52 protein-coding genes and 1 tRNA gene are annotated in these 57,671 nt (G+C 70.5%); 29 read left to right on the forward strand and 24 right to left on the reverse strand.

Features of this window, described 5'->3' with window-relative positions; genetic code table 11:
• The 3 genes from NZH93_RS45880 to NZH93_RS45890 all read right to left on the reverse strand — a co-directional run.
• The coding region (locus NZH93_RS45880) for an MFS transporter (RefSeq protein WP_259629659.1) at positions 1-1,238 on the reverse strand (1,238 nt) is incomplete at its 3' end.
• Positions 1,239-1,653: 415 nt separating this feature from the next.
• Positions 1,654-2,328: a Crp/Fnr family transcriptional regulator gene (locus NZH93_RS45885; RefSeq protein WP_106185253.1), complete on the reverse strand. Its 675-nt coding sequence runs from the start codon at positions 2,326-2,328 to the stop codon at positions 1,654-1,656.
• Positions 2,329-2,552: 224 nt separating this feature from the next.
• Positions 2,553-2,804 carry a hypothetical protein gene (locus tag NZH93_RS45890; protein WP_259629660.1) on the reverse strand — a complete coding sequence of 84 codons (252 nt, stop codon included), beginning with the start codon at positions 2,802-2,804 and terminating at the stop codon, positions 2,553-2,555.
• 185 nt (positions 2,805-2,989) lie between these two features.
• On the opposite strand from NZH93_RS45890, the gene nth reads away from it, so the two are divergent.
• The 4 genes from nth to NZH93_RS45910 are packed head-to-tail and all read left to right on the forward strand — an operon-like array spanning position 2,990 to position 6,150.
• Positions 2,990-3,694, forward strand: coding sequence for an endonuclease III (gene nth, locus NZH93_RS45895; RefSeq protein WP_259629661.1), 705 nt, complete (start codon positions 2,990-2,992; stop codon positions 3,692-3,694).
• On the forward strand, positions 3,691-4,281 hold the full coding sequence (locus NZH93_RS45900) for a TlpA family protein disulfide reductase (RefSeq protein ID WP_259629662.1): 591 nt from the start codon (positions 3,691-3,693) through the stop codon (positions 4,279-4,281). The genes nth and NZH93_RS45900 overlap by 4 nt, the downstream gene beginning before the upstream one ends.
• Positions 4,278-4,940, forward strand: a complete 663-nt coding sequence (locus NZH93_RS45905) for an NUDIX hydrolase (protein ID WP_259629663.1) — start codon at positions 4,278-4,280, stop codon at positions 4,938-4,940. The genes NZH93_RS45900 and NZH93_RS45905 overlap by 4 nt, the downstream gene beginning before the upstream one ends.
• Before the next feature lie 22 nt (positions 4,941-4,962).
• Positions 4,963-6,150 carry a MarP family serine protease gene (locus tag NZH93_RS45910; RefSeq protein WP_259629664.1) on the forward strand — a complete coding sequence of 396 codons (1,188 nt, stop codon included), beginning with the start codon at positions 4,963-4,965 and terminating at the stop codon, positions 6,148-6,150.
• Positions 6,151-6,296: 146 nt separating this feature from the next.
• Here NZH93_RS45910 and NZH93_RS45915 read toward each other — a convergent pair whose 3' ends face one another.
• The 4 genes from NZH93_RS45915 to acs all read right to left on the reverse strand — a co-directional run bounded on the left by NZH93_RS45915 (position 6,297) and on the right by acs (position 11,509).
• Complete coding sequence (locus NZH93_RS45915; RefSeq protein WP_259629665.1) at positions 6,297-7,223, reverse strand: alpha/beta fold hydrolase; 927 nt, start codon at positions 7,221-7,223, stop codon at positions 6,297-6,299.
• Positions 7,224-7,230: 7 nt separating this feature from the next.
• A complete protein-coding gene (locus NZH93_RS45920; protein WP_259629666.1) occupies positions 7,231-7,719 on the reverse strand; it encodes a phage holin family protein in 489 nt (162 codons plus the stop codon).
• Positions 7,720-7,767: 48 nt separating this feature from the next.
• The gene (gene nhaA, locus NZH93_RS45925; RefSeq protein WP_259629667.1) at positions 7,768-8,967 is read right to left on the reverse strand and encodes a Na+/H+ antiporter NhaA; all 1,200 of its coding nucleotides are present in this window, start codon (positions 8,965-8,967) and stop codon (positions 7,768-7,770) included.
• A gap of 559 nt (positions 8,968-9,526) precedes the next feature.
• Positions 9,527-11,509 carry an acetate--CoA ligase gene (gene acs / locus NZH93_RS45930; RefSeq protein WP_259629668.1) on the reverse strand — a complete coding sequence of 661 codons (1,983 nt, stop codon included), beginning with the start codon at positions 11,507-11,509 and terminating at the stop codon, positions 9,527-9,529.
• A 134-nt stretch (positions 11,510-11,643) separates the two neighbouring features.
• Between acs and NZH93_RS45935 the strand changes: the two genes are divergently transcribed.
• Positions 11,644-12,792: an RNA-guided endonuclease InsQ/TnpB family protein gene (locus NZH93_RS45935; protein ID WP_259629669.1), complete on the forward strand. Its 1,149-nt coding sequence runs from the start codon at positions 11,644-11,646 to the stop codon at positions 12,790-12,792.
• A gap of 347 nt (positions 12,793-13,139) precedes the next feature.
• Here NZH93_RS45935 and NZH93_RS45940 read toward each other — a convergent pair whose 3' ends face one another.
• A complete protein-coding gene (locus NZH93_RS45940; RefSeq protein WP_259629728.1) occupies positions 13,140-13,691 on the reverse strand; it encodes a GNAT family N-acetyltransferase in 552 nt (183 codons plus the stop codon).
• Between the two features lie 123 nt (positions 13,692-13,814).
• Between NZH93_RS45940 and NZH93_RS45945 the strand changes: the two genes are divergently transcribed.
• Entirely contained in the window at positions 13,815-14,540 is a 726-nt protein-coding gene (locus NZH93_RS45945; RefSeq protein ID WP_259629670.1) for a Fic family protein, read from the forward strand.
• Here NZH93_RS45945 and NZH93_RS45950 read toward each other — a convergent pair whose 3' ends face one another.
• The 3 genes from NZH93_RS45950 to NZH93_RS45960 form a co-directional block, all read right to left on the reverse strand.
• Positions 14,541-15,041: a hypothetical protein gene (locus tag NZH93_RS45950; RefSeq protein ID WP_259629671.1), complete on the reverse strand. Its 501-nt coding sequence runs from the start codon at positions 15,039-15,041 to the stop codon at positions 14,541-14,543.
• 89 nt (positions 15,042-15,130) lie between these two features.
• On the reverse strand, positions 15,131-16,267 hold the full coding sequence (gene kynU / locus NZH93_RS45955) for a kynureninase (protein WP_259629672.1): 1,137 nt from the start codon (positions 16,265-16,267) through the stop codon (positions 15,131-15,133).
• Positions 16,264-17,100, reverse strand: a complete 837-nt coding sequence (locus NZH93_RS45960) for a tryptophan 2,3-dioxygenase (protein WP_259629673.1) — start codon at positions 17,098-17,100, stop codon at positions 16,264-16,266. Before NZH93_RS45960 ends, kynU begins: the two co-directional genes overlap by 4 nt.
• A 106-nt stretch (positions 17,101-17,206) precedes the next feature.
• On the opposite strand from NZH93_RS45960, the gene NZH93_RS45965 reads away from it, so the two are divergent.
• The gene (locus NZH93_RS45965) at positions 17,207-17,662 is read left to right on the forward strand and encodes an Lrp/AsnC family transcriptional regulator (RefSeq protein ID WP_259629674.1); all 456 of its coding nucleotides are present in this window, start codon (positions 17,207-17,209) and stop codon (positions 17,660-17,662) included.
• Here NZH93_RS45965 and NZH93_RS45970 read toward each other — a convergent pair.
• From NZH93_RS45970 to NZH93_RS45995, 6 genes are all read right to left on the reverse strand, one after another.
• Positions 17,645-18,565, reverse strand: a complete 921-nt coding sequence (locus tag NZH93_RS45970; RefSeq protein ID WP_259629675.1) for an N-acetylmuramic acid 6-phosphate etherase — start codon at positions 18,563-18,565, stop codon at positions 17,645-17,647. The two genes, NZH93_RS45965 and NZH93_RS45970, sit on opposite strands and share 18 nt — an antisense overlap.
• Positions 18,562-19,485, reverse strand: a complete 924-nt coding sequence (locus tag NZH93_RS45975; RefSeq protein WP_259629676.1) for a MurR/RpiR family transcriptional regulator — start codon at positions 19,483-19,485, stop codon at positions 18,562-18,564. The genes NZH93_RS45970 and NZH93_RS45975 overlap by 4 nt, the downstream gene beginning before the upstream one ends.
• Before the next feature lie 132 nt (positions 19,486-19,617).
• Positions 19,618-21,252 carry a serine hydrolase domain-containing protein gene (locus NZH93_RS45980; RefSeq protein ID WP_259629677.1) on the reverse strand — a complete coding sequence of 545 codons (1,635 nt, stop codon included), beginning with the start codon at positions 21,250-21,252 and terminating at the stop codon, positions 19,618-19,620.
• 8 nt (positions 21,253-21,260) lie between these two features.
• Complete coding sequence (locus tag NZH93_RS45985) at positions 21,261-22,493, reverse strand: exo-beta-N-acetylmuramidase NamZ family protein (protein ID WP_372507009.1); 1,233 nt, start codon at positions 22,491-22,493, stop codon at positions 21,261-21,263.
• On the reverse strand, positions 22,490-24,250 hold the full coding sequence (locus NZH93_RS45990; RefSeq protein ID WP_372507010.1) for a glycoside hydrolase family 3 protein: 1,761 nt from the start codon (positions 24,248-24,250) through the stop codon (positions 22,490-22,492). The genes NZH93_RS45985 and NZH93_RS45990 overlap by 4 nt, the downstream gene beginning before the upstream one ends.
• 526 nt (positions 24,251-24,776) lie before the next feature.
• Positions 24,777-25,604, reverse strand: coding sequence for an HAD family hydrolase (locus NZH93_RS45995; RefSeq protein ID WP_259629678.1), 828 nt, complete (start codon positions 25,602-25,604; stop codon positions 24,777-24,779).
• Positions 25,605-26,051: 447 nt separating this feature from the next.
• On the opposite strand from NZH93_RS45995, the gene ssd reads away from it, so the two are divergent.
• The 8 genes from ssd (at position 26,052) to NZH93_RS46035 (ending at position 32,973) form a co-directional block, all read left to right on the forward strand.
• Positions 26,052-27,116 (forward strand): septum site-determining protein Ssd, encoded by a 1,065-nt coding sequence (ssd, locus tag NZH93_RS46000; protein WP_259629679.1) that lies wholly within the window; start codon positions 26,052-26,054, stop codon positions 27,114-27,116.
• Between the two features lie 876 nt (positions 27,117-27,992).
• Complete coding sequence (locus tag NZH93_RS46005; RefSeq protein ID WP_259629680.1) at positions 27,993-29,147, forward strand: TadA family conjugal transfer-associated ATPase; 1,155 nt, start codon at positions 27,993-27,995, stop codon at positions 29,145-29,147.
• 161 nt (positions 29,148-29,308) lie between these two features.
• The gene (locus tag NZH93_RS46010; RefSeq protein WP_259629681.1) at positions 29,309-30,124 is read left to right on the forward strand and encodes a type II secretion system F family protein; all 816 of its coding nucleotides are present in this window, start codon (positions 29,309-29,311) and stop codon (positions 30,122-30,124) included.
• Complete coding sequence (locus NZH93_RS46015; protein ID WP_259629682.1) at positions 30,121-30,678, forward strand: type II secretion system F family protein; 558 nt, start codon at positions 30,121-30,123, stop codon at positions 30,676-30,678. The genes NZH93_RS46010 and NZH93_RS46015 overlap by 4 nt, the downstream gene beginning before the upstream one ends.
• A gap of 24 nt (positions 30,679-30,702) precedes the next feature.
• A complete protein-coding gene (locus NZH93_RS46020) occupies positions 30,703-30,882 on the forward strand; it encodes a DUF4244 domain-containing protein (RefSeq protein ID WP_259629683.1) in 180 nt (59 codons plus the stop codon).
• Positions 30,883-30,914: 32 nt separating this feature from the next.
• Entirely contained in the window at positions 30,915-31,235 is a 321-nt protein-coding gene (locus NZH93_RS46025; RefSeq protein WP_259629684.1) for a TadE family type IV pilus minor pilin, read from the forward strand.
• Positions 31,236-31,727: 492 nt separating this feature from the next.
• Positions 31,728-32,063 (forward strand): Rv3654c family TadE-like protein, encoded by a 336-nt coding sequence (locus tag NZH93_RS46030; RefSeq protein WP_259629685.1) that lies wholly within the window; start codon positions 31,728-31,730, stop codon positions 32,061-32,063.
• A gap of 265 nt (positions 32,064-32,328) precedes the next feature.
• Positions 32,329-32,973, forward strand: a complete 645-nt coding sequence (locus NZH93_RS46035) for a bifunctional DNA primase/polymerase (RefSeq protein WP_259629686.1) — start codon at positions 32,329-32,331, stop codon at positions 32,971-32,973.
• Here NZH93_RS46035 and sftH read toward each other — a convergent pair.
• Complete coding sequence (gene sftH, locus NZH93_RS46040; protein ID WP_259629687.1) at positions 32,943-35,324, reverse strand: DEAD/DEAH box helicase; 2,382 nt, start codon at positions 35,322-35,324, stop codon at positions 32,943-32,945. The genes NZH93_RS46035 and sftH overlap by 31 nt on opposite strands.
• Positions 35,325-35,576: 252 nt before the next feature.
• On the opposite strand from sftH, the gene NZH93_RS46045 reads away from it, so the two are divergent.
• From NZH93_RS46045 to NZH93_RS46080, 8 genes are all read left to right on the forward strand, one after another.
• Positions 35,577-37,874, forward strand: coding sequence for a sodium-translocating pyrophosphatase (locus tag NZH93_RS46045; protein WP_259629688.1), 2,298 nt, complete (start codon positions 35,577-35,579; stop codon positions 37,872-37,874).
• A gap of 110 nt (positions 37,875-37,984) precedes the next feature.
• On the forward strand, positions 37,985-38,584 hold the full coding sequence (locus tag NZH93_RS46050) for a hypothetical protein (protein ID WP_259629689.1): 600 nt from the start codon (positions 37,985-37,987) through the stop codon (positions 38,582-38,584).
• A gap of 116 nt (positions 38,585-38,700) precedes the next feature.
• Positions 38,701-39,333, forward strand: coding sequence for a hypothetical protein (locus tag NZH93_RS46055; protein WP_259629690.1), 633 nt, complete (start codon positions 38,701-38,703; stop codon positions 39,331-39,333).
• An 89-nt stretch (positions 39,334-39,422) separates the two neighbouring features.
• Complete coding sequence (locus NZH93_RS46060; protein WP_259629691.1) at positions 39,423-40,031, forward strand: hypothetical protein; 609 nt, start codon at positions 39,423-39,425, stop codon at positions 40,029-40,031.
• A gap of 103 nt (positions 40,032-40,134) precedes the next feature.
• Complete coding sequence (gene topA / locus NZH93_RS46065; RefSeq protein ID WP_259629692.1) at positions 40,135-42,930, forward strand: type I DNA topoisomerase; 2,796 nt, start codon at positions 40,135-40,137, stop codon at positions 42,928-42,930.
• A 15-nt stretch (positions 42,931-42,945) separates the two neighbouring features.
• Positions 42,946-43,416 carry a hypothetical protein gene (locus NZH93_RS46070; RefSeq protein ID WP_259629693.1) on the forward strand — a complete coding sequence of 157 codons (471 nt, stop codon included), beginning with the start codon at positions 42,946-42,948 and terminating at the stop codon, positions 43,414-43,416.
• A 67-nt stretch (positions 43,417-43,483) separates the two neighbouring features.
• Positions 43,484-45,583: a bifunctional MFS transporter/dTMP kinase gene (locus NZH93_RS46075; RefSeq protein ID WP_372507013.1), complete on the forward strand. Its 2,100-nt coding sequence runs from the start codon at positions 43,484-43,486 to the stop codon at positions 45,581-45,583.
• A complete protein-coding gene (locus NZH93_RS46080) occupies positions 45,580-46,782 on the forward strand; it encodes a DNA polymerase III subunit delta' (protein ID WP_259629695.1) in 1,203 nt (400 codons plus the stop codon). Before NZH93_RS46075 ends, NZH93_RS46080 begins: the two co-directional genes overlap by 4 nt.
• Here NZH93_RS46080 and NZH93_RS51130 read toward each other — a convergent pair.
• Genes NZH93_RS51130 through kduI form a run of 3 tightly spaced genes read right to left on the reverse strand, consistent with a single transcriptional unit; the run spans position 46,779 to position 49,097 of the window.
• Entirely contained in the window at positions 46,779-47,525 is a 747-nt protein-coding gene (locus NZH93_RS51130) for an IclR family transcriptional regulator (RefSeq protein WP_259629696.1), read from the reverse strand. The two genes, NZH93_RS46080 and NZH93_RS51130, sit on opposite strands and share 4 nt — an antisense overlap.
• A complete protein-coding gene (locus tag NZH93_RS46090; RefSeq protein ID WP_259629697.1) occupies positions 47,522-48,256 on the reverse strand; it encodes an SDR family oxidoreductase in 735 nt (244 codons plus the stop codon). Before NZH93_RS46090 ends, NZH93_RS51130 begins: the two co-directional genes overlap by 4 nt.
• Positions 48,257-48,269: 13 nt before the next feature.
• Positions 48,270-49,097: a 5-dehydro-4-deoxy-D-glucuronate isomerase gene (gene kduI, locus NZH93_RS46095; RefSeq protein ID WP_259629698.1), complete on the reverse strand. Its 828-nt coding sequence runs from the start codon at positions 49,095-49,097 to the stop codon at positions 48,270-48,272.
• 157 nt (positions 49,098-49,254) lie between these two features.
• On the opposite strand from kduI, the gene NZH93_RS46100 reads away from it, so the two are divergent.
• Positions 49,255-50,853, forward strand: coding sequence for an L-lactate permease (locus NZH93_RS46100; protein WP_259629699.1), 1,599 nt, complete (start codon positions 49,255-49,257; stop codon positions 50,851-50,853).
• Between the two features lie 2 nt (positions 50,854-50,855).
• Entirely contained in the window at positions 50,856-52,058 is a 1,203-nt protein-coding gene (locus tag NZH93_RS46105; RefSeq protein ID WP_308214309.1) for a glycoside hydrolase family 88 protein, read from the forward strand.
• Between the two features lie 45 nt (positions 52,059-52,103).
• Here the strand turns inward: NZH93_RS46105 and NZH93_RS46110 are convergent, their stop codons facing one another.
• Positions 52,104-53,915: a hypothetical protein gene (locus NZH93_RS46110; protein WP_259629701.1), complete on the reverse strand. Its 1,812-nt coding sequence runs from the start codon at positions 53,913-53,915 to the stop codon at positions 52,104-52,106.
• Between the two features lie 120 nt (positions 53,916-54,035).
• Here NZH93_RS46110 and NZH93_RS46115 point away from each other — a divergent pair.
• From NZH93_RS46115 to NZH93_RS46130, 4 genes are all read left to right on the forward strand, one after another.
• Positions 54,036-54,109, forward strand: a tRNA-Thr gene (locus NZH93_RS46115).
• A gap of 81 nt (positions 54,110-54,190) precedes the next feature.
• Entirely contained in the window at positions 54,191-54,997 is an 807-nt protein-coding gene (locus NZH93_RS46120) for a transglutaminase-like domain-containing protein (protein WP_259629702.1), read from the forward strand.
• Between the two features lie 61 nt (positions 54,998-55,058).
• Positions 55,059-55,436: a hypothetical protein gene (locus NZH93_RS46125; RefSeq protein WP_259629703.1), complete on the forward strand. Its 378-nt coding sequence runs from the start codon at positions 55,059-55,061 to the stop codon at positions 55,434-55,436.
• A gap of 239 nt (positions 55,437-55,675) precedes the next feature.
• Positions 55,676-55,855, forward strand: coding sequence for a hypothetical protein (locus NZH93_RS46130; RefSeq protein ID WP_259629704.1), 180 nt, complete (start codon positions 55,676-55,678; stop codon positions 55,853-55,855).
• On the opposite strand, the gene NZH93_RS46135 is transcribed toward NZH93_RS46130, so the two are convergent.
• Both NZH93_RS46135 and NZH93_RS51135 read right to left on the reverse strand, forming a co-directional pair.
• Complete coding sequence (locus NZH93_RS46135) at positions 55,842-56,855, reverse strand: LLM class F420-dependent oxidoreductase (protein ID WP_259629705.1); 1,014 nt, start codon at positions 56,853-56,855, stop codon at positions 55,842-55,844. The genes NZH93_RS46130 and NZH93_RS46135 overlap by 14 nt on opposite strands.
• Before the next feature lie 19 nt (positions 56,856-56,874).
• Entirely contained in the window at positions 56,875-57,573 is a 699-nt protein-coding gene (locus tag NZH93_RS51135) for a thermonuclease family protein (RefSeq protein WP_259629706.1), read from the reverse strand.
• Between the last annotated feature and the right edge of the window lie 98 nt (positions 57,574-57,671).

Below are 57,671 nucleotides of genomic sequence, written 5' to 3' on the forward strand. Positions count from 1 at the left end.
CGAGCGGCGAGGTCCATCTCGACGCGCGTCTCGGCGGGGACGCCCGCCGCGACCGTGCCGCGGAGCAGCCACACCGCCGTCGCGACGAGCAGGCCCGCGCCACCGGCCGCGAGGAACGCGACCGACGTGCCGATGTGCTCGACGAGGTAGCCGCTGATCGACTGGCCGATGGCCAGGCCGACGGTGACGGCGGTGATGACCCAGCCGAACGCCTCGGTGGCCGTGCCCTTCGGCGCGACCTGCTCGATCGCGGCCGAGTGGGTGGTCGCCTGCGGCGTGACCAGGGTGCCGACGAGCAGCATCGTCAGGCCAAGCCAGATCAGCGTGGTCGGGATGGCGAGCAGCAGCGACAGCGCGCCGAACCCGCCGAGCAGCGCGGGCAGCCGCAGGTGCATCGACTTGGGGAACGGCCGCATCGCGTACAGGACGCCGAACACGACGGAGCTGATCGACCACGCGCTCAGCAGCAGGCCGCCCAGGCTGATGTGGCCCGCGTTCGCGGCGGCCGCGGGCACCGCGACCTCGATGAACCCGATCGTGACGCCGAAGCCGAGCGCGGCGAGCGCGACCGTGCGCATGCCGGGGCTGGCCAGCGCGCCGAGCAGCTTGCGGTTCTCCACGACGGCCGGGCGCACGGCGCGGACGGTGGGGTTGAGCGCGAACCAGGTGGCGCCGACGATCATGCAGACGACGCCGATGACGACGCCCGTGCCCGCCCACGGTGCCGCGACCAGCAGTCCGGACAGGCCGGGGCCGAGGATGAAGAAGACCTCCATGCTGATCGCCTCGTAGGCGTAGCCCGCGAGCCGGGTCGAGCCCGGCGGGACCATGCGGGCCCAGAGCGCGCGGGACGCGGAGCCGACCATCGGTTCGGTGAACCCGACGAGGAACGCCAGCGGCAGCATCACGACGACCGGCGCCTTCGCCTCGACGGAAATGATCGCGGCGGTCGCGAACACCGCCAGCAGCCCGGTCGTGACGAGCAGCGGCCTGGTGGGGCCGAGCCGGTCCATCAGCCTGCCCTGCACGACCGCGCCCACCGCGACACCGACCAGCGAACCCGCCGACACCAGGCCGGCGATGGCGAACGAGCCCGTCGAGCGCTGCACGTAGAGCAGCATCGACAGGCCGACCATCGCGATCGGGAGCCGGGCGAGGAGGGACGCGACCACGGGGCCGCGCATTCCGGGGGTGGTGAGGGCGGCGCGGTAGTCGGCGAGACGGGCAGAGTGGGACATGCGTACCAGTGTGCCCGACAGTGGTACGCCCGTACCAGTCATTTCGCGGTGCGGTTCATCACCGGGGGCGCATCCGTTGCGATTTGGTCACGACAATGCGATGTACGGGTGAAAGTTGGCAACGAAAGTGCTGAACACGACGTCTTACAGGGTGACAGGGCTTGAAGTACCGGGGAGTCGCCGTGCGATCGTGTGCGCGGAGGTTCGCCGAACGGGCGCCCGCCGTCCGTGAAGATCACCGCACAGGTTTGGGCGGAGATCGGACCGGGTAACCAGACCTACTGCCGGCGACGAGGGTCGGGGCCTGAACGCCGGAGTTGGGTAGCGCGGTTCGTCGGGGGATGGACCACGCGAAGCAAAGGGACCGGTGCGCCGCGTCGGGGGCGGCGCCCGGTCCCTTTGTGCTTCGTGAGGCCTACCGAGCCCGGCGAGCCAGTCGCTCGGGGTCGAGGATCAGCACGCTCTTGCCCTCCAACCGCAGCCAGCCGCGGTGGGCGAAGTCGGCGAGCGCCTTGTTCACGGTCTCCCGCGAGGCGCCGACGAACTGCGCGATCTCCTCCTGCGTCAGGTCGTGGGTGACCCGGAGCAGGCCTGCCTCCTGACTGCCGAACCGCTGGGCGAGCTGGAGCAACGCCTTCGCGACTCGGCCCGGCACGTCGGTGAAGATCAGGTCGGCCAGCATGGAGTTCGTCCGGCGCAGCCTGCGGGCCAAGGCCCTCAGGAGCTGCTCGGCGATCTCCGGCCGGTTCGTGATCCACGTCCGCAGTGCGGGTCGGTCCATGCTCACCGCGCGGACCTCGGTCACCGTGGTGGCCGTCGACGTGCGCGGACCGGGGTCGAAGATCGACAGCTCGCCGAACATGTCCGACGGTCCGAAGATCCCCAGCAGGTTCTCCCGACCGTCCGGCGACTTCCGGCCGATCTTCACCTTGCCCGACTGGATGATGTACAGCCGGTCGCCCGGCTCACCTTCCGCGAAGATCACGTGGCCACGCGGGAATTCAACGGACTCCAGCGTCTGCGCCAGTGCCTCCGCTGCAGCCGGTTCAACCCCCTGGAAGATGCCCGCGCGGGCCAGGGTCTCGTCCACCTCGTCCCTCCTGTCGAGACGCGACGGCATGGTCGTGCGCCTTCCGCCTTTTGGCGGAGCCTGCGCCGTGCCGTCGATCACTGAGTGCAGTCTAAGGGTTGTGCGGTGGATCGCCTTCCGGCTCGCCGTCCCGTGTGGAGGACAGGCTGATCTTCGCCAACCCCAGACAGCCCGGTAAGGCCCACGAAGGGTGCTTCGTGGACCTTCGGATCTGCTCGGGCCCGCTAGCGGCGGGTACGCCGCTGCCGCAGGTTCCTGGCACGACCGCCCAGCCTGCGGAGCCGGAACAGCTCCAGCGCCCGGCCGATGCCGTGCCCGTAGAGCGCCCTGACCTCGTCGGGTCGCGCCTGCTCCAAGAACTCCTCGACCTCGTCCTCCTGCACGGCCACGTGCCGCAGACGAGCTTCCACGCGCTCCATGAAGAGCGCGAAGAACATGATGATGATCGGAACGGCGATGACGAACCAGGCAGTCATGATGGCTCCGATCCTTGCGCATCGTGTTTCGGGTCGCTCAAGAGGGGGTCCCTCCAGCGTGTCGAGCCTCTGACGTATGAGGACGCCTACGCCCGTACATTGGTTCCGTGCCCACCGCGAAGTTTCGCCAAACGCCTGCGGCCAAGACGGAGACCAGGTTAGGTCGCGTTCGTCGGGCCCGTCGCATGGTCCGCTTGCTCGAGGCAGGCTATCCGGACGCCCACTGCGAACTCGACTTCACCACGCCGTTGGAGCTGCTCGTCGCGGTCGTCCTGTCCGCGCAGAGCACCGACAAGGGCGTCAACCTGGTCACGCCCGCGCTGTTCCGGCGCTACCGGACGGCCAAGGACTACGCGTCCGCCGACCGCACCGAGCTGGAGGAGCTGATCCGCTCGACCGGCTTCTACCGGAACAAGGCGACCTCCCTCCTTGGCCTGGGCGCCGCGCTGGTGGAGAAGTTCGACGGCGAGGTCCCCGGCAGGCTGGAGGACCTCGTCACGCTCCCCGGCGTCGGCCGCAAGACCGCGAACGTGGTGCTCGGCGACGCCTTCGGTGTGCCGGGGATCACCGTCGACACGCACGTCGGCAGGCTGACCAGGCGCTGGGGCTGGATCACCGAGGAGGACCCGGTCAAGGCCGAGCACGCCATCGGCGCGCTGGTCGAGCGCAAGGACTGGACGATCGCGTCCCACCGGACGATCTTCCACGGCCGCCGCGTCTGCCACGCCAAGAAGCCCGCGTGCGGCGCGTGCTTCCTGGCCCCGCAGTGCCCGTCGTACGGGATCGGCGAGGTGGACCCGGACAAGGCCGCGAAGCTGGTCAAGGGCGAGGAAGCGCCGCACCTGATCGACCTGGCCGACCGCGTTCGGGCTGGTGAGAAGCTCGGGTGAGGATCGCGACGCGGTGGGCGCTGGTGGCGCTGGTGCTGGTGGTGGCGGGCGTGGTCGCGCTCTGGCCGCGCTCCGGGGACCAGCCGTCGCCGGAGCGCACCGCGAAGCCCGCACCGGACCTGGGAGTCGCGCGCAACCTCGCCGCGCTGCGCCCGTGCCCCCGCGGCGGTGATGACGGTCCGCAACCCCTCCGGGGGATCACCGCAACCTGTCTGGGTGATGGCGCGTCCACTGACGTGGCCACGACCGTCGCAGGCGGTCCGGCGCTCATCAACTTCTGGGCGACCTGGTGCCAGCCGTGCCAGGAGGAGCTCAGGGTGCTGGACGAGTACGCCCAGCAGTCCGGGGCCGTGCCCGTGGTCGCCGTGCAGGTGCAGAGCGGCGAAGCCGACGGGCTGGAACTGCTGACCAAGCTCGGCGTCCACCTGCCGTCGCTGCACGACGAGCCGGACGCGCTCCGCAAGGCGCTGAAGGCGCCGCCCACCCTGCCCGCCAGCTTCGTCGTCCAACCGAATGGTTCAGTGATCCAAGTTACATCTCCGCTGGTTTTCTCCTCGCCGGACCAGGTCCGGGAGGCCGTTCGATGACGCTCCTGACCGACCCGGCGGACGTGCCGGAGTGGATGGCCACGCTCGTGAAGGCCGCCACCCAGATCGACGCCAAGGCGTTCTCCAGGATGACCGCGCCCGCCACCGGGACGACCCGCGCGGCGGCCGTGCTGATGCTCTTCGGCGAGGGCAACGACGGCCCTGACGTGCTGCTCCTGCGTCGCTCGGACACGCTCGGGTCGCACCCCGGCCAGGTCGCGTTCCCCGGCGGAGCGGCCGACCCGACCGACGACGGACCGGTCGACACGGCGCTCCGCGAGGCCCGCGAGGAGACCGGCGTGCTCCGCGAAGGGGTGCGCCCGGTGCTCGTCCTGCCGGACCTGTTCGTGCCCGTGTCCGGCTTCGTCGTCAGCCCGGTGCTCGCACATTGGCATGAACCATGTCCGGTGGAGCCCGTAGACCCTGCTGAGACCGCGGCGGTGGCGAGGGTGCCGATCGCCCACCTCGCGGACCCGGCCAACCGGTTCCTCGTGAGCCACCCCTCGGGCTACGTGGCACCCGCGTTCTCCGCACCTGGCATGTTGGTGTGGGGTTTCACGGCAGGACTGCTCAACGGCCTCATCGCACTCGGCGGGTGGGAACGCCCGTGGGACGGGACCGACGTTCGAGACCTTGATCTAGCGCTGCGCGCTACGTAGAAGCTTGCCGGAGGTTGTGGGCGTGAATTGGGTCGACCTGCTGGTGCTGGCGCTCGCCGTGTTCGCGGCGGTGTCCGGCGCCCGGCAGGGCATGGTCATCGCCCTGCCCGCGTTCATCGGTGTCCTGGTCGGTCTCGTGCTGGGCACCCAGCTCGCGCCGCTCGTGGTCTCGCAGTTCGACAACGTCGTGACCAAGGTGGTCTTCGCGGTCGGCATCGTGATCCTGCTGGTCGCGCTCGGCGAGACGCTGGGCGTCTACATCGGCCGGATGGTGAAGCCGCACGTCAACTCGACGCCGTTGCGGGGCCTGGACAACGCGCTCGGCGCGATCGTCCAGGGCCTCGTGGTGTTCGTCGTGGCGTGGATGATCGCCCTGCCGCTGACCTCGGTCGCCGGCCTGCCGTCGCTGGCGAAGGCGCTCAACCAGTCCGTGCTGCTCAAGACGGTCGACGACACGATGCCGCAGGCCGCCCGCCAGTTGTCGGACGACCTCCAGAAGCTGTTCGACGTGTCCGGCTTCCCGGCCGCGATGGACCCGTTCAACCGCACGCCGCTCAAGGACGTCGGCCCGCCCAACCCGGAGCTGGCGGCGAACCCGATCGTGCAGAAGCTCCGGCCCAGCGTGCTCAAGGTCCGCGGCCGGGCCCCGTCGTGCTCGCGGGCGCTGGAGGGCACCGGGTTCGTCGTCGCGCCCGAGCGGGTCATGACGAACGCGCACGTCGTCGCGGGCACCAGCGAGGTGACTGTCGAGGTCGGCCGCGGCCAGTTCGACGCGACCGTGGTCCTCTACGACGCCCAGACCGACGTGGCGATCCTCGCCGTGCCGGACCTGGAGGCCACACCGCTCCAGTTCGTCAACGAGGAGATCCCGCAGGGCACCGACGGCATCGTGCTGGGCTACCCGCTGGACGGCCCGTACACGGCGTCCGAGGCGCGGGTGCGCGAACGCATCCCGATGCTGCGCGGCCCGGACATCTACGACGCGCAGACCGTGACCCGCGACGTCTACACCGTGCGGGCGAAGGTCCGCAGCGGCAACTCCGGCGGCCCGCTGGTCGACCCGCAGGGCCGGGTGATGGGCGTGGTCTTCGGCGCGGCCGTCGACGACCAGGAGACCGGCTTCGTGCTCACCGCGCAGGAGGTCCAGGCCGAGGTCGAGAAGGCGTCGCAGTTGGTGCGCAAGGAGTCGACCCAGAGCTGCGCTAGTTAGGATGGTCGCTGCTCCGCAGACTCCGGCTCGGCCGCCTGTAGTCGGCAGTTCGGCCTCGATTTTTTTCGAGTCGGACAGAGACTTCGTCACCGCCCGACTCGAAAAAAATGGTGACCGACCTACCGACGCGGCCTCGCGTGGTGGGGTCAGGTCTGGCTGAGGAACTCGGCCAGCACGCGGCTGGTGGTGTGCGGCGCTTCCTGGTGGGGGAAGTGGCCGATCTCCGGCAGGCAGCGGAACTTCGAGTTGGGGCCGAGCCAGTAGGACGAGTGGCGGGCCGTGGGTTCGAGCATGATCGGGTCCATCGCGCCGTGCAGTTGCAGCACGGGCACCTCGAGCCTGCGGTCGATGGTCTCGATGAACCGCCTGCCGTCGCTGCGGACCTGCGAACGCAGCGCCCAGCGGTAGTACTCCAGCGCGCTGTGGGCGACGCCGGGCACCATCATCGCCTCGCGGTTGCGGCGGACGACCTCGTCGAACTCGGGCGCGACCGTCCACTTGGGACCTGACCACGTCCGCAGGAGGTGGCCGACGTTGGCCGCGCGGTCGCTGGTCAGCCAGCGTTCCGGGTAGATCGGAGCCTGGAAGCGGAACACGTGACCGCTGGCCCGGCCCTGGCCGCGCGGGTTCTTGCGGATGGCCCGGCGCAGCGCGAGCGGGTGCGGTGCCGAGATCGCGGACACCGAGCGCACGAGCCGGGGGTGCATCGCGCCGACGGTCCACGCCAGCAGCCCGCCCCACGCGTGGCCGACGAGGTGGGCGCGGCGTTCCCCGAGCGCCTTGACCAGCCCCGCCACGTCACCGGCGAGCGTCCACCCGTCGTACCCGCGGGGCGGCTTGTCCGAGTCGCCGTACCCGCGCAGGTCGACCGCGACCGCGCGGTAGCCCGCTTCGGCGAGCGAGGTCAGTTGGTGCCGCCACGACCACCAGAACTCCGGGAACCCGTGCAGCAGCAGGACCAGCGGGCCGTCGCCCATTTCGGCGACGTGCAGCCGGATGCCGTTGGCGGAGACGTCCCGGTGGGTCCACGGTCCGCTGATCCGCACCGTGGACGGATCAGGTGGCAGGCGCACCGCGCGCCTAGCTGGCTTCGCCGCGGTGTCGCAACGTGTCGACGATGTCCTTGGCGGATTCGATGGTGCGCTCCGGCTTCCGCAGCTTCTTGAGCTTGCGCACGCCCAGCAGCACGAACAGGCCGGTGACGAGCAGCATGGCCACGAACACCGTCAGAAACGACAGCGACAGGGGCCAGCCGAAGATGTCGTAGAGGGCGTAGCCGATGGTCAGGAACAGGAAGAAGAGGCTGAACAGCAGCACCGTCAACGCGACGATGAAGTAGACGCTGCCAGTGATCCCCTTCTTGACCTCCTTGACGACCTCGGACTTCGCCAGCTCGACCTCGGCCCTGACCAGGGTGGACAGGTGGCCCGTCGCATCGCGCACGAGCCCGCCGAGCGACGTCTCCTCCGCGATCTTCGCCGGGTTCTCCGCCGTCAGCGGGATCGACGGGACGGGCGGCAGACCGTCGCTTCCACGGCTGCCGTTGGTGTTCTCCCTCGCGCTGGTCACCGGCTCATCGTGCCATGCACGCCGGCGCGCAGCCGTTCGGCTGGCGGATCACGTGACTTCGTTGTCACGTTGGTGCACGCGGCTGCGCCGAACGAGCAGAACAGCGGCGAGCAGAGAGGCCGTCAACGAGGCCAGCAGCACGGCCGCCTTCGCCTGCTCGGCCGCAGGTCCGTCCAGTGCGAGGTCGGCGATCAGCAGACTCACGGTGAACCCGACACCCCCCAACATCCCGACGGCCACAACGTCCCGCGGCCCCGCCCCACGAGGCCACACGGCCACCCCCAACCACACCGCGAGCGCCGCCGAACCAACGATCCCCACCACCTTGCCGACCACCAGCCCGGCCATGACACCGAGCGCGATCCGATCCGAGAACAGCGCACCCAGCGCGTCGGCACCAAGGGGCACGCCAGCCGCGAACAGCGCGAACACCGGCACGGCGACCCCAGCGGAGAACGGCTGGAGCCGGTGTTCAAGCCGAACAGCAGGCGAACGCTCCTCACGCGGGTCCAGTCGCACCCGCGTCAACAACCCGAGCACCACCCCCGCGACCGTCGCGTGCACACCAGCCGCGTGCACCAGCCCCCACGTCACCACCGCGATCGGCACGTAGAGCCACGCGCTGCGAACCCGCCTGTGCTGGAGGTACGCGTAGAGCGCCATCAACGCCAGCGCCCCGACCGCCGCGAGGACGTTGAACTCAGACGTGAACAACACGGCGATCACCAGGATGGCACCGAGGTCGTCGACCACCGCAAGACTGAGCAGGAACACCCGCAAACTGCCGGGCAACCCCGACGCGGTGATCGCCAAGACACCCAACGCGAACGCGATATCAGTAGCCACAGGAATCGCCCACGCCCGCCCAACACCAGGCTCCCCCCAAGCCACCCCCACCGCGACCAGCGCCGGAACAACCATCCCACCCAAGGCAGCGATCACCGGCAGGACCGCGGCCTTCAGCTTCGACAACTCCCCGACAACCAACTCCCGCTTCAGCTCAAGCCCCGCGACGAAGAAGAACACCGCCAACAACCCGTCCTTCGCCCAGTCACCGACGCTGAGGTCGAGGTGCAGGACGGAGGGACCGATCCGCAGGTCACGCAGACCCACGTACAAATCGCCGAACGGCGAGTTGGCCCAGACCAACGCGACAGCGGTGGCAACGAGCAGCACCACCCCACCGACGGTCTCGGTGCGCAGGTAGCGGGCGAAGTCGGTGACGATGGCCGGCCGGTGGGACTTCAAGTGATCAACTCCGGGGTAGTGGACAGCACAATACTGCTGCCGACCAGACTTCCCGGCTCACCGAAACCAGTATAACCCACGAAACAGCGCGTTGAACGGACCGTTCACCACGGCCAGAGGTCAAGCAACAAAAACTGTCGGACCCCTGCCGTAGCGTTGAATTCGGGGGACCCATCCCTCGCGCGCGGGGGGACAGCACGAGATGGTGACCCACTGCGAGACCGGCTCGAAAAGGTGGCCCACTACGGAACCGGCGCTCAAAGGTGACCCACCACGAAACCGGTCCGAAAAGGTGGCCCGCCACGAAACCGGCACCCAAAAAGAAGAGCCCACGACGGGACCGGCAGACCGACCGGGAGGCCCTAAAACCGTGGCCGATTTTACTTGGGGGATTCGACCCTTAAACTTGCGCCGGGCGGCAGCTTCACCTTCTGCCCTTTAGTGCCCGGCGAAGGGTCGAATCTAGGGGCCCCAAGTCAAATCGGCCACACCCCGCCGGAACGCGACCCCCCCGTGGTCGGCCCCCGGAACCATCCCAAAGGCCGACCACCCCACAAACTCAATCCTCAGAACTACCTTTCAACCCACTGGAGATCAAATCCATCACCGAAGAATCCGCCAACGTCGTCACATCCCCGACCTGCCGATTCTCCGCCACATCCTTCAACAACCGCCGCATGATCTTCCCAGACCGAGTCTTCGGCAACTCCGGCACAACCATGATCTGCCGAGGCTTCGCAATAGGCCCGATCTCCTTGGCCACGTGCTCCCGCAAGGCCTTGATCGCCTCAGCCCCCGAAGCACTATCCGCCACCCCACCACGCAGGATCACAAAAGCCACGATCCCCTGCCCGGTAGTAGCATCAGAAGCCCCCACCACAGCAGCCTCAGCCACCGTAGGATGCGAAACCAACGCCGACTCAACCTCAGTCGTAGAAATCCGATGACCAGACACGTTCATCACGTCATCAACCCGACCCAACAACCAAATATCCCCATCGGCGTCATACTTCGCCCCATCCCCGGCGAAGTAGAACCCCTCCTCGGCGAACCGCGACCAGTAAGTATCCCGGAACCGCTCCTCATCCCCCCAAATCCCCCGCAACATCGCGGGCCAGGGCTGGTCGAGCACCAGGTACCCACCCCCACCGTGCGCGACCTCGACCCCCTGCTCGTCAACGACCTTCGCCCCGATCCCGGGCAACGGCCGCTGCGCAGAACCAGGCTTGGTAGAAATAACCCCAGGCAACGGCGAAATCATGATCGCACCGGTCTCGGTCTGCCACCACGTGTCCACGATCGGCGCCTTACCAGCCCCGATGTGCTCCCGGTACCAAATCCAAGCCTCCGGGTTGATCGGCTCACCGACACTCCCCAGCACGCGCAACGACGAAAGGTCGTACTTCGCGGGGATGTCGTCACCCCACTTCATGAACGTGCGGATCAACGTGGGCGCCGTGTAGTAGATCGACACCCCGTACTCCTGCACGATCTCCCAGTGCCGCCCCTCGTGCGGGGTGTTGGGCGTGCCCTCGTAGACGACCTGGGTCACCCGGTTGGCGAGCGGCCCGTACACGATGTAGCTGTGCCCGGTCACCCAGCCGATGTCCGCGGTGCACCAGTACACGTCCGTGTCCGGCTTTAGGTCGAACACGTTGTGGTGCGTGTACGCCGCCTGCGTCAGGTACCCGCCGGTCGTGTGCAGGATGCCCTTCGGCTTCCCGGTCGTCCCGGACGTGTACAGGATGAACAGCGGGTGCTCGCTGTCGAACGCCTCCGGCGTGTGCGAATCGGACTGCGCGTCCACGACGTCGTGCCACCACACGTCGCGGCCCTCGACCCAGTCCACATCGGACTCGGTGCGCTTCACGACGAGCACGTTGGTGACGCTGGGGGTCTGCGCGACGGCCTCGTCCACGGCGGCCTTGAGCGACACGGGCTTGCCGCGCCGGTACTGGCCGTCGGTGGTGATCACGATCTTCGCGGAGGCGTCGTCGATGCGGGTGCGCAGCGCCTCGGCGGAGAAGCCCGCGAAGACGACGCTGTGCGTCGCGCCCAAGCGGGCGACGGCGAGGATGGAGAAGATCGCCTCGGGCACCATCGGCATGTAGATCGCGACCCGGTCGCCGGTCTCCAGGCCGAGCGAGACGAGCGCGTTCGCGGCCTTGGAGACCTCGCGCTTGAGGTCGTTGTAGGTGATCGTGCGCTTGTCGCCGGGCTCGCCGACCCAGTGGATCGCGACCTGGTCGCCGTGGCCGGACTCGACGTGCCGGTCAACGCAGTTGTAGGCGACGTTGAGCTTGCCGCCGACGAACCACTTCGCGAACGGCGCCTCCGACCAGTCGAGCACCTGGCCCCACTTGGTGTCCCAGTCGAGGCGGTCGGCCTGCGCGGCCCAGAACGCGTCGCGGTCGGCACTCGCATCGTCGTACAGCTTGGACGTCGCGTTCGCCTGCGCGGCGAACTCCGCGCTCGGCGGGAACGTCCTGCTTTCCGTGTGCAGGTTGTCCAGAGCTGGGCCCTGGCCCGACGGCTGGGTCATCGAAACTCCAATCGGTGGATACTCCGGCACTTGGACCGGGGAGGTGTCGATCTTTGAACGGCACCGGGGACGGCAGGGTCCGAAGTGGACGAGCGACTTCGATCATCACGGGTAGACCGGATAGTCTGCGGGACGTGTCGGGGGCGGTGGTGCAGCGGGCGTACCGCTATCGCTTCTACCCCACCGAGGGGCAAGTGGCGGAGTTGTCGCGGACGTTCGGCTGCGTCCGGCTGGTCTACAACCGGGCGTTGGAGGCCCGCACCACCGCGTGGCGTCAGGAGCGGCGGCGGGTCGGCTACGGCGACACGTCCGCGCTGCTCACCGCATGGAAGCGGACTCAGGACCTGGCGTTCCTGAACGAGGTGTCGTCGGTGCCGTTGCAGCAGTGCCTGCGGCACCAGCAGAAGGCGTTCACCAACTTCCACGGCAAACGGGCCGCCTACCCGAGGTTCAAGTCCCGCAAGAAGTCGAGGGCCTCGGCGGAGTACACCCGGTCCGGGTTCCGGTGGCGCGACGGCGTGCTCACCCTGGCCAAGATGGACCGGCCGCTGGCGATCGTGTGGTCGCGTCCGCTGCCCGAGGGCGCTGAACCCTCGACCGTGACAGTGTCGCGGGACCCGGCCGGTCGGTGGCACGTGTCGATCCTGGTCGGCACCACCATCGACCCGCTCACCCCCACGAGGGCCGAGGTCGGCGTCGACGCCGGACTGACCTGCCTGCTGACCCTCTCCACCGGCGAGAAGATCACCAACCCAAGGCACGAGCGCCGGGAACGGACGGCGTTGGCCCGCGCGCAACGCGACCTGGCCCGCAAGGTCAAGGGTTCGAACAACCGGGACAAGGCCCGGACCAGGGTCGCCCGCGTGCACGCCCGGATCGCCGATCGACGGCGGGACCTGCTGCACAAGCTGACCACTCGACTCGTTCGTGAGAACCAAACGATCGTGATCGAGGACCTCGCCGTCCGCAACATGGTCAAGAACCGCAACCTGGCCCGTGCGATCGGTGACGCGTCGTGGTCGGAGTTCCGGTCCATGCTGACCTACAAGGCCGGCTGGTACGGCCGCGCGGTGATCGCGGTGGACCGGTGGTACCCGTCCAGCAAGACCTGCTCGCACTGCGGCCACCTGCTCGACGCGTTGCCGCTGGGTGTGCGGGAGTGGGCGTGTCCCGGTTGTGGCGAGGTCCACGACCGTGATGTCAACGCCGCGCGAAACATCCTGGCCGCCGGACGGGCGGTCGCAGCCTGCGGAGACGGAGTCAGACCGAACCGGCGCCAGTAGTCGGTGAGGCATCTGTCGGAACCTCCCTTCCGGGGGAGAGGAAACAGGAATCGTCCGCTGTGAGGCGGATGGGAATCCCCAGTCCTTCGGGACCGGGGAGGACGTCAAGGTGCGAGACCTCCTACATTCCTGACCTACGTGCGGAGCGGCAGTGCTTGACCGTAGTGCCGGACGACCCGGATCGACAGGCTCGGCACACGAAAAGGTTCAGACCAATTCCGCGTACAGTCGAAACACCTGGGTAACTGTGTAACTCCGCTCGCCGGTCCGTGCCACCGTTCGTCGGCTGAACGACCCGTCCGTTGCGACGAACGGCCCCCGCGTGACGCCGCTCACCCCTGATCGGACTAATTCCCGCTGGTCAGCCCTTCGCGCACGGCGGGCCACTCCGGCGCGGTCACGGAGTACGCGGCGGTGTCGCGCAGCGTGCCGTCCGGTCGCACGCGGTGTGCGCGGAGCGTGCCCTCGTAGGTCGCGCCGAGCCGTTCGATCGCCGCGCGGGACCGGGTGTTGAGCACGTCGGTGTGCCAGCCGACGCGGTGCGCTCCCAGCACGTCGAACGCGCGCCCCATCAGCAGCAGCTTCGCGTTCGTGTTCAGGCCGGTGCGCTGCCAGCGCGCGCCGATCCACGTGTGTCCGATGTGGACGGCGCGGTGGACGGGGTCGACGTCGTAGTACGACGTGGTGCCCGCGACCTCGCCGGTCGCCGGGTCGATCTGGACCCACGGCAGCCGGTTGGGGTCGGCCAGCGCCTTGACGACCATCGCCCGCGTCTCGTCGACGGTCGTGGGCTGGACCATCCCGAGCCACGTCCAGACGGCCGGGTCCTCGCCCGCCTCGTGCAGGCCCTCGGCGTGGTCCTCGGTCAACGGCTCCAGCCGGACGTGCGGGCCGGTCATCACGGGTCGGTCGAACCAGTCGGTGCTCACGCCGCCTGACGCTATGTCGGAAGTGGCCACTCGTGAACGGCCATAACAGGGTAATCCCGGATGGCCACTTTACCGGCGGGTAATGTCCGCGCCGTGACCGATCCGCTGGCTCCGCTGCTGGACCTGCCCGGTGTGGCCGACGCCGTCGCCAACGCCAAGAACGCCGTCTTCCAGGTGCACCGCCACCGGGTGAACCTGCGCGGCTGGGCGACGACCGCCGCCGAGGCGTCCGTGCGCGCCGCCCGCGCGTCCGCCGCGCTCGACGGCGGACCGACCGCGATCCCGGAGGACGGCTCGGTGACGGACCCCGTGCTGGCCGGGTCGCTGCGGGTCGCCGAGGCGCTCGGCACGCTGCTGCCGACGTGGGAGCGCGCGCCGTCGCAGGCGCTGGCCCGGCTGCACCTGCTGGCCGCCGCCGACTTCGACGGCGAACTGGGCAGGCCCCGGCTCGACCCCGGTGTCGCCGACCGGCTGGACCTGCTCGCGGGCCTGCTGACCGGCGGTTCGAAGGCGCCAGGTCCGCTGCTGGTGTCGATCGTGCACGGCGAGCTGCTGGCGCTGTCGCCGTTCGAGAGCGCGAACGGCGTGGTGGCACGGGCCGCGGCGCGGCTCACGTCGATCTCCACGGGGCTCGACCCGAAAGGTCTCGGCGTCCCGGAGGTCCACTGCCTGCGCAGGCAGAGCGAGTACGACGCCGCGCTGGTCGGGTTCACCACCGGCGAGCCGGAGGGCGTCGGCCGGTGGATCATGTTCTGCTGCGCGGCCCTGGAGGCGGGCGCCCGCGAGGCGTCGAGCATCGCGGACGCCGCCTCCGCGTGATCAGCCGAAGAAGTCGCCGACGTACCCGAGGCGCGCCGGGCCGGACAGGGAGTTCGGCCACGCCACCGTCACGGTGCGGTCGCTCGCGGCGGTCGACGGCAGGGTGAAGGTCGCGGACGCGACCGGGTAGCCCTGGCCGGTGCCCTTCCTGGAGGCGATGTAGACGACCTTCGGGCTACCGGGGACCAGGACGGCGGCCTCGGCCCCCGCGGGGTCCGGGGAGACGACGCCGATGGGCAGCGGGTTGCCCGACGGGTCGTGGAAGACCAGGTCGCCGAGCGTGCCGCGCATCGTGCACGCGGTGCCCGGCTTGGCCTCGAACTCGACCTGGAAGAGCTGGTCGGCGACGTTGGGCGAGCGCCGTTCGTGCGCCACGACGTCGAGGGAGGACGCCGTGCACTGCGGCGTCGGGATGGAGGCGCCCGCCACGCCGACACCGACCACACCGAGGGCGACAGCGGCGGAACCGATCAGGACTGAGGTCTTCTTGATGATGGTCATACCGGTGAAGACGCCTCCGTCCGAACGTCGGTGGCCTGGTCGCGAGATGTGCCACTCGAGGACAACCGACGCCCGGACTCGAGCGTGATCTAGAGGATCTCGGCCAGGGCCTCCGCCGCTCGCCGGGCGTCGGAGTACCGGTTGTACAGGGGCGCGAAACCGAAGCGCAGCACGTCAGGAGGCCGGTGGTCGCCGATGACGTTCCGACCGATCAGCTTGTCCATCAGCGCGGCCGCGTCGGGGTGCCGCAGCGAGATCTGGTGCCCCCGCCACTCGTCGTCCGGCGTGATCACCTCGACGCCCGGCAGGTCCTCGACGAGCGACCGGAAGTACGCCGTCAGCTTCAGCCCCTTGGTCCGCACGTCGGTGAGCGACACCCCGTCCCACACGTCCAGCGCGACGTCGAGCGCGAGCATCGACAGGATGTCCGGCGTGCCGACGCGGGCCCGTGCGATGCCGGGGTCGGGCGTGAAGCCCTCATCCATCGCGAACGGCGCACGGTGCCCGGTCCACCCGGTCAGCGGCTGCTCGAACGTCGCCTGCGCGGCGGCGGGCACGTAGAGGAACGCGGGCGCGCCCGGTCCGCCGTTGAGGAACTTGTACGTGCACCCGACGGCCAGGTCCACGCCCAGCGCGTCCAGCTCGATCGGCAGCACCCCGGCGCTGTGGCAGAGGTCCCACACGACGCGTGCGCCGACGGCGTGCACCTGCTCGGTCACGGCGGCCATGTCCAGCATCCGGCCGGTCCGGTAGTCGACGTGGTTGAGCAGCACCACGGCCGTCCGCTCGGTCAGCTCCAGCGAGTCCGGCAGGGCGGGCCGCAGTTCGAGACCGGTCAGCTCCGCCACCGACCGGGCGATGTACCCGTCGGTCGGGAACGTGCCCGCGTCCACCACGATCTCCGCGCGGTCGGTGCCCTTCACCGCGGCCATCAGCGCCTTGAAGATGTTCACGCTGGTGGAGTCGCCAACGGCGACCTGGCCGGGAGCGGCGCCGACCAGCCTGCCGACCTTGTCGCCGACCCGTTGCGGAGCCTCCCACCAGCCCTCGGACCAGGAGCGGATCAGCCTGCGGCCCCACTGCTGCCGCACGACCTCCTGCACCCGGTCGGCGACCGCGCGCGGCGGCGCCCCCAGCGAGTTGCCGTCCAGGTAGACGACGTCGTCGTCCAGGTCGAACAGCTCGCGCACGGGTGCCAGCGGGTCGACGGCGTCGAGGTCGGTCACACGAAACTCCTCGCGGTCCACAGTTCCGGGAACACCGAACGCCGGGTGCGCTTCTCCAGGAACGCGACGCCCGCGGAGCCACCCGTGCCCACCTTGGCACCCATCGAGCGGCGGGTCGCGAGGAGGTGGTCGTAGCGCCAGCGGGCGAACTCCTCGGCGATGTCGGTCAGCGCCTCGCCGAGTTCCAGCAGGTCGCGGTCGTCGCCGCGGTAGATCTCGGCCCACACCTCCTCGACGTCGGCGTCGGGCTCGTAGGTCTTGGTCAGGTCCCGTTCCAGCACGGCGACCGGGATCGCCAGGCCGCGGCGGCGCAGCGCGGCGAGCACGTCGTCGTACAGGCTCGGCGCCGCCAACTGGGCTTCGAGGGACTCGTGCAGCTCGGGCACGGCGCGGTGCGGGACCAGCATCGACCGGGACTTCTCGCCGAGCAGGAACTCCAGCTCGCGGTAGACGCCGGACTGGAAGCCGGAGCCCTCGCCGAGCGCGTCGCGGAACGAGTTGAACTCGCCGGGCGTCATCCGCGCGATCGGCCGCCACGCGGCGTTGAGGCCCTGGAGGTGCAGGTCGCTGCGGCGCAGGGTGCGGACCGCCGCGCGCAGGTCGTCGGCCCGCAGTTCGAGCTGCGCCTGGCGCCACTCGAAGCAGAGGAGGCCGAAGTAGAGCTCCATGATCTGGGTGATGACCAGGAACGACATCTCGCGCGGGTCGTCGGAGGCCTGCTTCTGCAACGTGTGCAGGACCGAGGCGTGGACGTAGTCCTCGTACGGCGTGGTGCCGCCGAAGTCGAGCTTGGGGACCTCTTCGCCGCCGTGGATGACCGGACAAGTGCTCATGTCCTCATCATGCGTGGTCGAGTGGCATTTCTGAATGCACGTCGACGGCCGTAGGGCTGCTGATATCTCATGGCCGAAAGCCGTTTCCGCGGATAGCTTTGCGTTCATGAGCACCGACCTGGACTCCGTGGACTGGGCCCTGCTGGAAGCCCTCCAGGAGGACGCCCGGCTGTCGTACAACGAGCTGGCCAGGCGGGTGCACATCTCGCCGCCGACGGTCGCGCAGCGGGTGCGGCGGCTGGAGAACGCGGGCGTGATCACCGGCTACCGGGCCGCGGTCGACCCGACGGCGGTGGGCCGCTCGGTCGTCGCCCTGGTGCGGATGAAGTGCTACGGGCCGAGGTGCATCACCGTGCACCCGGAACTGCTCGACGACTGCCCGGAGGTGGTCGAGGTCGTGCGGCTGACCGGCGACATCTGCTCGGTCGTGAAGGTCGTGACGACGTCGGTGCAGGAGCTGGAACGGCTGCTCGTGCGGCTGGGGACCCACGGCGAGACGTCCAGCGCGATGGTCCTGTCCACGCCGATCCCGTGGCGGCCGGTGCTACCCGGTGCCCAGTGACACCATCGCCTGGCGCACGTGCCCGTCCGACCCGACGAGCGCCTCGGCGGCCCGCGCGATCGTCGCGCCGGACAGCAGGTGCACCAACGCGACCTTCAGGTCGCCGCCCGCGTCGGACAGCGCCTCCGTGCACTCCTGCTCGGCCAGCCCGGTCGCCTCGTGCAGGATCCGCACGGTCCGGCCGCGCAGCTTCGCGTTCGTGGCCCGCATGCTGACCATGAGGTTCGAGTAGGTGCGGCCCAGCCGGACCATCACCGCGGTGGAGAACGAGGTCAGCACCAGCTTCTGCGACGACCCCGCCTTCATCCGGGTCGAGCCCGCGATGGCCTCCGGGCCCGTGTCGAGCGCGATCAGCACGTCCACCTCGCACGGCGGGGGCGTGATCGGGTTGTTCGACACCAGCACGGTGTGCGCGCCCAGCGCGCGGGCCTCGCGCAGCGCGCCCACGACGTACGGCGTGCGGCCGGACGCCGTGACCCCGAGGACGAGGTCGCCCGCGGAGGCGAAGCGGCGGATCTCCGCCGCCCCGCTGCCGTCCTCGACGTTCTCCATCGCCCGCACCAGGGCCTCCGGGCCGCCCGCGTGGTGCGCCATGAACCAGTCCGGCGGGGTGTTGAACGTGGGGGACAGCTCCGCCGCGTCGAGCGTGGCGAGCCTGCCCGACGTGCCCGCACCGACGTAGTGCACCCGTCCGCCGGAGCGCAGCGCGCCGACGGCGAGGTCGGCGGCGCGCGCCAGTTGCGGCAGCACCGCCGCCACCGCGTCCGGCACCGAGTGGTCTTCCAGGTTGATCGCTCGCAGCACGTCCAGGGTGGACATCCGGTCGATGTCGAGGGTGCGCGGGTTCCGCATCTCGGTCGGGGAATCCACGCGCACCGCCACACCGTTGCCGGGCGAGGTCATTTACCGTTCTCCCGTCGTCGCCTGCCGTCGGGCCGCGCTCCCAGCCGGTGGCCGGACACCGCGTCGTACGTCGCCTCCAGCGCGGACTTCGCGCTGTCGACGTGCTGCTGCGCCACCCCGATGAACAGGCAGTCGACCACGGTCAACTGGGCGATCCGGCTGGACATCGCACCCGAGCGGAACGTGGTCTCGCGCGCGGCCGTGGTCAGCACGTGGTCGGAGACCTCGCTGATCGGCGACCGCGGGAAGTTCGTCAGCGCCACCGTCGTCGCGCCGCGGTCCTTGGCGACCCGGAGGGCCTCCACGGTCTCCGACGTCGACCCGGTGTGCGAGATGCCGACCGCGACGTCGGCGCTGGTGAGCACCGCCGCGCTGGTCAGGGCGATGTGGGTGTCGTTCCAGGCGAAGCAGACGCGGCCGATCCGGTGCAGCTTCTGCTGGAGGTCGAACGCGACGAACGCGCTCGCGCCGAACCCGTAGACGTCCACGCGGCCCGCGCCCGCGACGGCTTCCACGACGCGTTGCAGCGTCTCGACGTCGAGCTGCTCGGCGGTCTCCTCGACCGCGCGCGCGTCGGCGAACGCGACCTTGCCGACGACCTGCCGCAGGTCGTCGGTGAGCGCGATGTCACCGCCGAGGTCGCGGTCGACGCGGGCCGCGGTGCGGGCGGTGTCGGCCGCGAGGGCGATGCGCAGCTCGGGGTAGCCGCCGACGCCGATGGCCTTGCAGAAGCGGGTCACCGTCGTCTCGCTGGTGCCCGCGGCCTCGGCGACCTCGGTGATGCTGCGGTGCGCGACCGTGGCGGGGTTCTCCAGGACGACCTTGGCGACCCGCTGCTCGGCGCGGGCCAGGCCCGGCAGGAGGGAGCGGATCTTGACCAGTGGGCTGGCGTCGACGTAATCAGGGTGGTGGCTGGACACGTGGGAAACTTACTAACCGTCACTGGCCCGGTCAACGCGTGGGAGGAGTAACTCGGGCATGATTGTGAGGAATTCTCACCCGGATGGGCGCTGGGCCCTCACGCACCGTCCGAGCACGTCGACGCAGGGTGCTCACCGGTTCACCCGCAGCCAGCCCGCGGACGTCAGCGCCTCGGGGTTCCGCTCGGCGTCGAGCAGCGTCCCGCGGTCGCCCAGAACCCGGATCCCGTCCAGGTAAACACCTCTGCCGCCGTAGCCGGTGCCGCGCGTGTAGACCCAGCGGAGCCGGTTCGCGTCCACGGCGACGTCGACCCGTTTCCACGTCCTCGTGCCCGTTCCGGTGAGGGTCGTCAGATCGCGCCACGTCGTCCCGTCACCCGCTTGGAGCACGACACCGTCCCCGACGTCCAGGTCGACGAACGCGTCGAACGACACCCGCCGCGCGCCGGGGAGGTCACCGGTGGTGAGCGTCGCGCCGGACGTGGAGGGCGTCCACGCGTCCGGCCCGCGCTGCGGACGGACGGCGAGCGCCTTGGCGAGGCCGTCCGCCACGGCCCGGCGGGCCGGGTTGACGGAACCCCAGTCGCGGGACGGGTGCACGCGGTTGGTCAGCAGGATCGCGATCGACCGCGACATCGGGTCGAGCACGAGCGACGTGCCGGTGAACCCGGTGTGCCCGGCCGTGCGGGGTGAGCTGAGCGCCCCCATGTACCAGCGCTGGTCCAGTTCGAAGCCGAGCCCGTGGGCGTTGCCGGGGAACTCGGTGTTGAAGTCGGTCAGCATCCGCTCGACGGTCTTCGGCCGCAGGATCCGGTGGCCGTCGTACGTGCCGCCGTTGAGGATCGCCTGACCGAGCACGGCCAGGTCGCGCGCCGTGGAGAACACGCCCGCGTGCCCGGCGACGCCGCCCAGCGACCAGGCGTTCTCGTCGTGCACGGTGCCGCGGACCATGCCCCGGCTGGTGTTCGGCTGGTACTCCGTCGCCGCGATCCGGTCTAGCTTGGCCGCGGGCGGGTTGTAGCCGGTGTCCACGAGCCCGAGCGGACGGGTGATCCCGTCGCGCACCAACCGGTCCAGCGGCGACCCGCTGACCCGTTGGACCAGCACGCCCAACGTGATCAGGTTCAGGTCGGAGTACGTGTACGTCGACCCCGGCGGCGTCTTCGGCGCCACGTCCATGACGGCCTTGATCCGCGACGGCACGTCCGGCCACGCCTGCCACAGCGGCAGGTACGGCTCCAGGCCCGAGGTGTGGGTCAGGAGCTGCTCGACGGTGATGTCGGCCTTGCCGTTCACGCCGAACTCGGGGAGGTACCGCGACACCGGCTGGTCGACGCGCACGCGACCCCGGTCGACCTGCTGCATGACCACGATGGACGTGAACAGCTTCGAGATCGACGCGAGGTCGAAGATCGTGTCCTCGGCCATCGGCACCCGCCGCTCCACCGGCAGCTCGGTGGTCTTGTCGGAGTACCGCACCGCCCACCCGGCGGGCCGGTGGGCGACGACCGCGCCGTCGTGGACCATCAGCGTCACCGCGCCGGAGAACAGCGGGTGCCCGGTCGCCGCGTCCACGTCGGTGTAGCCGCGGACCCGCTCGAGCGCGGCGTCGATCGGCCCCGCCTCCAGCCTGCCGGGGTGGAGCGTGGTCCACGCGGGCGAGAACCCCGCGTGCGGGCGGTCGAACCGACCGGTCGACGGGTCCGCGTGCGCGGGGGCGGCGGACATGGCCATGAAGGTCACCAGTAGCAGGGCGGGCAGGCGCATCGCGGTCCTCACCGGTAGTGGAGGTACGGACGTCTGGTGCGGCGGAACGCGGTCAGCTCGGCTTCCCAGGCCCCGACGACCTCGTCGACGCCCGCGCCCGCGTCGACCATGCGCCGCAACCGGTCCGAGCCGCTGAGGTTGTCGATGAAGTTGTCCGGGCGCCACGCGAACAGCGCGGGGTAGAGGGAACGGGCCGTCACGATCATCGCGACGGCCGAGCGGATCGCGTCGAAGCTCGCCGGGTCGGTGACGTGCAGGGCCACGCCGCCGCAGGTCTTGCCGACGAACTTGCCGAAGGTGGGGGAGAAGTACGTCTCGCGGAACCGGACGCCGGGCAGGCCCAGGCCGTTCAGCTCCTCGGCCCAGCGCCAGTCGACGTCCGGCGCGCCGATGGTCTCGAACGGCCGGGTCGTGCCGCGGCCCTCGGAGAACGCGGTGCCCTCGAACAGGCACGTGCCGGGGTAGACCAGCGCGGTGTCGCGCGTCGGCATGTTCGGGCTCGGCGGCACCCAAGGCAGGCCCGTCACCAGGTCCGCCCGCCGCCACCCCTTGACCGGGACGACGTCCAGGCTGCTCAGCCGACCCCCGTCGGACGGCAGGAACTCGGCGTCGAACAGCCTCGCCAGCTCGCCGACCGTCATGCCGTGCTGCTGGACGATCGGCTTGCGCCCGACCCCGGTGGCGAACGCCGGGTCGAGCTGCGGGCCCTTCGCCGAGCCGCCGACGGGGTTCGGGCGGTCCAGCACGAGGAACGCCGCTCCGGTCGCCGCGGCGGCGCGCATGGCCGTGTAGAGGGACCAGATGTAGGTGTAGAAGCGCGCGCCGACGTCCGCGATGTCGAAGACGACCGTGTCCACGCCCGCCTTGCGGAACAGCGCCGCCACCTGCGCGGCGTCCTTGCCGTACGTGTCGTAGACGGGGACACCGGTCCGCGGGTCGGCGTAGTCGCCCTCGGAACCGCCCGCCTGCGCCGTGCCGCGGAAACCGTGCTCGGGGCCGAAGACGGCCGTCGGCCTCCGACCAGCCGCGACCATGGAGTCGACGACGTGGGTCTGGTCGACCAGCACGCCCGTCGGGTTCGTCAGGACGCCGAAGCGCTTGTCCCGCAAGCGCGTCCAGCCGTCGCGCGCCCACTGCTCGGCGCCCGTCACGACCTTCGCGGTGGCGTGGGCCGGGGTGCTCGCCAGCGCCAGCGCGGGCACGGCCAGCGCGCCCGCCTGGAGGAGCTGCCTGCGCCTCACCACGTGAGACCGTGGCCGAGCGGGAACCTCGTCGGCCCCGGCACCTCCACCGGCAGCTTCGCCTTCGGGCCGACCTCGCCGTAGACGACCTTGGCCAGCGACTCCATCGCCCCCGCGCCGTAGGAGTAGGTGGCCAGCCACGTCGGGGCGTCGTACCCGACGTCGTACGGGTTCTGCACGGCCACCGCGACCACCGGCTTCCCGGTCGCCAGGAGCCTGGCCAGCAGAGACCGCTGGGCGGGTTGCCCGCTCAGGGCGTTCGTGAGCAGGACGACGACGTCCGACCGCGCCGCGGCCTGCTCCGCCGCCGCGATCTGCGCGTCGGTCGGGGCGCTGCCGGTGGCGAGCCTCGTCGTGGCCGTGCCGCGAGCGGTCAACCGGTCGGCCAACAGCGTCGTCGTGGTCTCACCCCAGCCCGTGACCAGCGCGGACGCGGGCTTCGCCCGCAACGGGAGCACACCGTCGTCGTTGCGGACGACGGTGGTCGTCCGGTCGGTGATCTGCTGGGCGGTCGCCAGGTTGGCGGCGGAACCGACCTTCCTGGGCACCGCGTCGACGTCGACGAGGACGTTGGTGAGCATGCCCCGGAGGAACTTCATCCGCAGGATCCGCAGGACGCTCTGGTCGATGCGGCGCTCACTGATCTCGCCCGTGCGAACGGCGTTCAGGACGCTCGTGACGGCCAGCCCCAGGTCCACCGGCATCAGCAACTGGTCGACGCCCGCCTTGAGCGCGAGCACCGGGATCTCCGCGTCGGAGTGGAGCTGGCGCACGCCCGCCATGCCGAGCGAGTCGGTGATGACCACGCCGTCGTAGCGCAGCTCTTCGCGCAGCAGACCGGTGACGACCGGCTTGGACAGCGTCGCGGGCTCACCGGACGGGTCGATCCGCGGGGTCTGGATGTGCGCGGTCATGATCGAGTCGATGCCCGCCGCGATGGCCGCCCGGAACGGCGGCGCGTCGACCTCCCGCCACTGCTCCACCGTGCGGTCCACCACCGGCAGGCTCGTGTGGCTGTCCTCCGCCGTGTCGCCGTGGCCGGGGAAGTGCTTCGCCGTCGCCGACACCGCGCCCTTCGCCAGGTAGCGCTGCTGGTAGCCGCGGACCTGGGCGGCCGTCATGTCCGCCGCCAGCGCGGGATCGCTGGAGTACGAGCGGACCCCGATCACCGGGTTCACCGGGTTCGAGTTCACGTCCGCGTCCGGCGCGAAGTCCTGGTTGATCCCCATCGCGCGCAGCTCGTTCGCGGTGATCGTGGCGGCCTTCTCGGCGTCCGCCGTCGACCGGCCCGCGCCCAGCGCCATGTTGCCGGGGAACTGCGTGGCGGGCGCGCCGATCCGGGTGACGATCCCCATTTCCTGGTCCGTGGAGATCGCCAGCGGAATACGGCTCCCCGACGACGTCGCGGAGCGCTGGAGGCCGTTCGACAGCGCGGCGACCTGCTTCGGGGTGTCGATGTTGTCGCGGCTGGAGTTGTTGAAGTAGATGACCCCGCCGGGGTGGAATTTCGCCACCACCTGAGCGGGGGTGTCGACGCCGAAGTCCGTTCGGTTCACCGGATTAACCTCATCGGGTGACTGCCCGTTCAGGTAGGTCACGAACAGTTGACCGACCTTTTCCTCCAGCGTCATGTCGCGAACGAGCGTCGTGATGTTCTGCGACAGGGCGGAAACGGGTTCCGCCGCGGCGGTCAATGGTGCGCAGATGCCTGCCGTGACCAGCACGACAACGGCCAACGGACGTCCGACCCGGCCCACACGAGCCTCCCCAGGCGTGTTTCCCACAACTATCCGGACATATTCGCAAGTTACTCACGACCCGCTGGTCGGTCAACGGGTGGGTATTTTGCCTCGTCCAGGGGAATCCGGCCGGATGAGAAAAGGGCGGGGGGGGGGGCCCCCCCTTTGGGGGGGGGCCCCCCGCCAACAGCACGGGCTTTCGAGTTACCAAGCGTGCAACTCGTGCCGTATCAACATGGCCTCGGCGTCCAGCGTCCCGGTACGCAGGCCCTTGACGGCAAGCCTCCCGCGGCGTGCTGCGCGTGGGTGCTCGAAGTCCGTGCACGGAGCTCTGCCGGGGTGGACGTCGCTTATCTTCTGCTCCGCCCCTGGCCGACCGGAGGTCCGCACCTCCATTTGTAGACCGTGTGCGCCGTCACAGCAAGGCCTCGGAAGGGTGCACCGTTCAAGCGACGTTCAGTAGCGAAAGTTGGTTGATCGCAGGCATTTCCGGGCCGGGTACCGCTGATCGGGCGGCGGTCGTCACCCGCCCGTCGCCCAGCGTCTAGCTCCGGCGCCGACGGCGCATCCCGTACCACGCCACGCCCGCCGCGGCGGCCGCCCCGAGCCCGATCGCGGTGACCGCGACGGCCGTGCCCGAAGGGGTGGAGATGCGCGCGCGCAGCGAGACCGGGTCGGAGAACGTGAGCACCGGCCAACCCCGTTGGGCGGCGATCTTCCGCAGGCCGCGGTCCGGGTTGACCACCGTCGGGTGGCCGACCGCTTCGAGCAGCGGCAGGTCCGTCACGGAATCCGAGTACGCGGAGCAGGCTTCGAGGTCGTAGCCGTGCTTCTGCGCGAGCTGCTTGATCGCGATGGCCTTGTTCTCGCCCGCGCAGTAGAAGTCGATCTCGCCCGAGTAGCGGCCGTCCGCGACCACCATCCGGGTGCCGACGCTGTGCGTCGCGCCGATCATGCCGGAGATGGGGGCCACCAGTTCCTCACCGGAGGCCGAGACCACGACGACGTCGTGCCCTTCCGCCTTGTGGTCGGCGATCAACTGGGTGGCTTCCTTGTAGACCAGGGGATCGACGATGTCGTGCAGCGTCTCGGCGACGATCGACCTGATCTGCTCGACGTCCCACCCCTCGCAGAGCGCGGTGATGTGCGAGCGCATCCGGTCCATCTGGTCCGCGTCCGCGCCCGCGAGCATGAACACGAACTGCGCGTAGGCGCTCTTGAGCACCGCGCGCCGGTTGATCAGGCCCTCCTGGAAGAAGGGCCTGCTGAACGCCAGCGTGCTCGACTTGGCGATGACCGTCTTGTCCAGGTCGAAGAACGCGGCGACTCGGTTGCCTTGTGCGGGGGTTTCGCCGCTGCCGGGATCGGTCACGCGGTCAGTTTAGGGCTTCGGTTCCGGCGGGCGTTTCGCTTCTTGACGAAGCCGTGGTGCGCAGATGATGGAAATTCCTCGTCTCCTCCAACGGAAGACAAGCACCAGTCAAGGTTCTGGGGATACAGTGGTGCTGTCCGGCTGTGCCGGACCGGTTCAGTCCGACCCCCCGGGACTGAACCACTGACGACCCCCGTCCCTCCCCCCTGGCGGGGGTCGTCCCATGTCCGGGGTCGGGTGGGCCGCCTTTTCCACGGCCGGTTTTCGCCGTTCAGAGCTCAACCCCCCAGGATCGCGCACGGCACCGACAAAGTCGGTTCTCGCCCGCCGACCTGTCCACAGCCCCGGTACTTGTCCACATGTTGATCTTCCTCGCTTGTGGGCTTGCTCACGACGGCCGACCGTTGACCTCGGACCTGCACCGAGTCGAATGGGAGGTGAGCCGGAGTGGACGCGAACCGCCCCGTGGCACTGGTGGGCGACGAACCACTGCTGGACGACCTGCTCCGCCTGGCCGCCGCCGCGGGCTGCGACCTGGACCGCGTCGTGGACGCCGCGGCGTTGCGCACCAGGTGGAAGGAAGCCCCTGTCGTGCTGCTGGACGAGTGGGGCGCCTTCGAGTGCGGCCTGCTCGACCTGCCCCGCCGCACCGGCGTCTACCTCGTCTGCGCCCAACCGCCGTCGCAGGCCGTGTGGCCGCAGGCCGTCGCGCTCGGCTTGGAGCGCGTGGTCGAACTCCCCGCCGCCGAGCAGTGGCTCGCGAGCGCGTTGGCCGACCTGGCCGAGGGCCCGCCCAGCCAGGACGGCCGGGTGATCGCCCTCCTGGGCGGCCGCGGCGGCGCGGGCGCCTCCGTGTTCGCCGCGGCCGTGGGCCAAGCCGTTCTCACCTCAGGCGGCCAGGGCCTGCTGATCGACTGCGACCCCCTGGGCGGCGGGTTGGACCTGACCCTGGGCACCGAATCCGCCGAGGGCCCGCGCTGGCCCGAACTCCACCTGACCGGCGGCCGGGTAGCGGCCTCGGCACTGCACTCCGCGCTGCCCGGCCGCACGGCCAAGCACGGCCGCCTCACCGTCCTCTCCTGCGACCGCGAGGGCCGAGGCCCGGAACCGGACGCCGTGGCCGCGGTCGTGGAAGCGGGCCGCCGCGCCGGCGAAACGGTGGTCTGCGACCTCCCGCGCCACCTGACCGACACGGCCTGCGCCGCCCTCGACCGAGCAGATTTGGCGGTGCTGATCGTCCCCGCAGAGGTCCGCGCCACCGTCGCCGCCAAACGCGTGGCCCACCGAGTGGCCGAACGCGGCGTGAACCTGGCCGTGGTCACCCGCGCCCCAGGCCCAACGGGCTTGAGCGGCAAGGAGGTGGCGGCCGCGGTAGGCCTCCCCCTACTCGCCTCCATGCGCCCAGAACCAGGCCTGGCCACAGCCCTCGACAGAGGCCACTTCCCAGAACGCACCAGAGGCCCCCTGGCCCGCGCCGCCAAAACCGTCCTGGAGGCCCTCCATGCCACCTGACCACCGTCCCCTCACCAAGCCACCCCGCTGGCCTGCTCTTGCTGGGTCACCTGACCGCTTTCCTTTGACCAAGTCACACCGTTGGCCTGCTCTCGCCGGGTCACCTGACTGCCGTCCCCTTACCGAGTCACGCCGTTGGCCTGCTTGTGCCGGGCCACCTGACCGCCTTCCCCTCACCAAGCCGCACGGCTGGCTTGCCCTTGCCGGACCACATAACCGGCCTGCTCTCGCTGTGGCACGCGCTTGGCCAGCCCTTGCTGGACCGCCTAACCGGCTTCCTCCCGTTGTGGCACGCGCTTGGTTTGCCCTTGCTGAGCCGTGCATCCGGCGCCTTCTTGCCGGACCACATGCCCCGTTCCCTCTCTCCGGACCACGTGACTGGCCTTCTCCTACGGGGCTTCTTGGCTGGCTTCTCCTTCCTGGGCTACTCGGTCAGGTTGTCCTCGCCGCACTAGCTGGCTGGCTTCTTCCGCTTGGGTCACGTGGCTGGTCTGCTTTAGCCGGACTACGTGACTGGCTGTCTCCCACTGGGTTACTTAGCCGGGTTGTGCTCACTGGACTACCTAGCTGGCTCTCTCTTGCCGGGTTACGGCGCTGATTTCTCCCTGCCACGCCACTGGTCTGCCCTCTCCTTCCTCTCTTGCTTGGCTACGTGGCCGGTCTCCTCTTGCCGCGCCACCTGACCGGCCTTCCCTCGCCGCATCTCCCGACCGGCCCTTCCTCCCCTCAGCATCCGACCGGCTGACCTGACGTCAGCCGTCATAGCCAGGCCGATATCGCGGGCCACGCCCCGACCGTTCCCGCGATCCGTCGGCCTTCCCGCCGGTCGGGCGGCTTCCCCGCACCGCCCGACCGGCCCACTCACAAGGGAGTCCCATGAGCGCAGACCTGGTCGAACGAGTTCGCCGTCGACTGGCGGTGGGTCGAGTCGAACTGACCCCGGCCGCGGTGGCGGAAGCCGTGCGCGACGAAGCAGGCGGTGTGCTCGGCGACGCCGAAGTCCTGTCCGCCTTGACGTTGCTGCGCCAGGAGTTCGTCGGCGCGGGCCCGCTGGACCCGCTCCTGGCCGACCCGGACACCACGGACGTGCTCGTGACAGGTCCCGCCGACGTCTGGGTCGACGGCGCGCAAGGCTTGCGCCGCACCGCGGTTACGTTCCCCGACGAGGCGGCGGTCCGCAGGCTCGCTCAACGCTTGGCCGTGGCGGCGGGTCGTCGCTTGGACGAGGCGGTGCCCTGCGTGGACGGTTGGCTGCCCGGCTCCGGCCCGTCGGGCCGGATCCGCCTGCACGCCGTGCTGCCCCCGATCGCCGCCGCGGGCACCTGCCTGTCCTTGCGAGTCCTGCGCCCAGCCATCCACGACCTTGACGAACTCCGCGCCCGCGGCACCTTCGACACCCGGACCGCGACCCTCCTCCGAGCCATCGTCACGTCCAGACTCGCATTCCTCGTCGTGGGCGGTACCGGCTCGGGCAAGACCACCCTCCTGGCGGCGCTGCTCGGCTGCGTCCCCCACACCGAACGCGTCCTCTGCGTCGAGGACGCGGGCGAACTCCAACCGAACCACCCGCAGGTCGTCCGCCTGGTGGCCCGCCCGGCGAACATCGAGGGTGCGGGCGAGGTGCCCGTCCGCGAACTGGTCCGCCAAGCACTCCGCATGCGCCCCGACCGCATCGTCGTCGGCGAGGTGCGCGGTGCCGAGGTCTGCGACCTGCTGGCGACCCTCAACACCGGCCACGACGGCGGCGCGGGCACCCTCCACGCCAACTCCCCGACCGAGGTCCCAGCCCGCTTGGAAGCGCTGGCCGCACTGGGCGGCCTGGACCGCACCGCGCTGCACAGCCAACTCGCCGCAGCCGTCCAGGTGGTCCTCCACATGCGCCGCGCCCCGAACGGCACCAGACACCTGGCCGAAATCGGCGTCTTCCACCGCACCCCAACAACCGTCGAGGTCCACACGGCCTGGCACCACGTCCACGGCCCGCAAGAAGCCTGGCCAACCCTCCAATCCCTATTGGACCGCCCCCACTGACCACTGCGGACCCACAGCGACGCGCGGCGTCGCTGAGCCGCGCCCTCCACCCAGAACTCACAGCGGCGTCAGTGACCGAAGCGCCCCTGCCTCCCAGACCGACTGATCTTTCTTTCCCTTGCCCTCAAAGCGATTCCCCACCCCGAGCAGGAGACCACCCCATGACCATGTCGACTTCACCCGCGTTGCCCCTGGCCGTCCTGGCCGCGGCACTACTGGTCCTCCCAGCCTCGGCGGCGGCCCGACGACTCCGCGCGTTGGGCCCACCTCGCCCGCACCGCCCGAGGAAACCCAGCCGCAGAGCCCTCGTGGTGACGACCTGCGTCCTGATGGGACTCCTCGCCGGACCAGCGGCCCTCGTCGCGACCGCGATGGTCGGAACCGTTCTGTGGCGCGGTTTCCGCTCTCGCGCCCACCAAAGATCCCGCCTCACGGCCACCTCGGCGCTCGCCGACGGTCTGGCGGCGTTCGTCGCGGAACTCAAGGCAGGCGCCCATCCGGCCGCCGCGGCCGCGGGCGCCGCGCAGGACGCCGAAGAACCGGCCGCGACGGTGCTGGCCGGCATCGCCTCCACCGCTCGCCTCGGCGGGGACGTCAACACCGCGCTCGACACGATGTCCCGCACCAGACCCGAACTCACCGCCGCGCTGGGGCCGTTGGCGCGGGCTTGGCGGCTGTCCGACCACCACGGCGTTCCCCTGGCCGACGTGCTCGACGCGGTCCGCCGCGACCTGGAGCGCCGAGTCGCGTTCGCGGGCCAGGTCACGGCGCGGATGGCGGGGCCGCGGGCCAGCGCGGCGGTGCTGGCCGGGCTCCCGGTCTTCGGCATCGTGCTCGGCGAGGTGAGCGGTACCGGACCGCTGCACGTCCTGACCTCCACCGCGGTGGGTCAGGTCCTGCTGGTCCTGGGCGCGGCGCTCATCTGCGCCGGTCTCCTGTGGAGCACCCGCCTGACGACCCAGGCGGTCGGATCATGACCTTCCTCCTCCTGGCCATGGCCCTGCTCGTCCTCCCGTCACCACCACCGGTGCTCAACCGCCTGACCGCGCCGGAGGTGAAACCGCGGCGGCCGGCGCCGCGGGCGGTGGACGACCCGCTCGCGGTCGCCGCCACGTGGGACCTGCTGGCCGCCTGTCTCAGAGCCGGGCTGCCGGTGGCGAACGCCGTGCACGCCGTGGTGGACGGCCTGTCACCACCGGCGGCCGTCGTCCTGCGCCAGGTCGGGTCGCTGCTCTCGCTGGGCGCCGACCCGGTGACCGCCTGGACCCCGGCCCTGGCCAACGAGATCACCGCGCCACTCGCGAGGGGCGCCCGGCGCACCGCGCGGTCCGGTGCCGCGCTCGCGGCACTGGCGGCGGACTTGGCCGCGCGCGTCCGCGAGCAGGTGGCTGACCAGGCCGAAGCCAGAGCCCAACGCGCCGCCGTCCTGGTGGCGGGCCCGCTGGCGGCCTGCTTCCTCCCCGCTTTCCTCTGCCTGGGGGTGCTGCCGGTCGTGATCGGACTGGCCACTCGATTCACCACGACGTGGTGACCCACAAGAAGTAAGGAGCGACCGATGCACCACCTCATCCGCGAAGCGTTCCGCGGCGACGACGGCATGACCACCGCCGAGTACGCGATCGGCACCCTCGCCGCGGCGGCCCTGGCGACCGCCCTCTACGTCGTCCTCAGCGGCGACATCGTCTCGCAACTCCTGGAAGACCTGGTCAAGAGCGCCTTCTCGGTAGGCACATGACGCCTGCCCGCCGCCGCTTGGACGACAGCGGCATGACGACGGTCGAAACGGCGATCAACCTGCTCGCCATGGGGCTCGTCCTGGCACTGGGCGTCTCCACGATCACGGCCGTGGTCGATCAACTCCGCTGCACGGACGCCGCCCGCGAAGCGGCACGCCTGATAGCGCGCGGCGAACCGGAGCGAGCCGCCTCGATCGTCCAGTCCGCGGCGCCTCCCAACGCCCGCCTGACCGTGCACGCGGACGGCGACACCATCCGCGTCGAGGTCTCGGCCAGACCCAGCAGCGGCCTTCCCGGTCTTCACCTGACCGGTCGTGCCTACGCGGTGCTCGAACCGACGTCCGAAGGTTGACCGCCGGTCAACAGAAGAGAGAGGAGTACCAGCACGACAGCGCCTCCGACAGGAACGCCCGCACCGACCCCGTGACCAGCGGTCAGCGGAAGCGCTCCTCACCCGTCCGCAGCCCCTCACCTGTCCGCAGCCTTTCGCCCGTCCGCAGCCCTTCGCCTGGCTGGGTCCACATCTGTTGGCACGGTCCAGGGGAGCGCTCTCACCACTGCGTGCCGCGCAACGACCCCGAGGCGCTCCTTACTTACGCGGGTGTCGCGGAACTGCCGCCGGTCACCCAATCGGTGGGCGTGGGAGCGCGTCCACGTGCGGTGGTGGGAAAAGTGGGAATGGCTGGTCTACCCGTTCCGCCGTGGCGCGGGTGGCCGCTGGGCGGATGGCGGAGCGGTGTGTTGACCGTTGGTCAACGACGAGCGGCGGGGGTGGGGCGGGGACTGGTCTGGTGTTGGTGGCTGGGTGGGGTGGGCCGTTGGGCATGACCGAGAGGAGGTGCTGGTGGGTGGGGATCGGGGGTCGGTGACGGTGGTGGGGGTGGTCTGGTTGGTGGTGTTCGGGCTGCTCATCGCTGGTGGTGTGCAGGTCGGTGGGGTGGTGGTGAAGCGGCACGAGGTGGAGGGGGCCGCGGATCTGGGTGCGCTGGCCGCCGCGGCGCACCTCCCCGACGGGGTGGTGGTCGCCTGTGAACGGGCGCGGTGGGTGGTTGAGCGGAGTGGTGGGCGGTTGATCGGCTGCGCGGTGAGCGGTTGGGAGGTGGTGGTCGCGGTCGAGGGGGTCGTGCCGTTGTTCGGCGCGGTGAGCGTTCGGGCCAAGGCGGGTCCGGCTGAAGGGTGAAGGGGGGTCGTCCGCGATGAACGGTCATCCATCCACGGTGAGCGGACTCACAGGGCGGTCGCGGTTGCTCTTAGCGTGTTCTCAGGTTCGGTCGGCAGTTCTGCCGCCCGCAGCGGAGGCTTCGTTCGCCGTGCCATTCCGACCAGTTGTCGACGGGGAGTTACATCCGGCGCTGTGGATGACGTTAATTGGAGTAGCGGCACCGACACGGTGTCCGGCAACACCGACACAGTGTCAGTGTTCAGGTAGTTGGAGGCGACAAAGCATGGAGTGGTCGGATAGCTGGCGCGGGGCCTTCCGCATCGAGCTGCGGGCAGAGGCGGTCGGCCTCGCGTGGCACGGGTGGCCTGTGCTGCCGGGGACCTATCCGGCCGGTTCGGAGAACGGCGCCGTCCAGTGGGCCGGTCGCGGCGGGGTCGAGACCGACGGTCCGGTGCCGGTGCACGGCGACTGGCAGGAGCGCGTCGGCACGGAGCCGCACCAGGTCGCGGCGTGGTGGGCCGGTCAGTCGTACAGCGTGCTCGGTGCCACGGGCCACGTGTTCGACGCGATCGAGGTGAGCGCCGACCTGGGGCGGCGGGCCGCCACGGCGCTGCGCACCATCGGGCTGCCGGTGCCGATCGTCGCCACCCCCTCCGGCGCGTGGATGTTCCTGGTCGAGTCCGGCCAGGAGCTGCGCTCCGCCCTGGAGGCGCACGGCGACGTCCGCCTCTACGGCAAGGGCGAGTACATCTCGCTGCCGCCGTCGCCGGTCCAGCACGGTGTCGTGCACTGGCGGGTCAAGCCGCAGATCTGCGGCTGGAACCTGCCCGCGTCGCGGGTCGTGCAGGACGCGCTCGTCGAAGCCGTGCAGATGCCTTCCCTGTTCGAGGCCAGTGCTCAGCGGCTGGTCGCCGCAGAGCGGGCCTGACCCCCAAGCTGGCCGTCCTGGGTGCTGTTGGTTATCTCCCCGACAACCCCGAGAACAGTGCCCAGGACGGCCATCCCACCTGCTTTGTCCAGCGGTTCGTTGCCATTCCCGCACTTCGGCGACTGAACGCAGGACGGGCACCCAGCCGGACACGCACACGAAGCGATCGCTTCCCGAGTAGCGACCAACCAGGGGATCACAGCGGCGAAGCCGCGGTCGGCGAATCCGGCCCCTCCTGGATGACCGTCGTGCACGAACACCGTCGCCTCCCCGGTGTCCGCGTGCAGTGCGGTCGACACACCGCCGATGTCCCAGCGGTCACAGGTCGCGAACAGCGGTAGCAGGCCGATCGCCGCGTGTTCGGCGGCGTGCAGCGCACCGGGGACGCGCGCGGGATCCAGACCCGCGCCACCCGGTGCGCTGCTCGCCAACAACTTCTCCGACACCGTGTACCAGACGGCCCTGGTGAGCAGCACCTGCTCGGGCAGGTCGAGCGGCACCTGGTCGATCACCTGGCCGGACGGCAGCCGTCGCAGGTAGCCGACGACCTGCGACGTGACCTCGACCTCGCCGAGGCACACCGAAACACCCCCGTAGTCCCGCCGCTCCAGCGTGCTGACCACGGTGATGTCGACCGTCTCGCGAGCCATCGTCGACCAGTCCGGCCGGGCGGCGTGCACGAGCGCCAAACCCTGCTCCAGGTCCAGGTCGTCCACCACGTACGACTCGCCCTGGTGCAGGTACACGGCGCCCTGGTGGACCGAGCGGTGCGCGGCCCCCGGATCGACGGTGCCGAGCATGCGGCCCGAATCGGCCTCCACGACGACGACCTGGTCGCCGCCGGAACCGCGGATGTCGACGGACGCGTGCGGGCGGTCGTGCGACGCCCAGTACCAGCCGTTCGGCCTGCGGCGCAGCAGCTTCCGCTCCACCAGGTCGGCCAGCACGGGCAGGGCCGCGTCGCCGCCGAACGCCGCCAAGCCGTCCGGGGTCAGCGGCAGCTCCGACGCGGCGCACGCCAGGTGCGGGGCCAGCACGTACGGGTTCGTGGGGTCGAGGACGGTCGCCTCGAGCGGGCGGTCGAACACCGCGGGCGGGTTGTGCACCAGGTAGGTGTCCAACGGGTCGTCGCGGGCGACGAAGACGACCAGTGCGCTGTCGCCGGACCGGCCCGCGCGGCCCGCCTGCTGCCAGAACGACGCGAGCGTGCCGGGGAAGCCCGCCACGACCACGGCGTCCAGGCCCGCGATGTCGACACCCAGTTCCAGCGCGTTCGTCGTCGCGACACCCAGCAGTTCGCCGCTGCTCAGCGCCCGTTCCAGCGCTCGTCGCTCCTCCGGGAGGTACCCCGCGCGGTAGGCGGCGACCCGGCCGGGCAGCGAATCGTCCACTTCGGACAGCAGCCGCTTGGCGCCCATCGCCGTCAGCTCCGCGCCGACGCGGGAGCGCACGAACGCCAGTGACCGCGCGCCTTCCACGACCAGGTCAGCGAGGATGCGGGACGTCTCGGCGCCAGCCGAGCGGCGGACGGGGGCACCGTTCTCGCCGCCGAAGTCCTCCAAGAGCGGCGGTTCCCACAGCGCGACCGTGCGCGACGCGCGCGGCGACCCGTCCTCCGACACGGCGGCGCACTCGGCGCCGAGCAGGCGGCCCGCCGAGACCGCGGGGTTCGTCACCGTCGCCGAGGCCAGCACGAACACCGGGTCCGCCCCGTACTTGCGGGCGACGCGGCGGAGCCTGCGCAGCAGCAGCGCGACGTGCGAGCCGAACACGCCGCGGTAGGCGTGGCACTCGTCGACCACGACGTACCTCAGCCGTTTGAGCAGCCTGATCCACCGGGTGTGGTTCGGCAGGATCCCGCGGTGCAGCATGTCCGGGTTCGTGAACACCCAGTTGGCGTAGGCGCGGACCCAGTCGCGTTCGGCCATCGGCGTGTCGCCGTCGAAGGACGACGCGTGCACGCCCGGCACGGCCAGCGACTCGACGGACCGCAACTGGTCGGCTCCGAGCGCCTTGGTCGGCGCCAGGTAGAGGGCGGTGGCACGCGGGTCCGTGCTCAGCGCCGTGAGCACCGGCAACTGGTAGGCCAAGGACTTGCCGGACGCCGTGCCCGTCGACAGCACGACGTCGCGCCCCGACCAGGCGAGGTCGGCGGCCTGGACCTGGTGCCGCCACGGCTGTTCGACCCCGGACGAGCGCAGGGAGTCGATCACCGGATCGGCGGCCCACGACGGCCATTGCGCCAACTGGGCGGCGCGACGTGGCATATCGGTGACGTGCGTGAGCGGGGATTCCCCGCTGGGCACTCCGGCGAGCACCCTCTCCAGCAGTCGGCGTCCCTGGTCGGCCACGGTCGGCAGCTTCGCACACGGCACCGACAATCTTGACACCGTCGAACGACCGTGGGCCGCTTCCTGCGTAGATAACGGTGTGTGCACGGTACGGGACGGATCGTTGCAGGCTTGCGGCCTATGAATAGACTCCGCCGAATCGCATCCAATGAGGGATGCATCACGTGGTGTCGGGGCTGACGCGCGGTTGGCCGGTCCGGTGGCGCGACGCGATGCGGTCCCCTGTTGGGCAAACACTCACCAGGAGGACGGATGTCCCGGCAATTCCTCGCGGAGGGCCTTGAACTCTCCGGAGGTGATCGCGGCGTTGTCGCCGTGATCGCCGTGGTCGCCCTGGCAGCCCTTGCCGTCGGCTACGTACTGCTCAGGGAGGTGCTGGCCGCGGGCCAGGGCACCCCCAAGATGCAGGAAATCGCCAAGGCGGTCCAAGAGGGCGCAGCGGCTTACCTCAATCGGCAGTTCCGCACGCTCGCACCCTTCGTGGTGATCGTTTTCGTCCTGCTGTTCGCACTGCCCGCCGACGACCTGAACGAGCGGATCGGCAGGTCGCTGTTCTTCATCTTCGGCGCCGTGTTCTCCGCCAGCATCGGCTACCTCGGCATGTGGCTGTCGACCCGCGCGAACGTGCGCGTCGCGGCCGCGTCGAAGGAGGAGGGCGGACGGGAGAAGGCGACCCGGATCGCGTTCCGCACCGGTGGTGTCGTCGGCATGATGACCGTCGGCCTCGGCCTGTTCGGCGCCGCTGTCGTCGTGCTGGTCTACGCGGGCCAGGCCCCGAAGGTGCTGGAGGGCTTCGGGTTCGGCGCCGCGCTGCTGGCGATGTTCATGCGCGTGGGCGGCGGCATCTTCACGAAGGCCGCCGACGTCGGCGCCGACCTGGTCGGCAAGGTCGAGCAGGGCATCCCCGAGGACGACCCGCGCAACGCCGCGACGATCGCCGACAACGTCGGCGACAACGTGGGTGACTGCGCGGGCATGGCGGCGGACCTCTTCGAGTCCTACGCCGTGATGCTGGTCGCGTCGCTGATCCTCGGCACCGCCGCGTTCGGCGCGCAGGGCCTGCTGTTCCCGCTGATCGTCCCCGCGATCGGTGTCATCACCGCCGTCATCGGCGTGTACACCACCAAGGCGCGGCCGGGCGAGAACGGCCTGTCGGCCATCAACCGGGCGTTCTACATCTCCGCGGTCATCTCCGCGGTGCTGTGCACCGTGGCGGCGTTCGTCTACCTGCCCAGCTCGTTCGCGAACCTGGACGGCGTGTCGGACGAGATCAAGGGCACCAGCGGCAACCCGGCGCTGATCGCGGCCATCGCGGTGATCATCGGCATCGTGCTCGCGGGCGTCATCCTCTGGCTGACCGGCTACTACACCGGCACCGAGCACAAGCCCGTCAAGGAGGTCGGCCGCACGTCGCTGACCGGTGCCGCGACGGTCATCCTGTCCGGCATCTCGGTCGGTTTCGAGTCGGCCGTCTACACCGCGCTGGTGATCGGTGCCGCCGTGTACGGCGCGTTCCTGCTGTCCGGTTCGGTCATCGTGGCGCTGTTCGCGGTGGCGCTGGCCGGTTGCGGCCTGCTCACCACGGTCGGCGTCATCGTCGCCATGGACACGTTCGGCCCGGTCAGCGACAACGCGCAGGGCATCGCCGAGATGTCGGGCGACGTCGACGGCGAGGCCGCGCAGATCCTCACCGAGCTGGACGCGGTGGGCAACACCACCAAGGCCATCACCAAGGGCATCGCCATCGCCACCGCCGTGCTGGCGGCGACCGCGCTGTTCGGCTCCTACAAGGACGCCATCACGCAGTCGCTGGCCAAGGTCGGCTCGACGTTCGACAACGCCGACTTCGTCGCGTTCACGCCGAACGTCCTGGTCGGTCTGATCATCGGCTCGGCCGTGGTGTTCATGTTCTCCGGTCTCGCGGTCAACGCCGTGACCAGGGCCGCGGGCGCCATCGTGTTCGAGGTGCGCCGCCAGTTCCGCGAGAACCCCGGCATCATGGACTACTCGGTGAAGCCGGAGTACGGCAAGGTCGTCGACATCTGCACCAAGGACTCGCTGCGCGAGCTGGCCACCCCCGGCCTGCTGGCCGTGCTGGCCCCGGTCGCGGTGGGCTTCGGCCTCGGCGTCGGCCCGCTGGCGGGCTACCTGGCGGGCGCCATCGCGACCGGCACGCTGATGGCGGTGTTCCTGGCCAACTCCGGTGGCGCGTGGGACAACGCGAAGAAGCTGGTCGAGGACGGCAACCACGGTGGCAAGGGCTCCGACGCCCACGCCGCGACGGTCATCGGCGACACGGTCGGCGACCCGTTCAAGGACACCGCGGGCCCGGCCATCAACCCGCTGATCAAGGTGATGAACCTGGTGTCGGTGCTGATCGCGCCCGCCATCATCACCTTCTCCATCGGCGCCGACGCGTCCACGGGCATCCGCCTGTCGATCGCGTTCGTCGCCGTGGCGATCATCGTGGGGGCCGTCGTGGTGTCCAAGCGCCGCGGCACCGCCATCGCCGACAGCCCGGCCGAGACGGTCGCCAACGGCGCCGCCTAGCCAGGTCGATTGATCACGCCGAGAAGGCGCGTCCGGGTCCTCACCGATCGGGACGCGCCTTCTCGGTTCACACTGGACGGGACACCACGACCCGATCCAGGGAGATGGACATGAGGCTCAGCCTCGTCGCACTGCTCGCCACCGCGGCCCTCGTCGCCGGGTGCACGTCGGGCGGCAGCGGTTCGCCCGGCACCTCGTCGACCGCGCCGACCGCGGACCCGGCTGTGGCGTACGTGGACAAGGTCTGCGCGGCGGCCTCCGGGTTCGCGAACGCGGCCAAGACGCCGCCCAAGCTCGACGCGACCGATCCCGCCAAGCTCAAGGCCGACATGAGCGCGTACATGGGCCAGCTCGCCGACGCGTTCGCCAAGTCCGCCGCCGGGCTGCGGGCCGTCGGACCCTCGCCGGTCGCGGGAGGTGACGAGCAGGTGGCGAAGATGGCGGGCACGTTCGACGAGGTCGCGAAGGTGTTCACCGACGCGAAGGCCAAGGTCGAGCAGGCCGACGCGGCCGACCCCAGCGGTGGTTTGCAGGCGGCGGGCGAGGCCATCGCGAAGCTCACCGAGTTCGCCGAACCCCTCAAGGACTTCCAGGCGAGCCCCGAACTGCTCGCGGCAGCGGAAAAAGCACCGAAGTGCCAGTCGATCCGCGACCCCGCCACCACCGGCGACGCTCCTACCAGCGGCGTTGCCCCCACGACCACGTCCTGAGCACTGGTCTCGATTGGAGCACGAGACGCCGAACGGTGGAAAACCACCTCCGGATGGCCCATCGGGGAGGTAGGTTCGCCCCTCTCCGCTCGACTCGATTGCACTGGGAGTTCTCCATGAGGCACCGCCTCGCTGTGGTCGGCGTCTTCGCCGCCGCGGCCCTTTCCATCACCGCGTGCGGCTCGCAGACCGCGGGCACGGCCTCCGGTACCGGAGGCAGCTCGACCAGCGCCGGCACCTCCTCCTCGGCCGCCGTGGCGGGCGGCGACGAGACCGTCCAGTGGATCGACAAGGTCTGCGGCGCGAGCCTCGACGTCATCAAGACGCTGTCCACCGAGCCCCAGTTGGACACGACCGACCCGGCGAAGATGCAGACCCAGTTCGCCGCGTGGCTCGGTGACGGCTCCAAGGCCGTCGACGGCGCCGTCGGCAAGCTCAACGACCTGAAGAAGGGTCCGCACCCGGACTCCGAGAAGCTGGCCACGGCCGCCGCGGACATCTTCGGGCAGCTCAAGACCGCTCTCGACAAGGCCAAGACCGGTGTCGAGGCCGCGAACCCGCAGGACCCGGCGTCGATCGCCGCCGCGTTCACGCAGGTCGCGACCGACATGCAGGCCGTGGCGAAGGTCGGCGAGGACTTCGACGGCGTGCTCGTCCGCTCGAACCTGGCCGATGCCGAGAAGAAGGCCCCGAACTGCAAGGCCATCGAGGGCGCGAGCGGCAGCACGTCCACGCCGCCGACCTCCTGATCTTGTTCCGGGTCGCCGCGCGGACGTTCTGACGTCCGCGCGGCGTTCGGGAGCTGACACAGGTCGAACAGGTGTTCTACGCTCCGTGCGTGGGGCAACTGTCCTTCTACTCAGCCGAGGCGCGCCAACCAGGGGTTGGCGACCTGGCGGGCCTGCTGTGCGGGCCCGGCCAGGCGATGGGTTTCGGGCGGGGCACGGCGGCCCGCGTGTCGGTCGTGGTCGCGGACCGGGGTCGGGCGACCGCGCTCGCCACCGAGTGCGGCAGGCGGGGCGTCGTGGCGGAGATAGCGGCCGTCGAGGAGCGCGGCGCGCTGGTCCGCACGGCGTTCCGCGCGGATCTCACCCATTTGGCCGCTGAATGGCTGCGCGGGGGTGCCGCCAAGGCGGTGCCGTCGGAGTTCGAACTGGACGGGGCGGTGCTCAGGTTCTGGGCCATGGTGTCGGGCGGGCGGGTCGATTCGGCCTACGCGCTCGGGCTCGACCCGGACGCCCCGGAAACGCACGAACCGCTGCTAGCGGCCTTGATCGGCTCCGGTTTGCCCGCGACGCTCGCCACCGGACCGACCGGGGGGCCGGTGCTGCGGGTGATCGGCAGGCGCAGGCTCGCGAGGCTCGCGGAACTGGTCGGGGAGCCTCCGGGAGGGGTGGCGGAAGTCGACTGGCCGTCCGCCACGCCGGGTCCTCCCAACGGGCGATAGAGGGTCCTTGTGTCACCCTGTCCGGACCAGGCCTGCCCAGCGGGGCTGGTCGACAGTGCACACTGGCGGGTCGAAGCACAGGGTTGGAAGAGAGCGGGACAGCGTGGCTGGATCGACACGGACGAAAAACGGCTCCGGGGCTACGGGTGACGGCAATCGCCGATTGGTGATCGTCGAGTCGCCCGCCAAGGCGCGCAAAATCGCGTCGTACCTCGGCAGCAACTTCGTCGTGGAGTCGTCCAAGGGGCACATCCGCGACCTCCCGCGTGGCGCGGCCGACGTGCCCGCGAAGTACAAGGGGCAGCCGTGGGCTCGCCTCGGCGTCGACGTCGACCACGACTTCGAGCCGCTGTACGTCGTCACGCCGGACAAGAAGGCGACCGTCGCCGAGCTGAAGGAACTGCTCAAGGGCGTCGACGAGCTCTACCTCGCGACAGACGGTGACCGCGAGGGTGAAGCCATCGCGTGGCACCTGCTGGACACGCTGAAGCCGAAGATCCCGGTCCGCCGGATGGTGTTCCACGAGATCACCGAGCCCGCGATCCTCGCCGCCGCGGCGAACCCGCGCGACCTCGACCAGGACCTGGTCGACGCGCAGGAGACCCGCCGCATCCTCGACCGCCTCTACGGCTACGAGGTCAGCCCCGTGCTGTGGAAGAAGGTCATGCCGAAGCTCTCGGCGGGCCGCGTGCAGTCGGTGGCGACCCGGATCGTGGTGGAGCGCGAGCGGGAGCGGATGAAGTTCGTCTCCTCCTCCTACTGGGACATCTCGGCCACGATGGACGCGGGCGCCGAGGCGACGCCGCGCAACTTCGGCGCGCGCATGGTCGCCGTCGACGGCGTCCGGCTGGCGCTCGGCCGCGACTTCGGGTCGGACGGCAAGCTCAAGGCCGGGTCCGAGGTGCGGCTGCTGAACGAGGCCGAGGCGCGGGCGTTGGCCGCCGGTCTGGTGGACGTGCCGCTGACCGTGGCGAGCGTCGAGGAGAAGCCGTACACGCGGAAGCCGTACGCGCCGTTCATGACGTCGACGATCCAGCAGGAGGCGGGCCGCAAGCTCCGCTTCACCGCGGACCGCACGATGCGCACGGCGCAGAAGCTGTACGAGAACGGCTACATCACCTACATGCGAACCGACAGCACGACGCTGTCGGAGACCGCGATCACCGCGGCCCGCACGCAGGCGACCCAGCTCTACGGCGCGGAGTACGTCGCGGCCCAGCCGAGGCAGTACACCCGCAAGGTCAAGAACGCGCAGGAGGCGCACGAGGCGATCCGCCCCGCCGGTGAGGTCTTCCGGACGCCCGGCGAGGTCGCCCGCGAGCTGGACTCGGACGAGTTCAAGCTCTACGAGATGATCTGGCAGCGCACGATCGCGTCCCAGATGAACGACGCCCGCGGCAACACCACGTCGGTGCGGATCGTCGGCAACGCGGCGAGCGGCGAGGAGTGCACGTTCTCCGCCTCCGGCCGCACGATCACGTTCGCCGGGTTCCTCAAGGCGTACGTGGAGACGGTCGACGCCGAGGCCGGTGGCGAGTCGGACGACGCCGAGTCGCGGCTGCCGCAGCTCGTCAAGGACCAGGCCATCACGGCGGCGGACCTGACCGCCGACGGCCACTCGACCAGCCCACCCTCGCGCTTCACCGAGGCCAGCCTGATCAAGACGATGGAAGAGCTGGGGATCGGTCGCCCGTCGACGTACGCGTCGATCATCAGCACCGTGCAGGACCGCGGCTACGTGTGGAAGAAGGGGTCCGCGCTGGTGCCCTCGTGGGTCGCCTTCGCGGTGGTCGGGCTGCTGGAGCAGCACTTCGGCCGCCTGGTGGACTACGACTTCACCGCCGCGCTCGAGGACGAGCTGGACGGCATCGCCGCGGGTCGCCAGCAGCGCACGACGTGGCTGTCCGGCTTCTACTTCGGCGGCAGCGTCGGCCCGGAGAGCTCCATCGGCCGGTCCGGTGGCTTGAAGAAGCTCGTCGGGTCGAGCGTCGAGGAGATCGACGCCCGCCTGGTGAACTCGATCGTGCTGTTCGACGACGACGAGGGCCGCCCCGTCGTGGTCCGGGTCGGTCGCTACGGCCCGTACCTGGAGCGCGAGGTCGTCGGCGACAACGGCGACCCGACCGCGCAGCGCGCCAACCTGCCCGACGACATGCCGCCGGACGAGCTGAACCTGGAGCTGGCCGAGAAGCTGTTCTCGACCCCCCAGGAAGGGCGTTCGCTGGGTGTCGATCCGGTCAGCGGCAACGAGATCCTGGCGAAGGAAGGCCGCTTCGGGCCGTACGTGACCGAGGTCCTGCCGGAGCCCGCGGCGGAGGAGAAGACCACCGCGAAGAAGGCCGCTGACGCCAAGAAGCAGGGGAAGCCGCGCACCGGCTCGCTGTTCAAGGACATGTCCCTGGACACCGTGACGCTGGACGACGCGCTGAAGCTGCTGTCGCTGCCCAGGGTCGTCGGCAAGGACCCGGAGACCGGGGCCGAGATCACCGCGCAGAACGGGCGCTACGGGCCGTACCTGAAGAAGGGCACGGACTCGCGTTCGCTCACGAGCGAGGACCAGTTGTTCACGGTCACGCTCGACGAGGCGCTGAAGATCTACTCCGAGCCGAAGAAGCGCGGCCGTTCGGCGACGAGCGCCCCGCCGCTCAAGGAGCTGGGCAACGACCCGGTGTCCGGCAAGCCGATGGTGGTCAAGGACGGCCGGTTCGGCCCGTACGTGACCGACGGCGAGACCAACGGGTCGCTGCGCAAGAGCGACAGTGTCGAGGGCCTCACCGACGAGCGCGCGTCCGAGCTGCTGGCCGAGAAGCGCGCCAAGGGTCCGGTCACCAAGAAGAAGCCCGCGGCGAAGAAGCCGGCGGCACCGCGCAAGAAGGCGCCCGCCAAGACGAAGAGCTGACCTCAGGGGGTGGCGGTGCCTGGACCACGAGAGTTCGGACCCGACGGGACTCAGGCCCCGCCGCCACCACCCGTGTACCCGGACGCCCTCGCGGGTCTGGTCACGGGGGAGACCCGGTACCGGCCGAAGGCCGTCGTGCCGCCCGCCCCGGCGTTCGTGCCGGTCGTCCCGGACCCGGAGCTGGCCCGCCAGGCGATCCGGACGGCGATGCTGCACGAGCAGCGGGCCCGGCCGGTGCGCGCCCGCCAGCCGCTGCCCCCGCAGATGCAGGTCAGCGCTCACCGCGTGCAGTACCAGGCACCGGTGGCGCCGACCCCGTTGGCGCACCCGCAGGCGACGTCCCCGCAGCGGATGCCGCAGACCGAGCGGCCCAAGTCGCGGGGTTCCGCGTTCGGTGGTTGCCTGGTGGCGTTGCTGATCATCGGGTCGGTGTTCTTCAACGTCATCCGGCAGGTCGTCGAAGCGTTGTTGGACGCAATCCGCTGACTGTGCGCACCCGCCGGGTCGGCCGCGGTTAGGCTGATCGGTGGGTGGCCTACAGGGGGTGGACAACATCCAGGACAGCGACAACGCAGGTCAGCTCGATTCGGGCGGGGCAGGCGCGGCTTCGGCGACCCACCGGTTGCGCAGCGTGTTGGCGATCAGGCCGTTCAGGCGGCTGTGGGGTGTCACTTACCTGTGCAGCGTCGGTGACTGGCTGTCACTGCTCGCCCTGACCGGCCTGGTCACGAAGCTGGCCGAGGGCTACGGCTGGGAGGGCTTCGCGCTCAGCGCCGTCGTGCTGACCCAGTTGCTGCCCGGCATCCTGTTCGCGCCGCTCGGCGGGGTGCTGGCGGACCGGTTCGACCGCCGCAAGGTGATGGTCGCGTGCGACCTGGCCCGCGGCGGGCTGTTCCTGTCCATCGCGTTCGTCGGCGCGGCGTGGTGGCTGTTCATCGCCAACTTCCTCGTCGGCTGCTGCGCGATGCTGTGGATCCCGGCCAAGGAGTCCGCGGTCCCGAACCTGCTGCGCAGGCCGGACCAGGTGGAGTCGGCCAACCAGCTCGGTCTGGTGATGACCTACGGCATCTCCACGATCAGCGGCTTCGGCCTCTACGCGCTCATCTCCGGCATCCCCGGCTACCTGCACCTGACCAGCGACAACGTCGTGTTCCGGGTGGCCATCATCGCGGTCGTCGTCAACGGCCTGCTGTACATCACCTCGGCGGTCCTCGTCGCGACGCGCATCCCGGAGCTGTCCGGCCGGGCGACGGCGGCGAAGAAGAAGGAGAGCGCCGAGGACAAGGTCGGCTTCTTCGCGATGATGCGCGACGGCCTCCGCTACGCCTGGCGGACCCCGCTGGTGCGCGGCCTGGTGATCGGCATGATCGGCGCGTTCGCCGCGGCGGGCGCGGTCATCGGCTGCGCCAAGCTGTACGCGCTGAGCCTCCTCGGCGGCGACAGCGCGTTCGCCCTGCTGTTCATCGCGGTCTTCATCGGCCTGGCCAGCGGCATGGCCCTGGCGCCCCGGTTCGCCCGCCGCCTGACGTACAACCGGCTGTTCGGCCTGACGATCGTCTGCGCGGGCCTGAGCCTGGTGATCGTCTCGCTGGCCCCGCACCTGTGGATCGCGCTCATCGCGGTGGCCATGGTCGGCGCGTGCGCGGGCATCGCGTTCCTCACCGGTCTGACGATCATCGGCTCGCAGGTCGAGGACTCGATGCGTGGGCGCATGGTCGCGCTCGTCCAGTCCCTGATGAAGATCATCCTAGGCCTGTCGACGGTGGTGACGCCGCTGCTGGTGACCGTGTTGAAGCCCCGCACGATCACCCTGTTCAACCACCCCATGAACGTCGACGGCACCCGTCCGGTCATGTTCGGCGCGGGCGTGCTGGCCGCCGTCGTGGGGCTGATCGCCTACCGGCAGATGGACAACCGGCGGATCGAGCCGATCCTGTCCGAGCTGTTCGCCGCCATCCGGGGCAAGTCGAAGTCGTCGGCGGGCCTGCTCATCACGGTCGAGGGCGACACCCGCCAGGACACCAGCGTCCAGGCCCGCAGGCTGGCCGAGGCGTTGCGCGCCGAGGGCCACGAAGTCCTGCTGGCCAGCGACCCGGACCTGGACGAGCACCGCCTCCGCAGCATGCTGTCCACGGTGGACCTGGCGGGCGTCCGCGCCCACGCGCTGGTCGCCGCGGCGGTCCGGGCCGACGTGGTCGAACGCGAGGTGCGGCCCGCGCTCGAGAGCGGCGCGCTGGTCGTGATGGAGCGGTACGTCGACAGCCCGCTAGCCCACTTCAGCGCGGTCGGCAGCGTCCAGCCCGCTGAGGTGGAGGGCCTCGTCGACTGGGCCACCGGCCGGTTGCGGCCGGACGTGACGATCCTGCTGGACCGCTCACCGGTGACGATGCCCGTCGACGCGCTGAACGAGACCGTCTTCGGCAAGCCCGCCAAGCGGCCGTTCGACAACATCGAGCACCATTGGCGCGTGCAGCGCCTCCTCACCGAGATGGCGTCCGCCGACCCCGACCGCTACGTGGTCGTGGACGCGGACGGCACCGAGGACGAGGTCGCCGAACGCGTGCGCGCCGCGGTCCTCCCGCTGTTCGCGGAACGCCGCGTCCCGGAGGCGCCCCAGCCCGTCGAGGCCCAGCCCGTTGTGGAGAGTTCATGAACACGAGCGTGTGGGCCGACGTCGTCGGCCAGCCCGCTGCCGTCGAGGTCCTGTCCGCCGCGGCCGAGGCGGCGGCGACGATCGTCGCGGGCGGCACCCCGGCTCCGGGCACGATGACCCACGCCTGGCTGTTCACCGGCCCGCCCGGCTCCGGCCGTTCGGACACCGCGAAGGCGTTCGCCGCGGCCTTGCAGTGCACGACGGTCGACGACCGGCCGGGCTGCGGCGACTGCCCCGGCTGCCACACCACGGTCGCCGAAACCCACGCGGACGTCAGGTTCGTGGCCCCGGAGGGCCTGTCGATCTCGGTCGCGGAGATGCGCGCGCTCGTCCAGGCCGCCGCCCGCAGGCCCACCGGTGGCCGCTGGCAGGTCGTGATCATCGAGGACGCGGACCGGCTGACCGAGGGCGCCGCCAACGCCCTGCTGAAGGCCGTCGAGGAACCGCCGGACCGCACGGTGTTCCTGCTCTGCGCCCCCTCCGACCACCCGGACGACGTCTCCGTGACGATCCGCTCGCGGTGCCGGATCATCCCGCTCGGCTCGCCGAGGCCCTCCGCCATCGCGGACGTGCTGGAGCACCGCGACGGCGTCTCCGCCGAGGTCGCCCAGTGGGCCGCGTCGGTGTGCGCGGGCCACGTCGGTCGCGCGCGCAGGCTGGCCACCGACGAGCAGGTCCGCAAGCGCCGCGAGTCCGTGCTGCGCATCCCGCTGGCGGTCCGCCGCGCCCAGGACGTGTTCACCTGCGCCGACCAGCTCGTGGCCGCCGCGGAGGGCGACGCCACCACGGCCAACGAGTCCCGCAACGAGGACGAGCGGGCGGCGTTGGAGACCGCGATGGGCGCGGGCGGCACCGGCAAGGGCACCGCCGCCGCCACCCGCGGGGCCAAGGGCGCCATGAAGGACCTGGAGAAGCGGCAGAAGTCCCGCGCCACCAGGACCCAGCGCGACTCCTACGACACGGCCCTGGTCGACCTGGCGGGCTTCTACCGCGACGTCCTGGTCACCGCCACCGGCTCCCCGGCCAGGCTCAACCACCCCGACCGCGCCTCCGACGCCCGCACGGCGGCGGACACGTGGACCCCGGAGTCCACGCTGCGCAGGCTGGAAGCCGTCCTGGCGTGCCGCGACGCGCTGGAGATGAACGTGAAGCCGAGGATCGCCATCGACGCCCTGGTCACGGCCCTGCACCGGGGCTAGGCGTCCACGTACCCCAGCGCGGTCGACACCGCTCCGGCGGCCAGCAGGACGCGCGGGCCCAGTGCGGCCAGTTGGTCCATCGTGTGCTCCATGGCCAGGGTGGACGCCGAGATACCGCCGACGACGGCGCCGGTGTGGTCGCGGATCGCGGCGCCGACGCAGCGGATGCCGATCTCGTTCTCCTCGTCGTCGAAGCCGTAGCCGACGCGGCGGGCCTCGGCCACCTCGGCCCGCAGCCGGTCCTCGGTGGTGATGGTCTTCGGCGTGCGGCCGGTGAGCGTGACGCGGGCGACCAGCGCGTCGAACTCGGCGGGCGCCAGTGACGCCAGCACGGCCTTGCCGATGGCCGAGCAGTGCACGGACAAGCCCATGCCCAGCCGGGACGGCATCCGGTAGGGCTTATCGGCCTCGACCTTGTCCACGTAGACGAGTTCGTCGCCGACCAGCATCGCCAGGTGGACGGTGCACAGCGACTCCTCGCGGAGGGCCCGCAGAGCGGGGCGCGCCCGTTCCACGGTGTCCACCGGCCGGAGCACCTTCCCGGCCATCACCAGCACCTTCGGGCCCGCGAGGTAGCCGCCGTCGGACCGGACGGCGGCGAAACCCCGGTCCACCATGGCTTGCAGCAGCCGGTGCACGGTCGACTTGGGCAGCCCGGTGACCCGCGCGATGTCGGTGATCCGCGAGTGGTCGGCCAGCGCCTCCAGCACGGCCAACGTCTTCTCCACCGCGGTGTCCGTCACCGGCCCAGCCACCCGCCGTCAACGACGAGCACGTGCCCGTTCACGTAGTCCGACGCCCGCGAGCTGAGGAACACGGCCGCGCCGACCACGTCCTCCGGCGTGCCCCACCGGCCGGTGGGTATCCGGCCTCGGATCGCGGGCTCACGGCCGGGATCGGCGCGCAGGTCCGCGGTGTTGTCGGTGGTGATGTATCCGGGAGCGATCGCGTTCACCTGCACATTGTGCGGTGCCCACTCGTTGGCCAGCGCCTTGGTCAGGCCCGCGACCGCGTGCTTGCTCGCCGAGTACGCCGGAACCGTGACGCCGCCCTGGAAGCTGAGCAGCGACGCGACGTTCACGATCTTCCCGCCACCGCCGTCGAGCATCCGCCCGCCGACGACCCGGCTCAGCTCGAACACCGAGTCCAGGTTGACCGACAGGACCCGCCGCCAGTCGGCCAGTGACACGTCCGCCGCGGGTTCGCGGTGGATCGTCCCGGCGTTGTTCACCAGCACGTCGATCCGGCGCTCGGCGAGCACCGGGGCCACCGCGCGTTCGACCGCGGTCGGGTCGGCGAGGTCGACGACGACGGTGTCCACCACGGCGTCCGGCACGTCGCCGAAGTCCGCGGATCGCCCCAGCAGCACCAGGTCCGCGCCCGCGTCGGCCAACCCGAGCGCGATGGCGCGGCCGATGCCGGAACGCGCGCCGGTCACCAGCGCGGTCCGCCCGCGCAGGGAGAAGAGGTCCACGGGGCTCCTCGGCTCAGCGGAGATCGGTCACCGCGACGGGTTCCACGTCGTCGTAGGCCTGGTTCTCCCCGCCCATGGCCCAGACGAACGAGTACGCGTGCGTGCCGGCTCCACTGTGGACGGACCAGCTCGGCGAGATCACCACCTCCTCGTTGCGCACCACCAGGTTCCGCGTCGCGTGCGGTTCACCCATCAGGTGCACCACCCGGTGCTCGTCCGGCAGGTCGAAGTACAGGTAGGCCTCCGTGCGCCGGTCGTGGGTGTGCGGCGGCATCGTGTTCCACACGCTGCCGGGCGCCAACGTCGTCATGCCCAGCACGAGCTGGCTGGACCGGATCCCGTCCGCGTGCACGAACTTCCGGATCTCGCGGACGTTCGACGTGGACTGGTCGCCGAGGTGCAGGGCGTCAACATCCTCGTACCGCGCGACTTCCGTGGGGAACTCGGCGTGCGACGGCGTGGAGAACAGGTAGAAGCGCGTGCCCTCCTCGGCGGCCTGGAAGCGCACGACGGTCGCGCCCCGGCCGACGTACGCGCAGTCGCGGGCGTCGAGCTTGTGCTCGGTGTCGTCGACGGTGACGCTGCCCGAACCGCGGACCACGACGACCGCCAGTTCCCGCCGGGCCAGGAACGTGTCGGCCCGCAGCGCGTCGGCGGGTTCCAGCTCCAGCGGCGTACCCGGCAGGGGGGAGGCGCCGCCGACCACGACGCGGTCCTCGTGCGAGTAGACGAGCTTCACCTCCCCGGCGACGAACAGGTCCTCGACGAGGAAGCGCTCCCGCAACTGGTCGGTGTCGAGCGCGGCCAGGGCGGACGGATGGGTCGCGTGCCGGATTTCCATGGCGGTGATGCCTTCCGATCGTGGCTGTGCGGTGACACTATGTGCTCGGTCCGTTCATGGAACTACGTTCCGCCGGATGGAACAAGTGTGGTCTCGTCACTTCGCCGCCGCCGGTGACGAGTCGGTCCGCAGTGCGCCCGGAAGGCGGCGGTAGACGATGTACCAGCAGAACCCCGACCCAACGGGGTCCCTACTCCTGTCCGCGCTCCTCGCCCTGATCCCCCTGGTCACGGTGCTGGTGCTGCTGGGCGGCCTCAGGTGGAAGGCGCACTGGGCGGGCCTGACGGCGCTGGCGCTCTCGCTCGGCATCGCCGTGGCCGTGTACTCGATGCCGCTGGGCACCGCGCTCAACTCCGCGGCCTTCGGCGCCGCGACCAGCGTGCTCGTGGTCCTGTGGATCACGTTCAACGCCATCTGGATCTACGACCTCACCGTCGAGAGCGGGCACTTCACCGTGCTGCGCCGGGCGTTCAGCTCGATCAGCGACGACCCCCGCGTGCAGGCGATCGTGATCGCCTTCTCGTTCGGCGCGCTCCTGGAAGCGCTCGCGGGCGGCGGCGGACCGGTCGCCATCTGCTCGGTCATGCTCATCGCGCTCGGCGTCGCCCCGATGAAGGCCGCCGCGCTCGCGCTCGTCGCGGACACCGCGCCCGTCGCGTTCGGCGGCATGGGCAACCCGATCACCGTCCTGGGCACCGTGACGGGCCTGCCCGCCGAGCAGTTCGGCGCGATGGCGGGCCGCCAGGTGTCGCTGCTCGCGGTGCTGGTGCCGTTCGTGCTGGTGTTCATCGTCGACGGCAGGCGCGGCGTCCGCGAGGTGTGGCCGATCGCCCTCGCCGCCGGGCTGTCGTTCGGCGTCACGCAGTACCTGGTGTCGAACTTCGTGTCCTACAAGCTGTGCGACATCATCGCGGCCGTCGTCTCGGTCGGCGCGGTGATCGCGGCGGTCCGGCTCCGCAAGCCCGCGGGCGTGCCCGTGACCGTCGGCGGCGGTTCGCCGGACGACACCCGTGACGACTCCCGGCGTGACGTGGCCGTCGCGTTCGCCCCGTACGCGATCATCGTGGCCGTCTTCTCGCTCGCCCAGGTCACCGCCGTGAAAACGCTGCTGGAGAAGGCGACCACGAAGTTCGCCTGGCCGGGCCTGCACATCACCGGCGCGAACGGGAAGCCCGTCGCGACGGTGTACACGCTCAACCCGCTGTCGGCGACCGGCACGCTGCTGCTCGTCTCCGGCCTGCTGTCCCTGCTCGTGCTGCGCGTCGGGCTCGGCAGGGCCGTCGCGATCTACGGTCGCACGATCCGCCGCTTTGGTTGGGCGATCCTCGCGATCCTGGCCGTGTTCGCCCTGTCCTACGTCATGAACTTCTCCGGCCAGATCACCACGCTCGGCGTGTGGCTCGCGGGCACGGGCGCGTTCTTCGCGTTCCTGTCACCCGTGGTGGGCTGGTTCGGCGTCACGATCACCGGCACCGACGCGGGCTCCAACGCCCTCTTCGGAACCCTGCAAACCACTGCCGCCCAACAACTCGACGCGTCCCCGTTCCTGTTCGGCGCCTCGAACAGTTCCGGCGGCGTCATGGCGAAGATGATCTCGCCCCAGAACCTGGCGATCGGCACCGCCGCCGCGGGCCTGGTCGGCAAGGAAGGCGAACTCTTCCGCCGCGTCTTCGGCTGGAGCCTGCTCCTGCTGCTCCTCATGTGCGTCCTGGCCTACCTGCAATCAACGCCGATCCTCGGATGGATGGTCCCATGACAATGTCCCGCCGTACCTTGCTGACCTCGGCCGCCGTCGCGGCCGGAACCACCGCCGTGACGGGAGGAACCGCGTTGGCGCAGGAGCCCGTGCCCGGTCCGGAAGCGTTGCGCGGCGCGCTCGACTACGCCGTGTCGAAGGTGCGCGTCACCGGACCGGCCATCACGACGTTCCCCGAGATCACCAGGGCCGAGAGGTGGACCTACGTCGCCGACGGCGGCTGGGTCGGCGGCTTCTGGCCGGGAACGCTGTGGATGGCCTACCTCGCGAGTGACGACGCCCAGTTCAAGACGCTCGCGCTGGCGGCGTCCGAGCGGTTGTCGCCGCGCAAGGACGTGGCCCGCGACCACGACATGGGCTTCCTGTTCTACCCGTCGTGGGTCACGGCGTGGCGGCTCACCGGCGACGTGAAGTGGCGCGACGGCGCGATCAAGGCCGCCGACGGGCTGATCGGCAGGTTCAACGCGGCCGGGCGGTTCATCCGGGCGTGGGGGTCGCTGAGTTCCCCCAACGACGCGGGCCGGTCGATCATCGACACGATGATGAACCTCGACCTGCTCGCGTTCGCCTCGAAGGAGACGGGCGACCGCAAGTACCTCGACATCGCCATCGCCCACGCGAAGACGACGCAGACGCACTTCGTCCGCCCGGACGGTTCGACGCCGCACGTCTTCGACTTCAACCCGACCACGGGCGCCCCGATCGGCCAGAACACCGTGCAGGGCTACAGCCCGACGTCGGCGTGGTCGCGCGGGCAGGCGTGGGCGATCTACGGGTTCACCACGATGTACCGGCGCACCAACGACGCGTCGTTCCTCGCCACCGCGCGGAAGCTGTCGGACTTCGCGCTGGGCCAGCTCACGCCGGACCACGTGCCGGTGTGGGACTACCGCGCACCGCAGGCGCCAAACGACATCAAGGACTCGTCGGCGGGCGCGATCATGGCCGCGGGCCTGCTGGACCTGGCCAAGGCGTCCGGGAGGAGCCAGTACCGGGACTCCGCGCTGCGCATCCTGCACGGCCTGACCAGGGACTGCCTGACGAAGAAGTCGACGCGGGCGGAAGCGGTGCTGGCGCGCGGAACCCGCAACCGGCCGTCGGAGGACGGGGTCGAGGTTTCGCTGCCGTACGCGGACTACTACTTCATGGAGGCACTGCTGCGGGTGCTCAAGCCCGCCGAGATCTCGCGCGCCATCGGCCTGTGAGGACGTGAACCGGGTGGGGAGGCGTCGGGGCCTCCCCACCCGGCTCTAGTCCTCAGTTTTGGGCTTGGGATCGGCCTCGGGTTCGGTCACGTCTTCCGGCTCTGCGACTTCCGGCTCTGCCTCGGGTTCGGCGACGTCCTCCGGCTCGGTGACTTCCGGCTCGGTGTTGTCGGGCTCGGCCACGTCCTCCGGCTCCGCCTCGGGCTCGGTCGCCGTCACGACCTCCGTCGCGCCGACCAGCGCGGGCTCGCGGCGACGGGCGCCCGGCATCGCGGAGACGATCACCACACCCGCCAGCAGCAGCGCCGTGCCGAGCCAGAAGATCGGGATCGTCTTGTAGGCCGCCGTCGTGTACGCCAGCGGGATGGTCGGGCGCGGCTGGCCCGGCGGCGGTGGTTGCGCACCGGCGGGAGGTGTCGTCGTGCCGCAGACCACGCCGCCCTCCGGTGCCGCGGCGCGCACGATCTGCTCGCCCAGCGACACCTGCGCCAGCGCGGACGGCAGGTTCGGCAGGCCGAGGGCGTCCGTCGGCAGCAGTTGCAGGTCCAGCAGCCGGGCCGTGGCGCCGAGCATGAACCCCTTGATCGTCGGACCGCCCTGCGTCAACGGGCCGTTCAGCGCCTGCTTCTTCTCGTTGAACTGCGCGATCTGGAGGCGCAGCACCCCGATGTCGAGCTTCTTGAGCTCGGCGGGCACGTCACCGCCGTTCGGCAGGATCCCGCCGATGATCGGCAGCTTCGGCAGTTCGGGCAGGCCCGCGATCGGGATGCCGATCGGGATCTCCAGCTTCGGGTTGGCCGCGTCCAGCGTGCCGAGCACCTTGCCGCCCTGCGTCACCCGCAGCACCGGCGCGGTGTAGGTGATCGTCGACGTCGCCTCGACGCCCGTCGCCAGCGCCACCAGCGTCGGCTGGCTCACCACGTCGATCCGGACCTCCATCGGCGTGCCCGCGAGCAGTCGCACGCTCGCCGCCTGGAGCGTCGACGTGGTCTTCACGGCCTTGTTCGCCGAGTCCGGCAGGTCGACCAGCTCCACCGACGACCGCGCCGCCATCGTCTCCGGCAGGCTGAGCAGCGACCCCTTCTCGCCCGTGTCGGCGGTGCCGGACAGCAGCCCGCCGAGCTGGCTGAGCGGCGCGGTCAGGCCCTTGAGCCCGTCGATCAGCGACTGCTTCGCGGCCGCGTCCAGCTTCGGCGTGTCCTGCGTGAGCATCCCGGTCAGGTCTGGCGACGACGGCAGCGTCGGGATCGCGTTCAGCACGGACAGGCTCGCCAGCGACGTCTTCGCCTCGCTCAACGGCTGCACGCACGGCCCGAGCCGGTCGTCCCACCGCGCGTGCACGGCGCCCTCCAGGCCCTTCACCGTGAGCAGCGCGTCCAGCGGCGTCTTCGGCAGCGCCAGCCCACCGCTCAACCCCGCGGCGTTGTCCGGCGACGCCGTCTGCGCCAGCGACCCCGGCGTCTGCGGCGCCCGCCCCTGCACCGCGAACCCGAGCGGAGACGCCTGCGCCACCGACCGCTCGAACGCCAGGTACGCCTCGGTGTTCACCTGCGCGCTCGCCAGCCCGACACCCAGCTCCGCGGCTGACTGCTTGGGCAACTCCTCCCCGAAACCGGGCAGGATCGTGTTCGTCGTCGTCGACTCCGGCGCCAACCGCACGACCGCCAACCCCGTCCCCGCATCACCCACCGCGTGCGCAAGCGATTGCGGCCCGTTCGGCGCGGACACCGGCGGCTGCCCGGGACTCACCGGCCCCGGCACCGGCGTCGTGACCGGCTGCGCCAGCGCGGGTGCCGCGCAGAGCGCGAACAACGCCGCGGCGGTGGGCACGGCCAACACGAGCCGGCGTCTGCGCATGTGGGAAGTCCTCCTCGACGATGAAGAGCGCGACCCCGTGGTGAGCGGCGTCACGAGAAGACTAACGAGGGGGACCCCTGTCGGTGACGGTCTTGGCGTCAGCTATAGTTATCGCGTCTCGCCGCCTTAGCTCAGTCGGCTAGAGCGGTTCACTCGTAATGAACAGGTCATCGGTTCGATTCCGATAGGCGGCTCTGGTGAGATACGAGTCAGGCCCGGTCGCGTTCGTGCGACCGGGCCTGATGCTTTTGCGGGTTTCGTCGTAGCATCGCTCGATGGGGAAGATCGACTACAGCGCTCCCGGACCGTTCACCTCGCTCGGCGAAGCCGCGGGTTCCGTGGTTGCCGCTGATCCGCTGGAGATCTGCGAGCCCGTCCACGCCCTCTTCCTGCACCCCGACGAGCAGCCGGGGAAGGACATGCCCGCTGAGCGGCAGGTGGAGAAGAACGTTCGGCCCGCGGGGGCGTTGGCGCGGTTGTTGTTGGCGCTCGACCCGGCGCCGTTGACCGAGGCGCGGGTTGCGGAGAAGCGGGTTGTGGGGACGTGCAGGCACTTCGCGGTGATGAGTTGTGCGCTGCTGCGGGATCGGGGGGTGGCCGCGCGGGTGCGGTGCGGGTTCGGGATGTACTTCGAGGTCGGGTTGGGGATGGATCACTGGGTGACGGAATTCTGGGCCGGGGGGCGGTGGGTGCGGGTTGACACGGAGATCTTCGGGCAGGAGCGGGGGGTCGACCCGCGTGATCTGAAGCCGGGGGAGTTCCTGACCGGGGGCGAGGCGTGGAGTGCTTACCGGCGCGGTGAGGTGGACGGGGCGAAGTTCGGGGTGCCCGGTACGGAGAACTGGGGGCCGTCGGAGATCCGGGGCAACGTCGTGCGGGACCTGGCGGCGTTGAACAACGTGGAAACCCTGCCGTGGGACGAGTGGGGGCGGATGGCGGAGGCCTACGAGGGGAAGACCGGGGCGGACTACGACGAGCTGCTGGACGAGGTCGCCGTCGTGTGCGCGGGGGACGACCTGGACGCCGTCGCCGCGCTCTACCAGCACCCGGACCTGCGGGTGCCCGACGAGTTGATCAGGTAGGCGGAACCGAACCGCGCCCGTGCCCGTTGACCTGGTGGCACCGGGGGAAGGTCGTGGGGACATGCCGTTGAGCGCAGTGGTCCGGGAACGCTGCAAGGCGCTGCTGCCGCCGGGCACCGAGATCCGCTACCTGTTCCCGGCCGTGGCGAGCACGGTCGTGGGGATGCCGCTGTTCACCAAGCCGTTCATCTTCGTGGTGACGGACGAGAACATCGTCATGCTGGCGTGTAGCTGGCTGAGCCACAACCGGCCGAAGTCCGTGCACTGGACGTACGAGCGGAGCTTGCGGCTTGGACCGGTGGACACGACGATGGACCCGGTGTTCACCGTGGACGGCTCGCCGTTCCAGACCTGGGACGAGTACATCTCGGTGATCGCGGCGGCGGACGCGGAGACGACGAGGGACTCGTTCCCCCCGGACCCGCTGCCGGACCTCTAGACCGGGGAACCCCCGGCGATTCCGGGATTCCCCGGCAGGTGACGTGCTGGTGACCCGGAGTTCTTCCGCTCGTCCCCATCCTCGGCGACACTTCCGGTGAGCGGTCGACAGCGGTCTCCGGCGGGGGGATCGGCGGAACGTCCTCCCGGTGCGGCGGTTGCTCCATCGGGGTGGCCTTCGCGCGAACTCCGTAAGCGGGGTCCTACTCGGACGTTGCCCTGCCGGAGGAGGCGATGACCATGATCCCGACGATCCTGATGACCTTGCTCGTGCTGCCGGTCGCCCTGTGCGCGGCGAGCGTCGGCAGGCGGCGGTGGATAAGGCGCACCGGGGTGCTGCGGGTCAAGGCGGAACTGGCGCTGTTCCACCACGGCCTGCGGGACACGCCGAGCGGGCGCCACCGGATCACCCGTCCTTGAGCGCGGTGAACACGCGGCCCCACCGCTCGGGGTCGCTCCGGTAGGGCGCGTAGCAGGAGGCGCGGGTCGTGACGTCGCCGTAGCGGGCCAGCAGTTCCGCCGCCACCTGCTCCGGCTCGCCGACGACGGCGAACGCCCTGAGCACCTCGTCGTCGACGGCCGCGGTCATGTCGTCCCACCGCTGCCGCCGGGACATGGCGTGCAGCTCCTCGTGCAGGTCGCCCCACCCGTGCAGGTCGAGGACCTTGCGGTAGGACGGGGTCGAGCCGTAGAAGGCGATCTGCTTCTTCGTGTCCGCGATCGACGCGGCCAACTCCTCGGCGGTGCCGCCGGTCGCGACGAACGACGGCCCGCTGATCTCCAGGCCCGCCAACGGTTTCCCGGCTTTGGCCCGGCCGCGTTCGAGCGCCGGGATCGTCACCTCGCGCAGGTACCGCTCGGTCGTGAAGCTGTGGCACAGGAAGCCGTCGGCGACCTCGCCCGCGACCTCGGTCATCAGTTCGCCGACACCCGCGAGGTACACCTTCGGTGGTCCGTAGGGATTCGGGCCGGGGTCGAAGAACGGCGTCATCACGGTGTGGGTGAAGAACTCGCCGCGGAACTTCGGCCGTTCGCCGGTCTCCCAGCTCTGCCAGATCGCCCGCATCGCCAGGACGTACTCCCGCATCCGGGCGGCGGGTTTCGACCACGGCATCGAGAACCGCTTGGTGATGTGCGGCTCCACCTGGGACCCCAGGCCCAGGTGGAAACGGCCGCCGGACAGCAGTTGCAGGTCGTTCGCGAGGACCGCCGTGCTCATCGGGTTGCGGGCGAACGCGACCGCGATCGACGTGCCGAGCCCGATCGTCGACGTCGTCCCGGCGGCCACGCTCAACGCGACGAACGGGTCGTGCTGCGCTTCCGCCACCCAGAACCCGTCGTAGCCCACGGCCTCGGCCTCCGCGGCAGTGCGGCCGATCTCGCGCGGGTCGAACGTGATCTCGACGCTGTCCACCTTCATGGGGTGGTTCTACCAGCGCCTAGCGGTCGCACGCGATCCCGTCTCCGTCCGGGTCGAGGTGCTTGCCGTAGCCGGGCTGGCCGGTGACGATCGGGCCGAGGCCCGCGCGCCTCGCCGCGTCGCAGCTCGCGAAGTACACGTCGTCCGAACCGGACTGCTTCTGGTTCTGCGCACCGGCCTGGTCGACGGTGTCCTTCCCGCCGCACTCGCCGCCCCACAGGCCGAGCCCGGCCTGTTCGGCGGCCGACTGCGCGGACTTGAGCGAGGTCGTCGAGCCCGGTTCCGCGCGGCCCATGCCGCGGCGCACCGCCTCCACCGCGAAGTCCGACCCGTCGGGCATGATCACGACGGCGGACGTGCCGAAGGTCGTGGAGTACTTGACGGTCTTGCCGTTCAACGTCTTGCGGGTGAACTCGGTCGCCGCCCGCGCCCAGCACTCGCCGGGGACCGCGAGCCCCGCGATCTGCACCGTCCTGCCGTCCGAGCTGACGAGCGTGCGACCGTCCACGACGTCGGCGACCTCCATCGTCGGCTGCGGCGGCGCACCCGTGGTCGTCGTCAGCATCGGGGCGGTGCTCGGCGTCGAACTCGGCGTGGTCACCTGGATCGCGGCCGTGAGGTCCGTCTTGGACGCGCATCCGCCTGCGCAGAGGAGGGCGAGGAGGAACGGGACCGCTCCGCGTCGCCACCGAGGAGCCACGGGGGGAGTACTGGGCACGCGATCCTCCAAGGGCGCGGCGGTCGCACCTGTGATCGGGTCATCGCAAACGGGCGTCCTGCGTGTTACGCGGGTCACAGGACGTTACCAAGTCGACT

The organism is Umezawaea endophytica (assembly GCF_025061645.1).
Classification (GTDB): Bacteria; Actinomycetota; Actinomycetes; order Mycobacteriales; family Pseudonocardiaceae; genus Umezawaea; species Umezawaea endophytica.

What these genes read in the sequence shown, in the direction of transcription:
- NZH93_RS45890 (WP_259629660.1), bottom strand. Translation starts at nt 2,804, where the DNA reads ATGACTGCCTGGTTCGTCATCGCCGTTCCGATCATCATCATGTTCTTC.
- nth (WP_259629661.1), top strand. Translation starts at nt 2,990, where the DNA reads ATGGTCCGCTTGCTCGAGGCAGGCTATCCGGACGCCCACTGCGAACTC.
- NZH93_RS45905 (WP_259629663.1), top strand. Translation starts at nt 4,278, where the DNA reads ATGACGCTCCTGACCGACCCGGCGGACGTGCCGGAGTGGATGGCCACG.
- acs (WP_259629668.1), bottom strand. Translation starts at nt 11,509, where the DNA reads ATGACCCAGCCGTCGGGCCAGGGCCCAGCTCTGGACAACCTGCACACG.
- NZH93_RS45940 (WP_259629728.1), bottom strand. Translation starts at nt 13,691, where the DNA reads ATGACCGGCCCGCACGTCCGGCTGGAGCCGTTGACCGAGGACCACGCC.
- NZH93_RS45950 (WP_259629671.1), bottom strand. Translation starts at nt 15,041, where the DNA reads ATGACCATCATCAAGAAGACCTCAGTCCTGATCGGTTCCGCCGCTGTC.
- NZH93_RS45960 (WP_259629673.1), bottom strand. Translation starts at nt 17,100, where the DNA reads ATGAGCACTTGTCCGGTCATCCACGGCGGCGAAGAGGTCCCCAAGCTC.
- NZH93_RS45965 (WP_259629674.1), top strand. Translation starts at nt 17,207, where the DNA reads ATGAGCACCGACCTGGACTCCGTGGACTGGGCCCTGCTGGAAGCCCTC.
- NZH93_RS45970 (WP_259629675.1), bottom strand. Translation starts at nt 18,565, where the DNA reads ATGACCTCGCCCGGCAACGGTGTGGCGGTGCGCGTGGATTCCCCGACC.
- NZH93_RS45980 (WP_259629677.1), bottom strand. Translation starts at nt 21,252, where the DNA reads ATGCGCCTGCCCGCCCTGCTACTGGTGACCTTCATGGCCATGTCCGCC.
- NZH93_RS46005 (WP_259629680.1), top strand. Translation starts at nt 27,993, where the DNA reads ATGAGCGCAGACCTGGTCGAACGAGTTCGCCGTCGACTGGCGGTGGGT.
- NZH93_RS46010 (WP_259629681.1), top strand. Translation starts at nt 29,309, where the DNA reads ATGACCATGTCGACTTCACCCGCGTTGCCCCTGGCCGTCCTGGCCGCG.
- NZH93_RS46015 (WP_259629682.1), top strand. Translation starts at nt 30,121, where the DNA reads ATGACCTTCCTCCTCCTGGCCATGGCCCTGCTCGTCCTCCCGTCACCA.
- NZH93_RS46020 (WP_259629683.1), top strand. Translation starts at nt 30,703, where the DNA reads ATGCACCACCTCATCCGCGAAGCGTTCCGCGGCGACGACGGCATGACC.
- NZH93_RS46025 (WP_259629684.1), top strand. Translation starts at nt 30,915, where the DNA reads ATGACGACGGTCGAAACGGCGATCAACCTGCTCGCCATGGGGCTCGTC.
- NZH93_RS46035 (WP_259629686.1), top strand. Translation starts at nt 32,329, where the DNA reads ATGGAGTGGTCGGATAGCTGGCGCGGGGCCTTCCGCATCGAGCTGCGG.
- NZH93_RS46045 (WP_259629688.1), top strand. Translation starts at nt 35,577, where the DNA reads ATGTCCCGGCAATTCCTCGCGGAGGGCCTTGAACTCTCCGGAGGTGAT.
- NZH93_RS46050 (WP_259629689.1), top strand. Translation starts at nt 37,985, where the DNA reads ATGAGGCTCAGCCTCGTCGCACTGCTCGCCACCGCGGCCCTCGTCGCC.
- NZH93_RS46055 (WP_259629690.1), top strand. Translation starts at nt 38,701, where the DNA reads ATGAGGCACCGCCTCGCTGTGGTCGGCGTCTTCGCCGCCGCGGCCCTT.
- NZH93_RS46080 (WP_259629695.1), top strand. Translation starts at nt 45,580, where the DNA reads ATGAACACGAGCGTGTGGGCCGACGTCGTCGGCCAGCCCGCTGCCGTC.
- kduI (WP_259629698.1), bottom strand. Translation starts at nt 49,097, where the DNA reads ATGGAAATCCGGCACGCGACCCATCCGTCCGCCCTGGCCGCGCTCGAC.
- NZH93_RS46100 (WP_259629699.1), top strand. Translation starts at nt 49,255, where the DNA reads ATGTACCAGCAGAACCCCGACCCAACGGGGTCCCTACTCCTGTCCGCG.
- NZH93_RS46105 (WP_308214309.1), top strand. Translation starts at nt 50,856, where the DNA reads ATGTCCCGCCGTACCTTGCTGACCTCGGCCGCCGTCGCGGCCGGAACC.
- NZH93_RS46110 (WP_259629701.1), bottom strand. Translation starts at nt 53,915, where the DNA reads ATGCGCAGACGCCGGCTCGTGTTGGCCGTGCCCACCGCCGCGGCGTTG.
- NZH93_RS46120 (WP_259629702.1), top strand. Translation starts at nt 54,191, where the DNA reads ATGGGGAAGATCGACTACAGCGCTCCCGGACCGTTCACCTCGCTCGGC.
- NZH93_RS46125 (WP_259629703.1), top strand. Translation starts at nt 55,059, where the DNA reads ATGCCGTTGAGCGCAGTGGTCCGGGAACGCTGCAAGGCGCTGCTGCCG.
- NZH93_RS46130 (WP_259629704.1), top strand. Translation starts at nt 55,676, where the DNA reads ATGATCCCGACGATCCTGATGACCTTGCTCGTGCTGCCGGTCGCCCTG.
- NZH93_RS46135 (WP_259629705.1), bottom strand. Translation starts at nt 56,855, where the DNA reads ATGAAGGTGGACAGCGTCGAGATCACGTTCGACCCGCGCGAGATCGGC.